This is a genomic window from Modestobacter sp. SYSU DS0904 (assembly GCF_054051115.1).
The window spans coordinates 1-42,585 of sequence record NZ_JBJHAQ010000033.1 but is presented as its reverse complement, the minus strand read 5'-3'; the positions used below and the strand labels follow the sequence as shown (position 1 = coordinate 42,585).

Genomic DNA, 42,585 nt, shown 5'->3' with positions numbered 1-42,585 from the left:
CCTCACCGTCGGCCGGCTGGGCGGTCCACCCCGCCCGCCGCGCACCGGGATGATCCGGCGCAGGATCCGCGGCGGAGGGCCGCTGGCCGGCCAGGGCCAGGATCAGCTCGGCTTCCTCCGCAGTGGCTCGCGCCCGCTGGCGCTGGATGCCCTGCAGCCGGGCCGCGAGCAGCTCATCGGGCCACTGCGACGCCGGCGACGGCTCCCGGGACCCCGGGTAGTGCAGCTCGATCACCACGTTGGCCGACCGGGCAGGCGGGACCGACGGCGGGGGCAGGGCCGCGGTCTCCGTCATGCACCCGAACATACGTTCGAGGTACGACAGTTCCGCGGCGGCGGAGCTGACCGTGCGGGCTGGACGCCGGTGGCCCGAGAGCAGGTCGATTGCGGGCCGCCGGCGTTCAACGGGTGCCCGGGGGACCCGCGGCGGCGCTACGGTGCCGGCATGCTCGACCACCTGGGGATCCAGGTCGCCGACGTCGAGGCGGCCGTGGCCTTCTACGTGCGGGCGCTCGCGCCCATCGGCCTGCGGGAGGCGGTGCGATTCCCGGCCGGGGAGTCCTCGGTGGTCGGGCTCTGCGGTCCCGACGGTTCGCCGGACTTCTGGCTGAGCCCCGCCGCCGGCGGCGAGACGCGGGAGGCGCACATCGCCTTCCGCGCGCCCGGCCGGGCCGCCGTCGACGCGGTGCACGACGCCGCCCGCGCGGCGGGAGCCGAGGTGCTGCACGCGCCGCGCGAGTGGCCGGAGTACCACCCCGGCTACTACGCGGTCTTCCTGCGCGACCCCGACGGGCACAACATCGAGGCCGTCCACCACGGCTGAGAGAGGCAGAGCCGTCCACCACGGCTGAGAGCGGCAGAGCCGTCCACCACGGCTGAGAGCGGCAGAGCCGTCCACCACGGCTGAGAGCGGCAGAGCCGTCCACCACGGCTGAGAGAGGCAGAGCCGTCCACCACGGCTGAGAGAGGCAGAGCCGTCCACCACGGCTGAACGGGTCGGAGCCGTCCACCACGGCTGAGCGGGTCAGGTGCGCGGCCGCCAGCGTTTCCAGTGCGCGACGCCGGCGGCCCGGGGCTTGCCGTCCCACACCAGCTCGACGTCGACGGTCATCGCCGACTCGTCGGCTTCGGTGACCACCGCGCGCAGCGTCACCGGCTCGGCCAGCGGCGCCGGGCGCAGGAAGCGGACGTCCAGGCCGGCGGTGACGTAGGGCAGAGCGGCGCCGGGCAGCGGGCCCCAGCCGCGCAGGTCGGCCTCGTGCAGCACCGCCGCGGCGCTGTGGCAGTCCAGCAGCGTGGAGATGATCCCGCCGTTGAGGTACCCGAGCCCGTTGTCGTGCTCCGGCCAGGGCGTGAACCCGGCGGTCACGCCGTCGTCGGTGGGGAAGCTCGCCAGCCGCAGCCCGCGCGCGTTGGCCGGCCCGCAGCCGAAGCACGTCAGCTCGGGCACCAGCCGCTGCTGGATGCTCACCCGCGGGACCGTCACCGGAGCAGCCTCACACCCAGTCGGTCCGGCGCAGCGGCGGCTCGGCGCCGCCCGGTGCCTGGACCAGCACCTGGTTGATCCCCATGTCGCCCTTCTCGAAGGCGAGCGCGCTGGCGGCCATGTACAGCCGCCACACCCGCGCCCGGCCCTCGCTGCTCGCGGCGACGGCGCCGTCCCAGTGCTCCTCGAGCCGCTGCACCCACGCGCGCAGGGTGAGGGCGTAGTGCCGGCGCAGCGCCTCGACGTCGAGCACCTCCAGACCGCCGGCCTCCAGGGCGCCGACGGTCTCGGCCAGGCCCAGCAGCTCGCCGTCGGGGAAGACGTAGCGGGCGATGAAGCTGTCGGGGCTCCAGCCGGCGGTCCCGGCGTTCCAGGCGATGGCGTGGTTGAGCAGTCGCGCGCCGGGGGCGAGCAGCCCGGCCAGCGTGCGCACGTACGCCGGCAGCTGCGCCCGCCCGACGTGCTCGGACATCCCGATCGAGGCGATCGCGTCGAAGGGGCCGTCGTCCACCGTCCGGTAGTCCTGCACGCGGATGTCGATCTCGGTGGTGAGCCCGGCCTCGGCGGCGCGCTTGCGCGCCATCCGCGCCTGCTCCTCCGACAGCGTGATGCCGACGACGGTCACCCCGTACCGCTCGGCGGCGTGGATGGCCAGCGACCCCCAGCCGCAGCCGACGTCGAGCAGGCGCATGCCGGGCCGCAGCCCGAGCTTGCGGCAGACCAGGTCGAGCTTCGCCTCCTGGGCGGCGTCCAGGCCGGCGTCGGGGGAGTCCCAGACCGCGCAGGAGTAGACCATCGACTCGCCGAGCACCAGCTCGTAGAACTCGTTGCCGACGTCGTAGTGGTGGCTGATCGCCGCGGCGTCCCGGGTCCGGGAGTGGCGCCGGCCGGTGCGGCCCAGGTCGGCCTCCTCGGCCGGGGGCGCCGGCTCCGGGCCGATCGCGCCCAGTCGCAGCGCGGTGCCCAGCAGCGCCAGCCGCTCACGCGCGGTCGGGGCGGCCATCGGGCCGGTCTCGGCCAGCCGGCCCACGGAGCTCACCGCGGCGAACGTGGCGAAGACGTCGTCCTCCACGTCGATCTCCCCGGCGACGTAGGCCCGGCCCAGCCCGAGCTGGCCCGGCGCCCACAGCAGCCGGCGCAGCGCCCGCCGGGACCGGACGCCGAGCACCGGGGCGCCCGGCGGGCCGGCCAGCGAGCCGTCCCAGCCGCGCAGCCGCACCGGCAGCTCCGTCGTCCCCAGCACCGCGCCCAGTGCCGCTGCCAGCCGATCGGCGACCGTCGGACGTCCCGCCATGTTCACGCTCCTCGCCTCCGCTCGCAGCCGGCCGACCAGAGCTGGCAGGCCGGTTGCACTCACCAACTGTCCCGCGCAACGCCGGGCGGTCTCGTGATCTTCCCGCGGGTCGTCGATCTACGGAACGACATCCGGCGCGTTGGATCGACCGGCGGCGTCCTCCGGGGCGGCCAGCGCCACCGAGGTGATCCGGTGGACGGCGAACGTGCGGGTCTCCCCGCGGCCCTCGTCGAAGCCCTGCAGGAAGCCACCGGCCAGCGACACCGGCTGCACCACGCGCTGGCTGCCCGAACCCTGCGCGTCGACGTAGCCCAGCCACACCGGCACGCCCTCGCGCACCGCCTGGGACAGCAGCTCCAGCGTGCTCGCCGTCGTCACGCCCGGGATCTGCCGCACCGGGTCGGTGCGGCGGGCGGCGAGGGCCGCGTCCCCCGCCCGGATCTCCCGCACCGTCGCCGCGACGTCGTCGACCGACAGCGGGCGCGGGGCGACCGGTGCCGAGCTCCCGGGCCGCCGACCGGCCGCGCGCGGCGGCTGGGCGGGCCGGGTCAACACCGCACCGCCGGCGTTCTCCCCGGCCGGGGAGTACCCCGCCGCGCGCAGCACGGTCAGCACCTCCTCCGGCGGCAGCCCGCTGACCAGCACCCCGGGGGCGAGGCGGCGCAGCTCGGCGTTCGCCGTCCGCCGGTCGCTGAGCACCTGGGAGACCAGGCCGTGGTCGTCGGAGCGCACGTAGCACTCGATGGCGCCCACCCGGAGCCGGCCGTGCTGGCGGGCGACGTCGTCGACCAGGAAGTCCAGCGCCTGGGGCACCGGGGTGCGGGAGACGCGGGTGAAGAGGTCGTGCAGGTCGGTGGCCGACCAGCCGGCGTCCAGCGCGCGGCGGATGCTGCCGTCGCTGACCCGGTAGACCGTCGCCCCGCCGGAGGACTCCACGTCGGCGACGACGGCGAGCGTCCCGGCCAGCTCGGCGACCAGCGGGCCGGGGGCGATCAGCGACAGGTCCGGCTGGGCGAGCACGTGGTCCAGCGGTTCGGGCAGCAGCCCGCGCATCCCGTCGGCGGCGGCGTCCTCCCCGGAGGCGAGCAGCCCGCGCCCACCGGTGCTGAGCACCCCGCCGACGGCGATGCCCAGCCGCTCGGCCTCGGCCAGCAGCGCCGGCACCGGGGCCAGCCGGTCGGCCCGCCGCGGGGTGCGCCAGCGCAGCAGCGCGACCAGCTCCTCGGCGACCAGCCCCCGCCCGGGCGGGAACTCGGCCAGCACCGACAGCGCCGAGCGCCGCAGCACCGGCGCGGTCTGCCGGACGACGTCGGGGGAGAGCACGTTGACCGCCTTGCCGGCCACGTCCCGCTGCCCGACCAGGGAGATCAGCCGGGTGCTGGCCAGCCAGCCGTCGGCCAGCGCGGCCCAGCGGTCGGGGAGGTCCTGCTCGCGCCAGGCGTCGTAGAGCCGGGTGGGCAGCCACTCGTCGCGCTGCGCCCCGCCGACGTCCAGCAGCCCGGCGACGTGCGCGAGCTCGGTCAGGAAGGCGACGTCGGCCTCGCCGATCCGCAGCTCCTTGGCCAGCCGCTTCTGGTCGCGGACGCCCAGCCCGCCGCTGCGCAGCAGCCCGGCGGGCTCCTCCTCCAGCGCGGTGAGCAGGTCGACGACCCGGCCCAGCACCTCCAGCGCCGCCCCGGCGGACTGCCGGTCGACGACGGTCGGGTCGCGCTCGCTGACTCGCGGCTCGGGGCGCAGCCGGGGCGGGCCGAGCGGCCGCTCGCCGCGCAGCAGCAGGCCGATCTCCCGGGGCAGCTCGACGTTGACCGCGTCGATGCGCGCGAGCAGCCCCCGCTGCAGGAGCCGGCGGGCGGGAGAGGTCGGCCCGTCGGCCGCGGTGTCCGGCAGGTGGCCGACCGGCCGGTCGCCGGCGAGCCGCTCGAGCACCGCCCGCTCGTCGTCGTCCAGCTCGGCGAGGGCCGCCGGCAGGTCGCGGGGCAGCGGCACCCGCAGGTCGGTCGCCCGCCGGCCCAGCCCCGCAGGGTAGCGCACCGCGCGGCGGACCGGCTCGGGAGCGTGCAGCTCGGCGTCGCCCCAGAGCAGCGCCCGGGTGTTCAGCGTCTCCACCGCGGCGTCGACCACCTCGGCGGGGACGCCGGGCAGCAGCCCCGGCAGAGCCGTCCGCGGGACCCCGTCGGTGGGGGAGAGCAGCACCGCGTCGAGGACCTGGAGGGTCGCGGCGTCCAGCTCGTCGAGCGCCCGGTCGACCGAGACCGGCACCGCCAGCCGGGTCGCCAGGCCGACGACGTCGGACGGCGCCGGGCGCGCCACGTCGGGCCGGGCGGCCAGCAGGGCGCCCAGCTGCTCGTCGGTGCGGGTGCGCAGCCAGGCGGCGAGCGTGGCGGGCGGCTGGTCCGGAGACATCCGGTCCACGCTACGTCCCCGCCCGGGAGGACCGCTGCGCACAGCCGCTCCGCCACCCCGCTCTGCGACCATGCCCGGATGGCCGCGCTCGACGATCCGCAGACCCGCACGGCCCTGGCCGCCCACCGCGCCGGAGCGCTGCGCTGGCTGGGCGGTGGCGTGCTCGCCGTCGTCCTGGGGGGCGTGCTCGGGGCGGCGCTGCTCCGGATCGCCGACGACGGCGGGGGGCGACCGCCGTTCGCCGGGCTGGTCCTCGTCGTCCTGGTGGTCGGGGGGATCATCGGTGTCGTCGTGGGCGCGGGGGCCCTGGTGCGCACCCGGCGCTGGACCCGCGCCCTGGCCGGCACCAGCTGGCGGACCGGGGTGCTGCGGGTCGCCGGCCCGGCGACGCTGCAGGTCGAGCCGATCGGCTACGACGACCTGGCCGACGAGCCACTGCGCCTGCGGCTGCTCTCCACCGCGATCTGGCGCACCCGCGCGGTGCAGCGGCTGGCCGACGCGGAGGTGTCCGTCGCGCAGGTCTCCCCCCGGGAGTGGGTGCTCACCGCCGACGGCGCGGGCACGGTCTACGGCGCGCGGGAGACGACCCGCAGCTGAGCTCTCCCACCCGCAGGTGCGACACCACGGAGTGCGGTGCGTGTCACAGGGTGGCGGCGCGGGAAGATGAGCGGGAACCGCGCCGGCGTCCGGACCGGCTGCACCGCACACGGAGGCGACATGGCCAAGCGCAACGACAAGCAGGCCCACCTGGTCGAGCCCACCTGGGGCCGGCGCACCGAGGGTGAGGCGCCGGTGACCGAGCTGGTCAGCGAGATGGCCGGCGGGCTGTCCCCGTTCGGCGAGGACCACGCCTTCCCGCTCCCGCCCGAGCGGCTGCGCTACGCCCACCCGCAGGACCGCCCGAACCGGGCGGGTGTGCAGCTCCCCGAGAACCGGTGACCCCTCCCGCGCTGCCGTCCGCCGGCAGCGGCACCTCCGCGGTGCCGCTGCCGGGCAGCCGCAGCGCAACGGCCCACCGGTCGCGCCGCGGCTAATCTGGAACGCGTGCGGCCGGCAGCCGGCCGCACGGTCCGGCGGCTCGAGGAGCCGGCCCAGCGACGACTGACCGAGGGATCGACGTGCCCAGCGGCAAGGTGAAGTGGTTCGACGCGGAGAAGGGGTTCGGCTTCCTCGCCCACGACGGCGGGCCGGACGTGTTCGTGCACAAGGACGCGCTGCCCGCCGGCACCACCGAGCTCAAGCCCGGCCAGCGCGTGGAGTTCGGCATCGTCCAGGGGCGCCGCGGGGACCAGGCCCTGCAGGTGCGGGTGCTCGACCCGCTGCCCTCCGCCGTCGCCGGCCACCGCCGGGACCCCGAGACCCTGGTGCCGATCATCGAGGACCTGATCAAGCTGCTGGACGGCACCTCCTCCGCCCTGCGGCGCGGCCGCTACCCGGACAAGCAGGTGGCCCGGAAGGTCGCCACCGTGCTGCGCGCCGTCGCCGACGACCTCGACGCCTAGGCCCCCTCGCAGGGACCCGCCGCGAGCGTGCGAGCGGTGGGGGGCGAGGGGGTCCTTCCTCAGCCGGCCGGGGGCGCCTCGGTGGTCGCGGCGGTGCCCTCGCCGGCGCGGATGAAGCCCACCGGCCAGGCGCCGGACAGCCCCTCGCACGCGTCGGGGTCGGCGCGCTGCACCACCACCAGGTAGTACGTCGGCGGGACGACGTCGGAGGTGTTGATCCCGTCGAACACGTCCGCACCGGCGTCGACGTCCACCTCGCCGAGCTGCTCCTCCAGCTGATCGTCGAAGACCTGCACGCTCCAGCCGTCCTCGGCGACGGCCTCGGGCACCTCCAGCAGGACGGGGGTGTCCGGCGAGACCTCCAGGATCGGTGGGGTGACCTCGTAGCGCTCGCCCTCGTCGTCGCGGCAGTACTGCGTGGGGTCCAGCGTCACCTGCTGCGGGCCCACCTCGACGGTCACCCTCGGCACCGGGTCGCCGGTGGCCCGGTCGCCGCAGCCGGTGAGCACCGCCAGCCCACCCAGCAGTGCCACCGCGGTCGCGCCGCGTGCCGTGCTCACGTCCGTGCCTCCTCGTCGGCGGCCCGGCCGCCGGTTCCGTTGCGGGAGCGCAGGCTCCCCAGGGTCAGGCCGACGGCGAGCACCAGCAGCGCCGAGGCCACCGTGAAGCCCAGCCAGCCGGTCGTGGGCAGCAGGATGCCGAGCGCGCCACCGAGCACCCAGGCCAGCTGCAGCCAGGTCTCCGACCGGGCGAACGCCGAGGCGCGCAGCGCGTCGGGCACCTCCCGCTGGATGATCGCGTCCAGGGCCACCTTGCCCAGCGCGTTGGTCACCGCGGCCACCCCGGCGACCAGCGCGGCCATCGGCAGGCTGAACAGCGCGGCGGCCAGCGCGGTGATCGCCGCGGCGATGCCGGCGGCCACCAGCACCACCCGGTCGGGGCTGGTGGTGCGCAGCCGCGAGCCCACCGCGGTGCCGAGGAAGCTGCCCACGCCCGCCGCGGCGGCGATCGAGCCGAGCGCCGCGGTGGCCTGCCAGCCGCCGTCGACGGTGGCCTGCACCAGGAAGGCGGAGAAGATGGTGAGGAACCCGGCCAGCCCGCGCAGCGCCGCGGTGGCGCGCAGGGCGGTGGCCACGTGCGGGACCACCGGGCGCCGGGCGCGACCGGGCAGCCGGATCGGCGTCGTCCGCAGCACGTCGGCCGGCTGCTCGCCGACGGCGACGTCCACGTGCGGCGGCAACCGCACCGCCAGCACCCCGGCGACGACGAAGACGACCGCGGTGGCCCCGAGCTCCCAGGAGAAGCCGAGGAGTGCGGCGATGCCCGCGCCGACGGCACCCAGCACGCCGCCGGCGGCCAGGCCGAACACCGAGAGCCGGGCGTTGGCGGAGGTGAGCGACAGGGCCGCCGGCAGCACCCGCGGGACCACGGCTGCGCGCAGGACGTTGAACGACTTGCTCAGCACCAGCACGCCCAGCGCCGCCGGGTAGAGCGCCAGGTCGTCGTGGTGGGCGGCCATCAGCACCGCCAGCGCCGCCCGGCCGCCCAGGCTGCCGGCCAGCGCCCAGCGGCGGCCGTGCTGGAGCCGGTCCAGCGCGGGGCCGATCACCGGGGCGACCAGCGCGAACGGCGCCATCGTCACCAGCAGGTACAGCGCCACGTTCCACCGCTGGGCGTCGGTGGTGGCGGCGGAGAAGAACAGCGTGCCGGCGAGCGAGACCATGATCATCGCGTCCCCGGCCACGTGCAGGGCGTTGACCAGGACCAGGTGGGACAGGCCGGTCTGCCCGGCGCCGTCCGCGCGGCCGGCGGCCCGGACCCGCCGGACCGTCGCCGCGGTCAGCTCCCGGCTGCGCGCGGCCGCGACCCGGGTGACGGTGAGCTTGGCCGGCCGCCCGCCGGGCCCCGGCGGTGCGGCGGTCGCGCCCGCCGGCCCGCCCGGCGGCGGCGCACCCAGGGGTGCCGCCGGCGGGGACGGGTGCGCGGGCGGTGACCCGGCCGGGGGCAGCGGGGGCACGGGGCGGGTCTGCTGCCACGAGGGGGCCGGCGGGGTGCGGACGGTCGTCGGGGTGTCGTCGCCCGGTGGCTGGGCGGCGGCCACCGGCATCGGCGCCGTCTGCTGGCGGCGGATGCCCATCGGGGAGGTCTCCACCCCGTGGTCGGGCTCGCCGCGCGAGCGTCGCCGGGCACGCCAGGAACGGGGTCCGGAGGCGGCGGGCACGGCCCCATCGTGCCGCAGCCACCTGTGCGACCGACGGAAACGGCACGGGGGAGGTGCGGTGGGGTGCGCCGGTGCGGTCATCCGGGACAATGGGCCACGTGTCCGACTCCGCGTACGCCGCTGCCCATGGTCCCCAGCCGGACGAGGTGCTGGCCGCCGCGGTCGAGCAGGCCCGGGCCGCCGCCGTCGACGTCGCCGGTGACCCCACCGTGGTCGGCGACCACCTCGGGGTCCTCGCCGAACCGCTCGTCGCCGAGCCCACCGCCGACGAGCCTCCGGTGGAGGTCCTCGGCGCCGTCCTCACCCACAGCTTCGCCGCGAAGCTGCCCGGCTACGTCGGCTGGCACTGGGCGGTCACCGTCGCCCGCGTCCCCGGCGACGACGAGGTGACCGTCGACGAGGTGGTCCTGCTCCCCGGGGACTCGGCGCTGCTCGCCCCCGCCTGGGTGCCCTGGCACGAGCGGCTGCGGCCCGGGGACATGTCGGTGGGCGACGTGCTGCCCGCCACCGAGGACGACGACCGGCTGGTGCCGTCCTACCTGGCCGAGGACGACGCCGCCGACGACCCGGCCGGCCGCGTGGTCGCCGAGGAGCTGGGGGTGGGGCGCGAGCGCGTGCTCTCCCCGCAGGGGCGCGGCAAGGCCGCCGACCGTTGGCGGGAGGGCGACTTCGGCCCCCGCTCGGCGATGGCGCGGCACGCGCCGGGGCCCTGCGGCACGTGCGGCTTCTGGATCCCGCTGGCCGGGTCGATGCGGCTGTCGTTCGGTGCGTGCGGCAACGCCTACGCCCCGGCCGACGGGCACGTGGTGACCGTCGACTACGGCTGCGGTGCGCACAGCCAGGCCACCCTGGACCGGACCAGCGGCGACCCGGTGGAGGTCACCACCTCCGCCCGCTACGACACCGCCGACTTCGATGTGATCTGAGGGCGCGCACGCGCCCTCGGATCACCAGGACGGCGACGGCTCAGCGCCAGCCGGGCACGGCACCTGGCCGCGGTGGAGGCCGGTAGGCCGACAGTGTCAGCGCTGCCCCTGCCAGCGCATGAGGGCGAGGCCGAGGCCGGCGAGGACGATGGCGGCGACGCAGGTCCAGACCCAGACCCGATCGACCCGGTCGCCGAGCAGGAGCAGCACCACCAGCGCCGCCGCCCACAGCGCCGTCCCGATCAGGACGACGCGCGCGGTGTCGACCTTCAGCGGCGGCGGGGACGGGCGGGAGGGCGCGGGCACGTCCTGAGCGTAGGGTCCCGGATGCCGGTCACGGCGCCGCCCTGCCCGCCGGCGGGTGGGCGTGTGGCACGCTGTCGCCGCTCGTTGCCAGCTGCACCGGGCGGTCCGCCAGGTGCGCCGTCGCCCGGTCGCGCCGCGCCGGCCCGCGTCTCCCGGGGGTTCCCCATGCCCGACAGGTCCCGTCCTCCCCGCACGCCCGCCTCCGGTCCGCAAGCGGCCGACGCGGCCGACGGCAAGGCGGTGCTCGGCGCGTCGGAGGGCACCACGCCGCGGCGCAGCGCCGGGCCGCGGATCAAGCCGCGCAACGGCCTGGACCGGTACTTCGAGATCACCGCCCGGCGCTCCACGGTGGGGCGGGAGGTCCGCGGTGGGCTGACCACGTTCTTCGCGATGGCCTACATCGTGGTCCTCAACCCGATCATCCTGTCCGGGGCCGACGTCGAGGGGAACACGCTGCCGTTCACCGCGGTCGCCGCGGTGACCGCGGTCCTGGCCGGGGTGCTGAGCATCGCCATGGGGGTCATCGGCAAGTACCCGCTGGCGCTGGCCACCGGTCTGGGCATCAACGCGATCGTCGCCGTCTACGCCGCGACCCAGCTGACCTGGCCGGAGGTCATGGGCCTGGTCGTGCTGGAGGGCCTGCTCATCGCGGTGCTGGTGCTCACCGGCTTCCGGCGGGCGGTCTTCGAGGCGATCCCCACCCAGCTGAAGGTCTCCATCGCCGTCGGCATCGGGTTCTTCCTCACCATCATCGGGCTCGCCGATGCCGGGGTGATCCGACCGGGCACCGGTGCGCTGATCAGCTTCGGCGTCGAGGGCCAACTCGCCGGCTGGCCGCTGCTCACCTTCGTCGTCGGTCTGCTGCTCACCAGCATCCTGGTGGTGCGCCGCATCCGGGGTGGGCTGCTCATCGGCATCGTGGCCACCACGGTGCTGGCCATCGTGGTCGAGGCGATCGCGCAGGTGGGGCCGCGCACCGGCGCCGACGGCGCGAGCAACCCACGCGGGTGGGCGCTGCAGGTGCCCAGCTGGCCCGACGACTGGTTCGGCCTGCCCGACCTGTCGCTGGTCGGCGAGTTCTCGCTGTTCGGCGGGTTCTCCCGGATCGGCGTCATCGCCGCCCTGCTGATCGTGTTCTCGATCATGATCGCCGACTTCTTCGACACCGTCGGCACGGTCACCGCCGTGGGCGCCGAGGGTGACCTGCTCGACGAGAAGCGCAACCTGCCGCGCTCGCAGCCGGTGCTGCTGGTCGACTCGCTCGCCGCGGCGGCCGGTGGCGCCTCCAGCGTGTCCAGCAACACCACCTACATCGAGAGCGCCGCGGGCGTCGGCGACGGCGCCCGCACCGGCCTGGCCAGCGTGGTCACCGGCCTGGTGTTCCTGGTCGCGGCGTTCTTCACCCCGCTGGTGCAGGTCGTGCCCTCGGAGGCCGCCGCTCCGGTGCTGGTGATCGTCGGGGCCATGCTGATCAGCCAGATCCGCAACCTGACCTGGGACGACATGTCGCTGGTCATCCCGGCGTTCCTGACGATCGCACTCATGCCGTTCACCTACTCGATCACCAACGGCATCGGCGCCGGCATCATCAGCTACGTGCTGCTGCGGGTGGTCGCCGGCCGGCGCCGGGACGTGCACCCGCTGATGTGGGTCGTGGCCGGCCTGTTCGTCGTCTACTTCGCGCTCGAGCCGATCCAGCAGCTGCTGTGAAACAGGGCCCCCGTCCTCCCCACCCTTCGCCAGCTCAGGGCGGGCCGCTGGACGGGGGCCGTTCCAGCACGTCCCCGATCGTTAGGCAGGCTCGTCACCCCGGTTAAGGTGGCGACGTGGCTCGGACGACGCTGGACACCGCGGCGCTCGCCCACGACCTGCGGCTGGCCGTCATGCGGTTCTCCCGGCGGCTGCGCAACCAGCGGGTCGACACCTCGGTGACGCTCACCCACCTGGCCGCGCTGTCGACGCTGAAGCGGCACGGCGCGATGAGCCCGGGGGAGCTGGCGGCGCACGAGCGGGTGCAGCCGCCGTCGATGACCCGGGTGGTCGTCGCCCTGGAGGGCAAGGGCCTGGTCACCCGCACCCCGCACCCCACGGACGGGCGGCAGGTGGTCATCGACCTCACGCCGGCCGCGGAGGAGCTGCTGGGCGAGGAGGTGCGGGCCCGCGAGGCGTGGCTGACCGGTCAGCTCCAGGAGCTGACCGCGGAGGAGCGCGAGGTGCTCCGCGAGGCCGCGGCGATCATGGACAAGCTCGCCAGTGGGTGACCCCCACGCCTGAGGCAGCCGCACCGGGACGGGCGGGGATGTTCGCGGCCCTGCGGGTCCGCAACTTCCGGCTGTACGCCTCGGCGAACCTGGTCAGCCTCACCGGCACCTGGATGCAGCGGATCGGCCAGGACTGGCTGGTCCTGCAGCTGTCCGGGGGCAGCGGCGTCGCGCTCGGCATCACCACCGCGCTGCAGTTCGCCCCCACGCTGCTGTTCAGCTTCTACGGCGGGGTGCTGGCCGACCGCCACTCCAAGCGCCGGGTCCTGACGATCACGCAGGCGGTCATGGGGGCGCTCGCCCTCGGGCTCGGCCTGCTGGTGGTCACCGACGCGATCGCGCTCTGGCACGTCTACCTCCTCGCCGCCGCGCTCGGCATGGCGTCCTCGCTGGACATGCCGGTCCGCCAGTCGTTCGTCTCGGAGATGGTCGGCCCCGAGCGGCTGGCCAACGCGGTCAGCCTGAACTCCACCGTCTTCAACGGCGCCCGGCTCGTCGGGCCGGCGCTGGCCGGCTCGCTCATCGGCATCTCCGGCGGGGACACCGGGCCGGCGTTCCTGGTCAACGCCGCGAGCTTCGCGGTGACCATCACCGCGCTGCTGGCCATGCGGGGTAGCGAGCTCCACCGGAGCCCACCTGCGGCGCGGTCCCGCGGGCAGCTCCGCGAGGCGCTGGGCTACACCCGGCGCCATCCCGACCTGCTGCTGGCCATGGGGCTGGCGTTCGTGGCGGGCACCTTCGGCTTCAACACCCAGATCACCATCGCGCTGATGGCCCGGGAGGAGTTCGGGCTGGGCGCGACCGCCTTCGGCTTCCTCTCCACCTGCTACGCCGTCGGCTCGCTGTCCGGGGCGCTGCTGTCCACCCGGCGCAGCACCCGGCCGCTGCAGCGGTTCCTGGTCGCCTCCTCCGGTGCCTTCGGCGTGCTCCTCGTCGTGGCCGGGCTGATGCCGACCGAGATGTCGTTCGCCGTGCTGCTGGTGCCGACGGGGGCGGCCGCGCTGGTGTTCAGCGTGGCCTGCAACAGCTTCGTGCAGCTCGGTGTCGCGCCGGAGATGCGGGGGCGGGTGCTGGCGCTCTACTTCATGTGCTTCATGGGCGGCACCCCGGTGGGGGCGCCGGTGATCGGCTGGGTCTCCGAGCACCTGGGCACCCGCTGGGGCTTCATCGCCGGGGGGCTGGCCTGCGTGGTGGCCGCGGTCGTTGCCGGGGTGCTGCTCGCCCGCGGCCGGCGGGTGCGGCTGGAGGTGCACGTCCGCCCGCCGAGCGCGCAGTTGCACGTCGCCGCCCGGCAGCCGGTGCCGGCACCGGCCGCCGGGCTGGCCGAGGCGGCCGACGGGGAGGTGCCGGGTGAGCAGGTGGCGCGGGATCCGGCCCGCTGAGGGGCGCGTGTCCGGGCAGCTCACCGCCTGCGCTGACGTCGTCACGTTGTGGTCTTGGCAACAGCGTCGTACCGTCGCGACGTGCCGTCGGGAGGGTCGGGAGCCACGGACGTCGGGACGTCGTTGATGCGCCTCGGCGTCCTCACCGTGCTCCTCGCCGTCGCCGTGCTGGTCATGCTGCTGCTGGTCCGCTGGGCGACCGGGGAGCTGCAGCACCGCCGCGCCGCCCGCCGCCGGGCCCGGGCCCGGGAGCTCGCCCGCCGGCAGGCCCCACCGCGGCCGCCCACGCGGCGTCCCGCCACCCACCCGGCCGGCTCCTCGGCCCGGCGCAGGGCCGGCCCGGCGACCGACCCGAACCTCCCGGCGCGGCGGCCGCTGGAAGCGGTCGCGGGCGACGTCCGGCGGCTGACCCGCGAACTCGCGATGGTCCCCGGCGGGATGCCGATGGCCCGCCGGCGCGGGCTGCTGGCCGCCTACGACGACGTGCTCATCGAGGCCGCGGGGCTGCTGCAGGTCGAGCACCAGCTGGCCACGGCACCCCCGGAGCTCCGCGAGCTCGAGCGGCTGCGGCTCATCGGGGCACTGGAGGCCGCCGGGCTGGTGGTGAGCCGCTGACCCGCCCGGCCACCGAGGGGTCGGCGGGCCGGCTGTTCCTCGCAGTCGACCCACCGCCGGACGCCGTCGCCGAGCTGGACCGGGCGCTGCGGCCGTTGCGTGCGGCGCCGGGAGCGCCGCGCTGGACCCCGCCGGAGCGGTGGCACCTCACCCTGCTGTTCCTCGGGCAGGTGCCCGCCGGCCGGTTGGTGCCCCTGCTCGACGCGGTCGGGCCCGCCGTCGCCGCGGCCCCGCCGATGTCGCTGGCGCTGGGTGAGGGCGGCCGGTTCGGCTCGCGTCGTCGTCCCGCCGTCTGCTGGGTGGGGGTGACCGGCGACGTCGCGCCGCTGACCGCGCTGGCCGACCGGCTGGCCGCGGCCGCCCGCGGCGTGGGCCTGCTGGTGGAGGACCGGTCGTTCCGGCCGCACCTGACCGTGGGCCGGTGGCGCCCCGGGCAGCCCGCCGACGGCGACCTGCCCGACCGGCTGCACGGGCACCGGGGCCCGGGATGGCCGGTGACCGAGGTGGTGCTGTGGCGCAGCCACCTCGGCGCGGCGCCGCGCTACGAGCGGGTCACCGCCTGGCCGGTGGGCTGACGCTCACCAGGCGTACTCCATCGGGGCCGCCTGCTTGCCGGGGAAGATCTCGTCCAGCCGGTCCAGCTGCGCCTGCTCCAGAGTGATCGAGGTGGCGCCCAGCGAACCGACGAACTGCGCCATCGTGCGCGGCCCGACGATCGGTGCGGTCACGCCCGGGCGGGTCAGCAGCCAGGCGATGCCGACGTCGGCCGGGGCGAGGCCCCACTCGGCGCAGGTGTCCTCGTAGGCCTGGACCGCGGGCCTGTGGCGCGCCAGCCGCTGCTGGGCCTGCTCCGCGCTGCGCCGGTCGCCGTCGGCCTTGGCCAGCACGCCGGCGAGCAGGCCGCCCTGCAGCGGGCTCCACGGGATGACGCCGATGCCGTAGTGCCGGGCGGCCGGGAGCACCTCGAGCTCGATGTCGCGGACCAGCAGGTTGTAGATGGACTGCTCGCTGACCAGGCCGGTGAAGTGCCGGGCGCGCGCGGACTCGCTGGCCGCGGCGAGCTGCCAGCCGGCGTGGTTGGACGAGCCGACGTAGAGCACCTTGCCCTGGGCGACGAGGGTCTCGCAGGCCTGCCAGATCTCGTCCCACGGGGTGGCCGGGTCGGAGTGGTGGAACTGGTAGAGGTCGATCCAGTCGGTCTGCAGCCGGCGCATCGACGCCTCGCAGGAGCGGATGATGTTGCGGGCGGACAGGAACGTGTCGTTGGGCCAGTCGGACATGCCGCCGTAGACCTTGGTGGCCAGGACGGTGCGCTCCCGGCGTTCACCGCCCTGCGCGAACCAGGTGCCCAGCACCTCCTCGGTGCGGCCCTTGCCGGCGTCGAAGCCGTAGACGTTGGCGGTGTCGAAGAAGTTCACGCCCTCGGTCTGGGCGCGGTCCATGATCGCGTGGCTGTCCTCCTCGGAGGTCTTCCAGCCGAAGTTCATCGTGCCCAGGCACAGCCGGGAGACGGAGAGGCCGCTGCGGCCGAGGTGGGTCTGGTCCATGCCGCCGAGCCTGGCACCCTGTCCGACGTGCCGCAGACCGACCAGTCCAGCCCGACCGGCGACACCGCGTTCGACACGGCCACCGCCGTCCTGCGCACCGAGGCCGGTGGCCTGGCCGCCGAGCTCGACCCCGGCTGGGACGTCGGCGGCGGGATCCTGAACGGCGGGTACCTGCTCTCAGTCGCCGCCCGGGCCGCGGTGCTGGAGTCGCCGCACCCGCACCCGGTGGCGTTGTCGGCCAGCTACCTGCGGGCCCCCGCGGCGGGCCCGGTGTCGCTGACCGTCGTCCCCGGCCCGGCCGGACGCACCCTGGCGCACAGCCAGGTGGTGCTCGCCGACGACGCGGGGCCGGCGATCACCGTGCAGGCGACGACGGCGACGCTCGGCGACGAGCCGCCATCGGTGGTCGCGCCCCGGCCGGTGGTGGCCCCGGTCGAGCAGTGCCTCTCGATCGCCGAGCACGCGCACCTGGCGCCGCCGGAGATCCAGGTGCCCGGGCTGGTGCGGCGGATCGACGTCCGGCTGGACCCGGCGAACGCCGGCTGGGCGCTGGGGCAGCCGGGGGAGGAGCCGGTGCTGCGGGCCTGGCTCCGGTTCACCGACGACCGGGAGCCCGATCCGCTGGCGCTGGTCGCCTTCGCCGATGCGCTGCCGCCCACCAGCTGGGCGCTGGGCCGGTTCGGCTGGGCGCCGACGGTGCAGCTGCAGGTGCTCGTGCGCGCGCTGCCGGCACCGGGCTGGTGCCTGGTCGAGGCCCGCGCCGGGGAGATCGCCGGCGGCTGGCTGGACGAGGACTACCGGATCTGGGACTCCACCGGCCGGCTGGTCGCGCAGAGCCGCCAGCTCGCCCGCGCCCCCAGGTAGCGGCGGGACCAGCCACTCCCCGGCCGACCGCCGCCGCGTCCGAGTCGCTCTCAGTGCCGGAGCCCAGGTGTGCCCGGCCCGATCCCCGGCAGCTGCACGGAACCGGTCAGGTAGTGCTGGACGGTGGGCCCGATCGCGGCCACCAGCTCCTCGGCCGGTGCCGAGGCGAGCGGCTCCACCCGCAGCACGTAGCGGGTCATCACCAGGCCGACCAGCTGCGAGGCGGCCAGCGCGCCGCGCGCCTCCGCCTCGGCCGGCGGCAGGTCCAGCGTGCCGAGCACCCGGCGCAGCACCTGCGCGGTGAGGAACTCGCGCAGCAGCCGGGCGGTCCACTCGTTGCTCACCGCCGACCGGACCAGGGCCAGGCCACGGGCGCGGGCCGGGCCGTCCCAGACCCGCAGCAGCATCCGGACGACGTTCGCCCCGAGCTCCGCGGTCCCCCCGGCGAGCACCTCGGGCAGCAGCTCCGCGGGGTCGGCCGGAGCCTCGACCGCGGCGAGGAAGAGCTTGTCCTTGCTGCCGAAGTAGTGGTGCACCAGCGCCGGGTCGACGCCGGCGGCGGTGGCGATCAGCCGGATCGAGGCGCCGTCGTACCCCCGCTCGGCGAAGGCCTCGCGCGCCGCGGCGAGCACGGCCTCCCGGGTCCCGGGGTTGCCGGGCCGGCGTCCGGTGGACCGGCGGCCCGGAGTTCGACGGCCAGGTGGCCGGGGCGCGGGGTCGCTCAGCTGGTCCTCCTCCGCAGGGTGGTCGCCGCCAGCGCGAGGGCCAGCAGCGCGGCGCCGGCCACGACGGCGACGTCGGTCCACATGGTGCCCGTCGCGGTGGCGGAGGCGCCGACCTCCCGCAGCGCGTCGACGGCGTAGGTGAGCGGCAGCGCGTCGCTGACCGCCTGCAGCCACCCGGTCAGCTCCTCCCGCGGCACGAGCAGGCCGCAGAGGAAGAACTGCGGCAGCACCACCACCGGCATGAACTGCACCGCCTGGAACTCGCTGCGGGCGAAGGCGCTGGCCAGCAGCCCGAGGGCGACGCCGAGCACCGCGTCGACGACGGCGATGAGCACGACCAGGGCCGCCGGGCCGGCGACGTCCAGGTCGTACAGGGTGGTCGCGACGGTCACCGTGACCACCGCCTGCGCCGCCGCGGCCAGCCCGAACGCGGTCCCGTAGCCCAGCAGCAGGTCGCCCCGGGACAGCGGGGTGGTGAGCAGCCGCTCGAGCGTGCCGGTGGTCCGTTCCCGCAACATGGCGATGCTGGTGACCAGGAACATCACCACGAACGGCAGCACGCCGAGCATGGTCAGCCCCACCCGGTCGAAGGTGTCCGGCTGCCCGGGGACGGCGGGCACGTCGGCGTAGACCAGGTACAGCAGGCCCAGCAGCGCGCTGGGCAGCACCAGCAGCATCGCCACGGTGCGGTGGTCGTGGCGCAGCTGCCGCAGCACCCGGACGGCGGTCGCCCCGGCCAGCGCCGGGTGCACCGGGGCGGTCACGCCGGCACCTGCCCGGTCTGCCGGATCAGGGTCAGGAACGCCTGCTCCAGGTCCTCGGTGCCGGCCTCCGCGCGCAGCCGCGCGGGCGTGGAGTCGCTGAGCAGCCGGCCGTCACGCAGCAGCAGCAGCCGGTCGCAGCGGCCCGCCTCGTCCATCACGTGGCTGGAGACCAGCAGCGTCGTCCCGCCGTCGGCGAGGGTGTGGAACAACTCCCACAGCTCGACCCGGAGCACCGGGTCGAGCCCCACGGTGGGTTCGTCGAGCACCAGCAGGTCCGGCCGGGCGACGAGGGCGCAGGCCAGCGAGGCGCGGCCGCGCTGCCCGCCGGAGAGGTCGCCGACCAGCTGCCGGGCCGCAGCGCCCAGGCCGACGTCGGTCAGCGCGGCGTCGGCGGCGGCGGCGTCCCGTCCGGCGAGGGCCGCGAAGTGCCGGACGTTCTCCCGGACGGTCAGGTCCGGGTAGACGCTCGGGGCCTGGGTGACGTAGCCGACCCGGCTGCGCAGCGACCGCGCCCCGGCCGGCTCGCCGAGCACGGTGACCTGCCCGGAGGAGATCCGCTGCACCCCGACGACGGCGCGCAGGAGCGTCGTCTTCCCGCCGCCGCTGGGCCCGAGCAGACCGGTGACCTGCCCGGGCGGCGCGGCGAAGCCCAGCCCGTGCAGCACCCGGCGGCCACCCCGGTGCACGACGAGATCGGTGACGGTGACGGTGACGGCGGCGTCCACGGCGACCTCCGGAACTCAACGACTGATGAACTCAACGCCTGATGAGTTGACCACCGGGGGCCGGGGACGTCAAGGCTCGAAGAGCGCGACCCCGGTGCGGCCCGTCTTGGCCCGGTACATGGCGATGTCGGCCTGCCGGAAGAGCGTCTCGGTGTCGGCGGCGTCCGGACCGGAGACCGCGATGCCGAGGCTCGCGTCGAGCGCCAGGTCACGGCCCTCCACCGGGAACGGCACCTGCAGCGCCGCCCGCAGCCGGGTGGCGGCCGAGACCGCCTCCGCCGGGCTCACCCCGGGCATCAGGACGGCGAACTCGTCGCCGCCCAACCGGCCCACCAGGTCGCTGTCGCGCACCAGTGGCCGCAGCCGGGGACCCACCTGGGCCAGCACCTGGTCGCCGTGCCCGTGGCCGAGGGTGTCGTTGACCTCCTTGAACCCGTCGAGGTCCAGGAAGACCACGGCCAGCCGGCCGCCGCCGCGCGGATCGCCCAGCAGCGCATCGGCCCGGTCGAGCACCGCGGCCCGGTTCGGCAGGCCGGTGAGGGCGTCGTGCGTGGCCTGGAACGACAGCCGGCGCTGCAGCTCCAGCCGCTCGGTGACGTCGCGGGCGGTGAGCAGCACCCCGTCGATCACCGGGTCGTCGCGGCGGTCGGAGGAGCTGACCTCCAGGTGCCGCCAGCCGCCGTCCCGGTGCCGGGCCTGCACCACGAAGACCTGGGTCCGGTCCTGGTCCCGGCTGACCGGGTGGCCTTCGGCGGTGAACAGGTCGCCGTCCTCGGCGTGCAGCAGCTCCCGCACGCCGCGGCCGACGAGGTCCTGCCGCGCCCAGCCGAGCACGTCGGTGACCGAGTCGGAGACGAACGCGATCTCGCCGGCGGGGTTCAGCAGGGCCGTCACGTCACTGGTGGCGTGCAGCACCGACCGGAAGCGGCGCTCGCGCTCCAGGGCGGTCAGCAGGGCGTTGAACGCCGCGGCCGTGGTGCCGAGGTCGTCGGCCGACTCGACCGGCAGGCTGAGCGTGGTGGTGGCACGGTGCTCGGCCACGGGGTCGCCGACGGTCCGGGCCACCGTGGTCAGCCGGCCGGCGAGCAGCCGCAGCCGCCGGCCGATGACCACCCGCGCCAGCCACCAGTTCGCGCCGCCGAGCAGCAGCCCGGCGGCGAGGCAGGCGGTGCGGAAGGAGGGGTCGCCGGCGTGCCGGGCCGGCACGCCCAGCAACTCGGCGAACAGCGGGAAGACGGCGCCGACGGCCAGCCCCAGCAGGGCCATGCCCACAGCGAGCCGCGGGAAGACCCCCCACCGGGCGGGACCACCCGCGACCTCCGGTGGAGTGCGGCTCGACACCTCGGGAGGATCGGCCGGCGCGCCGCACCACCGCAGGCATGCCACCCGTGGCCTCCCCCGGGAGGGTGGTCCCGGGAACCCGGTCAGTGCGCGGCGATCAGCGCGCGGCCCAGCTCGGTCCCGGACCGGAACGCGCTCTCCACCTTCGGCGGCGCGGACCAGCCGTCGCCGCAGACCCCGATGCCCTCGCTGAGCAGGAACGGTTCCTCCCGCGGCGACCCCGGCCGGGCCATCGCCCACCGGTGGGGGTGCGTCCAGTCCGGGTCCCCGGCCACCCCGAGCACCTGCCGGACGGCGGCGACCACCGCCGGCACCACCCCCGCCGGGTCGTCAAGGTGCCGCGCGGCCAGCTCCGCCGTCGTGTGCGCGACCAGCACCGGGGCGCCGTCGCCGCGCCGGGCGCCGTCGTCGGCCAGCCACGCCAGGTCGGGGTGGTCGTGCACGAAGACGCCGTGCAGGTCGGCCGGCCAGCGCCGGTCGGGCCAGCCGAGGGCGACGGCGACCGCCGGGCGCCAGCCGTCGGCGTCCAGCCGGGCGAGCACCGGTGAGCCGGCGGGCAGCAGCCGGGCCGCCTGCGGGTCGGGCACCGCCAGCACGGCCGCGGCCACCTCGTCGCCGTCCACCGTGGGGATGGCGCCGCCGGTCACCGCCGTCACGGTGCGCTCGGTGACCACCTCCAGGCCCGCGGCCAGGTCGACGACGAGGCTGCGCAGCCCGCCCGCGGTGCCGTAGCGCACCGGCCCGGTGGTGGTGCGCTCGATCCCGCCGGGGCCGGCGACGGCGAACGTGTCGGTCCACGGGTGGGCCAGGCCGCGGCGCACCCAGTCGTCGACCACGGGGCGGAGCGGGGAGTCGTCGCCGGCGGTGAGGTAGGAGGCGCCCAGGTCGACCGGGCGCCCGTGCAGGGTGCGGCCGCCCATCCGCCCGCCGGGCCGGCGACCGCGGTCGAGCACCTGCACCGGCCGGCCCGCCGCGGCGAGGGCCCGGGCGCAGGCGATGCCGGAGATGCCCGCGCCGACGACCAGGGTGCTCAGGGAGTCCACGACGCGATCCTCCGGTGCGCGCGGCCGCCGCGCCCACCGGGGCCTCGCCCGGAGGCCGCCGGACGGCGGCGGGGATGATCGTCGCCGTGCCCTGCGACCCCGTGCTGATCACCGACCCGGCCGACGAGCGGGTGGCCGACTTCCGCGACCTGGTCGCCGGCGACCGCAAGCCCGGTACCGAGCGGGGCACCGGGCCGGTGATCGTGGAGGGCGTGCCGGCGGTCCAGCGGCTGCTCGCCTCGCCCTACCCGGTGCGCAGCGTCTTCGGCATCCCCGGCCGGGTGGCCGACCTGCAGCTGCCCGACGGGATCCCGGCCTACGAGGCCGACCGGTGGGTGCTCTCCGAGGTCATCGGGTTCCGGCTGACCCGGGGGGTGCTCGCCTCGGCCGACCGGCTACCGCCGGCGGACCTGGACGAGCTGCTGGCCGGCCCCGACCCGGCCGCGCCCCGCCGGCTGGCGGTGCTGGAGGGGCTGAACGACCACGAGAACATCGGGTCGATCGCCCGGTCGGCGGTGGCCCTCGGCGTCGACGGCCTGCTGCTGGATCCCACCTGCGCGGACCCGCTGTACCGGCGGTGCGTGCGGGTGTCGATGGGGCATGTGCTGTCGCTGCCGATCGCGGTGCTGGGCGACTGGCCGGCGGACCTGGACCGGCTGCACGACGCCGGTTACCTCACGGTGGCGCTCACCCCCGCGGCCGACGCCGTGGACCTGGGACAGGTCGACGTCACCGCCCACCCGCGCACCGCCGTCCTGCTCGGCGCGGAGGGGCCTGGGCTCACGGACGCGGCGAAGGCCGCCGTCCGGGTGCGCGCCCGGATCCCGATGCGTCCCGGGGTGGACTCCCTCGGCGTGGCCGCGGCGGCGGCGATCACGTTCGCCACGCTGCGCTGATCGGCCGGCCGTGGGGCTGGTCTCCGGGGTTGCGTACCCCTACCGTTCCGCCATGACGTTCTGGGTGGTCACCGGGCTGGTGCTGGCCGTGCTGCTGGGCGGCGCGTGGTGGATGGACCGGCGCACCCGGGCGCGTGGCGCACAGGTGCGGGGCGACGTCTCCGCGGGCCTGCGCCGCGGCTCCGTGCACGGCAACGTGGACGCTTACCGGGGCGCCGACACGCAGGGCCAGCGCGGCGGGATGGGCATCGGCGGGAGCTGACCCGGGACGGTGGCCGAGCGGGCGCCGTCCCGGGTCCGGCTCAGCCGCGCAGGGACAGGCGCGCGAGCTCGGCGCGGGCCTGCTCGGCGAACTGCGGGTTGCACATCACGTCGTAGCGGGCGGCGACCGTCTGGCTGGTGCTGGTGAAGTCGCGCCGGCCGCGGGTGGCCGAGTAGCCCACCGCGGCGAAGACCGCGCCGAACACCAGACCGATCAGCAGACCGGTGAGCACCGAGCCGAACCAGCTGCTGCCGTCGGGCGCGAAGATGCCCAGCAGCAGGCCGACGAACAGACCGAACCAGGCGCCGCTGGCCGCGCCCGCGCCGAGCACCCGCCCCCAGGTCAGCCGGCCGGTGACCTTCTCCACCAACCGCAGGTCACTGCCGATGATCGTCACGTTCTCCACCGGGAACTTCTCGTCGGAGAGGTGATCCACCGCGCGCTGGGCCTTCTGGTAGTCGTCGTAGGACCCCACCTGCACGCCGCCGAGGGGCATCGAGACCGAAGCTGACACGTCTTCCTCCGTTCCGGGTCGGTCCAGTGGGGGCGGAGACCGGAGGATCCGGCCACCCCGCGCGTCCACCGAGGACGACGACCCGTTCCCTACCCGGACGATCCTGGGGAACACCCTGTTCCCTCGGACCGGGCTGCCGGCCCCGGCGCGGTGCCGCCCGGCGTCAGCGGCGCCGGCGGACCCCGAAGACGATGTCCTCCCAGGCGGGGATCCGGGCCCGCGGGTCGTCCTCGTCCTCGAACTCGCGATCGGCGTGGCCGCCGTCCGGGTCGGCCAGCCGGCCGAGCACCACGGTGTCCTGGGTGTCCGGGTCGACCTCGTCGGACGGCGCGGAGGGGGACGGCGCGGCGGGGGACGGCGGGGCGGCACCGGGCGCCGCGTCCGCCGCCGCGGGGGACGCGGAGTCGACCTCGTCGGCGTCCACGGGTGGCTGCTCGTCGGCGACCGGGTCCTCGACCGCGTCGGGCCGCACCACCGAGATGCCGCGGCGGCCGACCGGCGCGGGCGGCAGCCCGGCGGGGACCTCGGGGACGACCCGGACCAGCCGGGTGCCCTCGGCGAAGTCGGTGGTCGCGGCGTCGACCGGGGTGACCGACTTGGCCGGGATCTCGTAGCGCCAGCGGGTGGCCCCGGACTTCTCGCCCGCGCTCCAGTCGGCGCGCACCTGCCAGGAGCCGTCCTCGGTGCGGTGGGCGTCCCAGCGGATCGCGTCGACGTCGGTGCCCAGCAGCCGCAGCCGCTCGGACATGAACTGCTCCAGCGCGACGCCGGGGGTGCCGTCGGACAGCCGGACCCGTGCGTCGCGGGCCTGCTCGGCGACCCGCTCCCGCTCCTGCAGCACCGGGTGGGCGAAGCGCATGATCCGCTCGACCCGGGTGCCGGAGGCCTGCGCGACCTCCTCCGGGGACTCCCCGGCCCGGATGCGGGCCTGGATCACCCGCGGCGGCAGCTGGTCGCCCGGGTCGGGAGAGGCCTGCCCGGTGCGTCGGGAGTCCTCGGTCAGCGCGGCGCGCAGCCGGTCGTCGACGGGCAGCTGGAACCGCTCGCCGTCCTCCGGCGGGGCCGACGCGTCGGGGGTGGGCACCGCGTCGGCGGCCAGCACCAGGTGCTTCCCGTCGTCGGAGAGCGCCACGAGGCGCAGAACGCGCATGAGGGCGACCTCCAGCAGGGTCCGGTGCGGCTCCGCCGGGAGCGGGCCAGGGGTCACGCTATCGGCCGCCCGGGCGACCCGCGCCGCGGACACGCCCGCTTCGGCGCGTCGGCTCGACAGCGGGGGTCGCCGCACCCTCGACGGAGCGCGAGGGTGCGGTCGCAGCCTGCCGACGGCTCGACAAGAATGGCGGCTTCGGCGTTCGCCGAGCCCCGGTCGGGTCATGTGCAGGAAACACCCGCGGGGGATGGTGGTCAGACGGACGGCGCGGTGCGGCGCCTCCGCGAGGAGCGGAAGGGGAGCACGTGTGCGGCATCTCCGGTGAGGTCCGGTTCGACGGCGGCGTGGCCGACATGGCGGCGGTGGCCGCGATGTGCGACCAGCTGCAGCGGCGGGGGCCGGACGGCTCGGGCGGCTGGCAGGCCGGCCCGGTCGCGCTGGGCCACCGGCGGCTGAAGATCATCGACCTGACCGACGCCGGATCGCAGCCGATGGTGGACGCCGAGCTCGGGCTGACGATGGTCTTCAACGGGATCATCTACAACTACAAGGAGCTGCGCGCCGAGCTGCAGGCCGCCGGCTACCGGTTCTTCTCCACCTCCGACACGGAGGTCGTGCTCAAGGCCTACCACCGCTGGGGCCGCAACTGCGTCGAGCGGTTCCTCGGCATGTTCGCCTTCGTCGTCGTCGAGCGGGACACCGGGCGCGTGGTGATGGCGCGGGACCGCTTCGGGATCAAGCCGCTGTACCTGAGCCGGGGGCCGGGCCGGCTGCGGTTCGCTTCCTCGCTGCCCGCGCTGGTCCGCGCCGGTGGGGTGGACACCACGATCGACCCGGTGGCGCTGCACCACTACATGTCCTTCCACGCCGTCGTCCCCGCACCGCGCACGATCCTCGCCGGGGTCGGCAAGCTGCCGCCGGCGACCGTGCGCACCTACGCACCCGACGGCACCGAGACCGACTGGGAGTACTGGCGCCCGGTGCACCAGCGGCGTCCCGAGCTCGCCGGGCTGCACCCCGTCGAGTGGCAGGAGCGGGTGCTCGAGTCGCTGCGGGTCGCCGTCCGGCGGCGGATGGTCGCCGACGTCCCGGTCGGGGTGCTGCTCTCCGGCGGGATCGACTCCAGCCTGGTCGTCGGCCTGCTCGCCGAGGAGGGGCAGAAGGGGCTGGCCACCTTCTCCATCGGCTTCGAGGCGGTGGGCGAGCGCTCCGGCGACGAGTTCGTCTACTCCGACGTCGTCGCGAAGACCTTCGAGACCGACCACCACCGGCTGATGATCCCCAGCGCCGACGTGCACGCCGGGCTCGACGGGGCGATCGCGGCGATGAGCGAACCGCAGGTCAGCCACGACGCCGTCGCGTTCTACCTGCTCTCGCAGCAGGTGAGCCAGCACGTGAAGGTGGTGCAGAGCGGCCAGGGCGCCGACGAGGTGATGGCCGGCTACGACTGGTACCCACCGCTGGCCGACGTCCCGGCCGACCAGGCCGTCGAGGCCTACACCCGGCACTTCGTCGACCAGCCGCACAGCCGGTTGGCCCAGGCGCTGTCCCCGCAGTGGCTCACCGCGGACGACGTCAGCCGGCAGCTGGTCGCCGAGCACTTCGCCCGGCCGGGTGCGGACACGGCGCTGGACAAGGCGCTGCGGCTGGACTCCACGGTCATGCTGGTCGACGACCCGGTCAAGCGCGTGGACAACATGACGATGGCCTGGGGCCTGGAGGCCCGCGTGCCGTTCCTGGACCACGAGTTCGCCGAGCTCGCCGCCGCCGTCCCGCCGGAGCTGAAGCTCGCCCACGGCGGGAAGGGCGTGCTCAAGGACGCCGCCCGGAAGGTGATCCCGGCCGACGTCATCGACCGGCCCAAGGGCTACTTCCCGGTGCCGGCGATCATCGACCTGCACGGTGACTACCTGGAGACGGTGCGCGCGGCACTGCAGGCACCGGAGGCGCGGGAGCGGGGCCTGTTCCGCCCCGAGCACGTCGAGCGGCTGCTCGCCGACCCGAACGGCCACCGCACCACGCTGGGCGCCAACCAGCTGTGGCAGGTGGGTCTGCTGGAGCTGTGGTTGCAGCGGCACGGGATCCGCTGACCGGCGTGTGACGGACCTCGCGGCGTGGTGGGGAAGGCCGTGCCGCTGGCGTCTGCTCCACTCTCCCGAGGCCCCTCGCCGTCCGGCGCCGTCCGCCGACGGCGCCCCCGACCGATCTCGAGACGAGGAGATGCCATGACCGACGTGCTGCGCCGGACCGGCCTCTCCACCGCCGTCCGGCTCGCGATCGCCGAGATCGCCGCCGCCCCCGGGGCCTGGACCCCGGCGCTCGCGCCGACGGGTGACCGGATCGCCTACGTGAGCGACCGCTCCGGGGTGCCCCGGCTCGAGGTGGCCGCGCTCGACCAGCACACCCCGCCGGCGGTGCTGTCCGGCGCGGGCGAGGAGGTCGTGTCGGTCGCCTGGTCGCCGGACGGCGAGTGGCTGGCCTACCTGGTCAGCCCCGGCGGCTCCATCTGCGCCGAGCTGTGGGCGGTGCGCCCGGACGGCACCGACCGGCACCTCGTCGCCGGGCAGGACCCGCGCGCCACCGTGTTCGCCGGCGGCTGGACGCTCCAGCCGGGCCACTACGTCTGCTCGATCGCCCCGGGCGACGGTCCGGACGCCGACGTGGTGCTGGTCGACGTCGTCAGCGGGGCGCACCGCACGCTGGCCCGCGGCGGGTTCCTCGCGGTCACCGCCGTCGCGGCCGACGAGCGGACCGTGCTGGCCCGTCGCGGCCCGCGCGGGCACCGGCACGTGGTCACCGTCGACGTCGCCACTGGCGTGCAGCGACGGGTCATCCCGCTGGGCGCGCCGGGCGGTACGGCCAGCGAGGACGGCCGGTTCGCCCTCGACGGCGCGGCGGTCTTCCTGCGTGCCGCGCTCCCGGCCCGACCGGGCCTGCCCGGCAGCGACCGGACGGCGCTGCTGCGCGTGCCGCTGCACGGGGAGGACCGCATCCCCGGGGAGGCGGAGGTGCTCATCGCCCGGCCCGACGCCGACCTGGACGCCTACGCCGTCCGCCTCGACGGCACGGTGATCTGCGTGTGGAACGTCGCCGGCGTCACCCAGCTGGAGATCCGCCGGGTCGCCGACGGCGGGCTGGTCCGGTCGGTCCCGCTGCCCCAGCCGGTCATGCCCGGCTGGTCGCTGGCGGCCGACGGGCGGACCCTGCTGGCCGAGCTGACCGGCCCGACGGCGCCCCGCGCGCTGTACCGGGTGTCCCTGGACGGGGACGGCTCCCCGGCCGGCGGGGCCGTGCCGGCCCCGCTGCCCTCCACCCCCCGCCGGCCGGACCCCCGCCTGCTGGTCACCCCGGTGCGCTGCGAGTACCGGTCCGCCGACGGCACCGAGCTCGACGGCTGGCTGTACACCCCGCGGGGCGTGCGGGGACCCAACCGCACCGTGGTCAGCTTCCACGGCGGCCCGGAGGGGCAGGAGCGGCCGGCGTTCTCCCCGCTCGCCCAGTCGCTGGTCGCCGCCGGGTTCACCGTGTTCGCGCCGAACGTGCGCGGGTCGGGGGGCCGCGGGCACGCCTTCATGGCCGCCGACGACCTGCACGCCCGCGAGGCGTCCTTCGCCGACGTGCCGGCCACCGTCGAGCACCTGGTCGCCGGTGGCATCGCGCTGCCCGGGCAGCTCGGGGCCCACGGGTGGTCCTACGGCGGCTTCCTGACCCTGGTCGCGCTGACCCGCTGGCCGGACCTGTTCGCCGCCGGTGTGACGCTGGCCGGGATGAGCGACCTGCGCACCTTCTTCGCCGCGACCGAGCCGTGGATGGCGGCGGCGTCGGTCACCGAGTACGGCGACCCGGTCGCCGACCGGGAGATGCTCGCCGCGATCTCGCCGATGACGCGGCTGGACCGGCTCCGCGCTCCGGTGCTGCTGACCCACGGCGACCGGGACACCAACGTGCCGGTGCTGGAGTCGGTGCAGGCCCACCAGGCGCTCGCGGCGCGTGGCGCCACCGCCGAGCTGCTCCTCTTCCGGGGGGAAGGTCACACGATCGTGGGGCGGGACAACGTGCTGCACCTGTCGGAGCGGGTGGCCGAGTGGTTCGATCGCTGGCTGTGAGCCAGCAGCCGGTCGGCCCCCCGGTCGACCCCCCAGGACACGGCCGGCGATGAGCGAGACGGCCGGCGTCTTCGCGCGCTACCCCGGCTCCACCGCGGACGAGGCGGTCGACGCCTCCGGCCGGGTGCGCCCGGAGTGGTCCCCGGTGGCGCGGGTGCTGGACGAGCTGGGCAGCGCCGGGATCGCCGCCACCGCGGGCGCGGTGGCCCGGGAACGCGGGCTGCGTGGCGTGGTGCTGGGCAGCTGGCTCGACGGGCGGCTCACCGAACGCCCGCTGCCGCTGTGCCCGGTGCCGCGGCTGCTCCCCGCCGCCGACTGGGCGCACCTCGCCCGCGGGGTCGAGCAGCGGGCCCGCGCGCTGAACGCCTTCCTCGCCGACGTCTACCGGCCGGCCGGCCGGCGCCGCAGCGACCCGGACACCGGCCCGGAGGTGGTGCGCGCCGGGGTGGTGCCCGCCCGGTTGGTCACCGCGAGCCCCGGCCACCGCCCCGAGGCCGTCGGCCTGGGCACCCCGACCCGGGTGCGGGCCACCGTGGTGGCCTGCGACATGGTGCAGGGGCCCGACGGCTGGGTCGTGCTCGCCGACGACCTGCGGATGCCGGTCGGCATCGGTTACGCGCTGGCCAACCGGGACAGCGGGCGGGCCGCGCTGCCCGGGCTCTACGCCGCCGCCGAGGCGCGGGGGCTGGCCGACCCCGCCGAGGCCGTGGCGCTGCTGCGGGCGGCCCTGACCGAGGCGGCCCCGCCCGCCTGCAGCGGCACCCCCCGGCTGGCGGTGCTCAGCGACGGGCCGGGCAGCAGCAGCTGGTTCGAGCACCGGCTGCTCGCCGAGGCGATGGGCGTGCCGCTGGCCACCCCGGACACCCTGTGGGCCACGCCGGCCGGCGGGGTCGCCGTCCAGGTGCGCGGCGAGCGGCTGCCGGTCGACGTGCTGTACCGGCGGGTCGAGGAGAGCGAGCTCGCCGGGCACCTGACCGCCGGGGGCCCGCCGCTGGGGGCGCTGCTCGGGCCGGCGGTGCGCGCCGGCCGGCTGACGCTGGCCAACGTGCCGGGCAACGGCGTCGCCGACGACCCGGCCCTGCAGCGGTACGTGCCCGAGCTCATCCGCTTCTACCTGGCCGAGGAGCCGGTGCTGGCCGGCGTGCCCACCTGGTCGCTCGCCGAGGACGCGCACCTGGCCGAGGTCCGCGACCGGCTGCACGAGCTGGTCGTGGTCCCGGTCGACGGCTACGGCGGGCAGGGCGTGGTGCACGGGCCGCGGTGCTCGGCGGCCGAGCTGGCCGAACTGCACGCCGAGGTGGTCGCCGCACCGCACCGGTTCGTCGTCCGGGAGCCCGTCGGCCCCTCCACGGTGCCCACCGCCGTCGACGGGGTGGTCCGGCCGCGGCGCGCGGGCCTGCGGGTGTTCGCCGTCGCCGGCCGCAGCACCCAGGTGCTCCCCGCCCCGCTCAGCCGCGTGGCGGCCGACGAGGACGCCCTGCTGGCCGACGAGGACGCCGGCAGCAAGGACACCTGGGTGCTGCCCAGGTGACCGGCTGGAACGGCCCGGCCGCAGGGGCCCGCGACGTGCGGAGCGCGTCGCGGGGAGCGGTCGGGTCCTTCGTCTACAGCCGGCCGACGACGTGGTCGATGCAGGCGGTCAGCGCGCTGACGTCGTCCGGGTCGACCGCCGGGAACATGCCCACCCGCAGCTGGTTGCGGCCCAGCTTCCGGTAGGGCTCGACGTCGACCACGCCGTGCGCCCGCAGCGTCTTCGCGATCAGGGCGGCGTCGATCGACTCGTCGAAGTCGACCGTGCCCACCACGTAGGAGCGGTGCTCGGGGTCCGCGACGAACGGCGTGGTGTAGGCCGTCTTCTCCGCCCACCCGTAGAGCCGGCTGGAGGACTCCTGGCTGCGCCCGACCGCCCCGGACAGGCCGCCCAGGCCGAGCATCCACTCGATCTGGTCGGCCAGCAGGAAGAGCGTGGCGACCGCCGGGGTGTTGTACGTCTGGTCCTTGCCGGAGTTGTCCACCGCGATGGACAGGTCCAGGAAACCGGGGATCCAGCGGTCCGAGGCCTTGATCTCCGCGATCCGCTCCAGCGCCGCGGCCGACATCAGCGCGATCCACAGCCCGCCGTCGCTGGCGAAGGACTTCTGCGGGGCGAAGTAGTAGACGTCGGACTGCTGGACGTCGACCGGCAGACCACCGGCGCCGGAGGTCGCGTCGATGAGCACCAGCGCGTCGTCGTCGGCCCCGGCCGGGCGGAGCACCGGCGCCATCACGCCGGTGGAGGTCTCGTTGTGCGCCCAGCCGTAGACGTCGACGCCGGCCTCGGCGACGGGCAGCGCGAGCGAGCCCGGGTCGGCCTTGGCGATCGTCGGGCCGTCGAGGAAGGGAGCCTCGGCGACCCCGGAAGCGAACTTCGCGGAGAACTCGCCGTAGCTGCCGTGCGCGCTCTTGCGGCGTACCAGCCCGATGGTCGCGGCGTCCCAGAACGCCGTCGTCCCACCGTTGCCGAGCACCACCTGGTAGCCGTCGGGCAGGTCGAACAGCTGGGTGAGGCCCTCCCGCACCCGCTTGACCAGGCCCTTGACCGGGGCCTGCCGGTGGGAGGTGCCCATCAGGCCGGCGCCGACGGTGGCCAGCGCCTGCAGCGCATCGGGCCGGACCTTGGAGGGCCCGCAGCCGAAGCGGCCGTCCTTCGGCAGCAGGTCGGTCGGGATGGTGATGCTCATGCTCGTCGTCCTCCGGTCGGTCGCGCGCGGCCCCGCTGCAGGGGCCCGTCGCGAGCCTGCGAGTGGTGGGGGGCAGTGGGTTCTTCTACGACTGGATGGTGTCCCAGCCCTCGACGTCCTGCGGCTTGCGCGGGTCCGGACCGACGTAGCGGGCCGAGGGGCGCACCAGCCGGCCGGTGTTCTTCTGTTCCAGGATGTGCGCGCACCAGCCCGCGGTGCGCGCGCAGGTGAACATCGAGGTGAACATGTGGCTGGGCACCTCGGCGAAGTCGAGCACGATCGCCGCCCAGAACTCGACGTTGGTCTCGATCGGCCGGTCCGGACGCCGCTCGCGCAGCTCCGTCAGCGCGGCCTGCTCCAGGGCGCGGGCGGCCTCGAAGCGCGGGGCACCCAGCTCCTCGGCGGTGCGGCGCAGCACCCGGGCGCGCGGGTCCTCGGCCCGGTAGACCCGGTGGCCGAACCCCATCAGCCGTTCCTTGCGGTCGAGCAGGTCCTTGACGTAGGCCTCCGCGTTCCCGGACTGCTCGACCCCGTCGAGCATGTGCAGCACCCGCGAGGGGGCGCCGCCGTGCAGCGGGCCGGACATCGCACCGATCGCGCCGGACAGCGACGCGGCGACGTCGGCACCGGTGGAGGCGATCACCCGCGCGGTGAAGGTGGAGGCGTTCATGCCGTGCTCGGCCGCCGACGTCCAGTACGCGTCGACGGCGGCGACGTGCCGCGGGTCGGGCTCGCCGCGCCAGCGGACCATGAACCGCTCGACGATCGACGAGGCCTCGTCGACCCGCTTCTGCGGCACGGCCGGGACACCGATGCCGCGGGCGGACTGGGCGACGTAGGACAGCGCCATGACCGCGGCGCGGGCCAGCTCGTCGCGCGCCTCCTCGGCGGAGATGTCCAGCAGTGGGCGGTAGCCCCAGATCGGGGTGAGCATCGCCAGCGCGGCCTGCACGTCGACCCGGACGTCGCCGGTGTGCACCGGGATCGGGAACGGCTCGGCCGGCGGCAGCCCCGGCCCGAACGCCCCGTCGACCAGCAGCGCCCACACGTGGCCGAAGGTCACCTGGCCGACCAGGTCCTCGATGTCCACGCCGCGGTACCGCAGCGCCCCGCCGTCCTTGTCCGGCTCGGCGATCGTGGTCTCGAAGGCGGTGACGCCTTCCAGGCCGGGGACGAAGTCGTCAGCCATCTCGCATGCTCCCTTGCGCGCGGGTGGGGGTGGACGCCGGTGCAGGTCGGTCCACAACCTAGGCCGTGCCGGGTGCCGGTGGTGCAGCCGGGCACCCGGCCGCCCAGCGGTGCGCGGTGCAACGGTGACAGCATGGAGGGGTGCCCGACCTGATCAGCATGCGCAGGGACTACGACGGCCAGGGGCTCTCCGAGGAGACCGTGGCCCCCACCTGGGTCGAGCAGTTCGACCGCTGGTTCGCCGATGCGGTCGCCGCCGAGCTGCCCGAGCCCAACGCCATGGTGGTCGCCACCGCGGACGCCGACGGCGCGCCCGACGCGCGGATCGTGCTGATGAAGGGCTACGACGCCGGCGGGTTCGTCTTCGGCACCAACTACGCCTCGGCCAAGGGGGCGCAGCTGGCGGTCAACCCGCGCGTCGCCGTGGTCTTCCCCTGGCACGTGCAGCAGCGGCAGGTGCGGGTGACCGGCACCGTCGAGCGGATCGGGGACACCGCCTCCGACGCGCTGTGGGACGCCCGCCCGCACGGTGCGCAGCTGGCCGCCGTGGCCTCGGTGCAGTCGACCGTCGTCGACTCCCGGGACGAGCTGGTCGACCGGATGCGGCTGCTGGACGCCGAGACCGGGCCGGGGCCGGTGCCGCGACCGCCGAGCTGGGGCGGCTACCGGGTGGTGCCCTCGCGGGTGGAGTTCTGGCAGGGCGGGCACGACCGGCTGCACGACCGGCTGGTCTTCGTGCGGGACGACGAGGAAGGCGGCGGCTGGGTCCTGCAGCGCCTGGCCCCGTGAAGGACCCCGCTGCCCCCGGGGACGAACCTCGCCGAAGTGGCCACTCCGGCGAAACGGGCGAACCGGCGCTGACGCCGGTCGACCCGGTCGAGGGCGGGCTGGGGGTCGAGGAGCCGACGCCGGTGCCGCGCCGCCGGGGCTGGGCCCTGGACACCACCCCGCTGCGCAACCGCGCCTACCGCCGGTTGTTCGGCGGGGTCGCGGTCACCATGCTCGGCCAACAGATGACGCTGGTCGCCGTCCCGTACCAGGTGTACGACCTGACCGGTTCGTCGCTGATGGTCGGGCTGACGTCGGTGGTCGCGCTGGTGCCGCTGGTGGTCTTCGGCCTGCTGGGCGGCGCGATCGCCGACGCGATGGACCGCCGCCGGCTGATGGTGATCACCTCGATCGGCGCCGCGGTGACCAGTGCGCTGCTGGCGGTGCAGGCACTGCTGCCCGGCCCCGGGGAGCTCTGGGTGCTGTGGGTGCTGGCCGCCGCCGTGTCGGCGTTCGCCGCGGTCAACCAGCCCGCCCGCAGCGCCGTCATCCCGGCCCTGGTCGGTGCCGACGGCGTCGCCGCGGCCAACGCGCTGGCGATGACGGTGCGCCAGGCCGGGGTGATCGTCGGGCCGCTGCTGGCCGGGCTGCTCATCGGCCTGGGCGACCTGTCGGTGCTCTACACGGTCGACGCGCTGGGCTTCGTCGCGGCGGTGCTGCTGCTGCGGGGGCTGCCGTCGCTGCCGCCGCAGGGGGTGTCCGGCCCGCTGCGGCTGGGGGCCGCGGTGCGCGGCGTGGGGGAGGGGTTCGCGTTCCTCCGCACCCAGCCGGTGCTGCTGATGACGTTCGTCGTCGACGTGATCGCGATGCTGTTCGCCTGGCCGCAGGCGGTGTTCCCGGAGCTGTCGCAGACCACCTACGCCGGCGACGCCAACAGCCTGGGCTGGCTGTTCGCCGGGGTGTCGATCGGCTCGCTGCTGATGGGGCTCACCTCGGGCTGGGTGAGCCGGGTCGACCGGCAGGGCGCCGTGGTGCTGGCGGCGATCGCGGTCTGGGGCGTGGCGATCATCGGCTTCGGGCTGGCCTCCACGCTGTGGCTGGCGGTGCTCTGCCTGGCCGTCGCGGGCGCCGGGGACATGGTCAGCGCGGTGCTGCGCTCCGCGATGCTGCAGACCGCGGCGCCGGACGAGATGCGCGGGCGGATGCAGGGCGTGTTCATCGTCGTGGTCGCCGGCGGCCCGCGGCTGGGCGACCTGCGCGCCGGCGTCATGGCCAGCAGCGTCGGGGTGACCGCGGCGATGGTCTCCGGCGGCGTCGTCATCGTCGTCGCGATGGCCGTGGTCGCGGTCGCCGTCCCGTCGTTCTGGCTCTTCCGGGCCTCGCGCGCGGACGAGGTCGCGGCGCGGGCCCGCGCCAGCATCGCAGAGCGCGCCGACGACTGATCCCCGGCGGGGCTTGCGCGGGGGCGCAGCGGGTAGCGAGGGTGGATGGCGCTCCCGCGGGTCCTCGTCCTCGTCCTCGCCGGTGGCAAGGGCAGCCGACTCGAACTTCTCACCGAGACCCGGGCCAAGCCCGCCGTCCCGTTCGCCGGGGTCTACCGGCTCATCGACTTCCCGCTGTCCAACTGCGAGCACTCGCAGATCCCGGACGTGTGGGTGTCCGAGCAGTACCAGCCGCAGTCGGTGAACGAGCACCTGGCCGGCGGCCGCCCGTGGGACCTGGACCGCAGCACCGGCGGGCTGATGATGCTGCCGCCGTTCCAGGGCAGCGAGCGGGGCGGCTTCACCATGGGCACCGCCGACGGGCTGTGGCGGCAGGCCGAGCTCATCCGGCAGTTCGCCGCCGATGCGCTCGTGGTGGTCAGCTCCGACGCGGTCTACAAGCTCGACTACCGCGCCGTCGTCGACGCCCACCTGGGCTCCGGCGCCGAGGTGACCATGGTGACCACCGAGGTCGCCGCCGACGACGCCTCCCGCTACGGCATCGTCCAGGCGGCGGACGACGGGAAGGTCACCGACTACGCCTACAAGCCCGACCAGCCGGCCACGACGACGGCCACCAACGAGGTCTTCGTCTTCTCCCCGGACGAGACCCTCGATCGGCTCGAGGCGATCCAGGACCAGGTCGGCGACGACGGGCTGGAGGACCTGGGCACCCACCTGCTGCCCGCGCAGACGAGGGACGGGCTGGCCCGGGCGTACCCGCTGAACGGCTACTGGCGGGACGTGGGCACCATCGAGTCCTACTGGGAGGCGCACCGGGAGTTCCGCTGCGAGGAGCCGCCGATCGACCTGGACGAGGCCGGCTGGCCCATCCACACCCGCGGCGGCCGGCACAGTGCCGCGCGGCTGCTGAGCGGTGCAGTGGTCGAGGACAGCCTCGTCTCCGGGGGCACCCGGGTGGCCGGGGAGGTGCGCGGCTCGGTGCTGTCGCCCGGGGTGATCGTCGAACCGGGGGCGACCGTCGTCGACTCGGTGCTGCTGCCCGGCGTGCGGGTCCGCGCGGGCGCCACCGTGACCCGCGCCGTGCTGGACGACGACGTCGTGGTGGGGCAGCGGGCCACGGTCGGTGGCGACGGCGGGATCACCCTGGTCGGCCGGCAGGCGCACGTGCAGGACGGCGCCGAGCTGACCGCCGGCACCCGGTACCCCGAGCCCGAGCGCGCCTGACCCCTCTTCTCGCCAAAGTGGCCACTTCGGCGAGAAGAGGGGTCAGGCGAGGGCGGTGGCGACCACGCGCAGGTCGGTGACGAGCGCGTCGTAGGCGGCCTGCCGGCCCTCGTCCGGGGTGCGCAGGACGGCAGAGGGGTGGGTGGTCGCGATGACCCAGGTCTGGTGCGGGGCGTCCTCGTCCTGATCGGCCTCGGGCAGCTGCTCGGTCCCGGGCAGCGTCCAGGGCAGGAGCTGCCCGTGCTCGCGGGTGATCCGGAACGATGGTGAGATCAGCGCCTTCGCCGCGACTGCGCCCAGGCAGACGACGACCTCCGGCTGCAGCACGGCGAGCTCCGCCTCCAGCCACGGCCGGCAGGCGGCCAGGTGCTCCGCTCCCGGCGACTGGTGGATCCGGCGCTTGGGGGTGGGCGTGAACCGGAAGTGCTTGACGCTGTTGGTGACGTAGGCGTCGCGCCGGTCGATCCCCGCCTCGACCAGCGCCTTGTCCAGCAGCCGGCCGGCCGGGCCGACGAACGGCTCGCCCTTCCGGTCCTCGGAGTCGCCGGGCTGCTCGCCGACGAGGACGACGCGGGCGGTCTCCGGCCCCTCGCCGAACACGGTCTGGGTGGCGGGCTCCCACAGCTCGCAGGCCCGGCAGCCCGCGGCGGCCTCCCGCAGCCCGGCCAGGCCGACGCCGGCGGGCGGCTGCGCAGGGTGGTTCTCGCTGCTCATGTCCCGATGACACCCGATGTGGTGCTGTCCCGCAGCGTGGGACGTCGCTACGGTCGCGGGCGGTTGGGGAACGCACCCAGCTGTTCACTTGACGGAACGGAAAGTCATCCGCCACTCTTTCCGCGACGGAAAGTCAGCCTGGGCGGGATGCGCCGGGGACACGACGAGGACCGGAGGGGCAGTGCTCGAGATCGACGGCCTGGTCAAGGCCTACGGCGAGAACCAGGTGCTCAAGGGGGTGAGCTTCGCCGTCGCGCCCGGCCAGATGTTCGGCTTCTGCGGCTCCAACGGTGCCGGCAAGACCACCACGATGCGCATCGCCATGGGCCTGGCCCGGGCCGACGCCGGGGAGGTGCGCTGGAACGGCTCCCCGGTCGACGAGGCGATGCGCCGCCGGATCGGCTACATGCCCGAGGAGCGCGGCCTCTACCCGAAGATGAAGGTGCGCGAGCAGCTCGCCTACTTCGCCCGGTTGCACGGCATGGACGCCGGCCCCGCCGGCCGCGCGGCCGGCGAGTGGGCCACGCGCCTCGGCCTGGGGGAGCGGCTGGGCGACCCGGTGGAGAAGCTGTCACTGGGCAACCAGCAGCGGGTGCAGCTGGCCGCCGCCCTGGTCAGCGAGCCCGAGGTGCTGATCCTCGACGAGCCGTTCTCGGGGCTGGACCCGGTCGGCGTCGACTCGCTCGCCGAGGCCCTGCTCGACCAGTGCCGCCGCGGCGTCCCCGTCGTCTTCTCCAGCCACCAGCTGGACCTCGTCGAGCGGCTGTGCGACGCCGTCGGCATCCTGGCCCGTGGCTCGATGGTCGCCACCGGCACGGTCGCCGAGCTGCGCTCCTCGGCCCAGGGCCGCCAGCTGCGCGTCGTCGTCCCCGACGCCCCGGCCGGCTGGGCCGCCGGCCTCCCCGGCGTCCGGGTGGTCTCCGAGAGCCGCGGTGACACGGTGCTGGAGCTGGCGCCCGACGCCGACGACCAGCAGGTGCTGCACACCGCGGTCGCCACCGGCCGGGTGAACCACTTCGCCTGGCGCGAACCCACCCTGGTCGAGCTGTTCCGCGACGCGGTCAGCACCCCCGCGCCCCCCGTGGCGGTGGCGGCGTGAGCGCCCCGGCACGGCCCGAGATCCGCCGGCAGAGCCCGGCGGCGCTGGTCCGCCTGGTCGCCGCCCGCGAGGTCTCGACCCGGATCCGCGACAAGAACTTCCTGATCGGCTCCGCCGTCCTGATCGTGCTGATCGTCGGCATGCTGGTGTTCCAGGTGGTGATCAACAGCGGCACGGACGAGACGCGGATCGGCGTCGTCGGCGGCGACCCGGCGGTCACCGCGGCCCTGGAGTCCCAGGGTGAGGCGCTGGGCACCGAGGTCACCGTCGTCGAGTTCGACGACGAGGCCGCGGCCCGGGCGGCGGTGGCGGACGAGGACGTCGACGGTGCCCTGCTGAGCCCGTCGGGGCAGCAGCCCGAGCTGCTGGTCGACAGCGGGGGTGAGGACACCCGCAGCCTCGTGCAGGGCGCCCTGGGCAACCTGGCGATGGCCACCCAGCTCGACCAGGCCGGGGTGCAGCTGCAGCCGGCTCCGGAGGTCGAGCTGGTCTCGCTGGACGCCGACGCCGACGACCGGCTGGCCGCGACGATCGTCGCGCTGGTCGGCGTGGTCGTCCTCTACAGCCTGATCATCCTGTTCGGGCAGTTCGTGGCCCAGGGCGTGGTCGAGGAGAAGTCCAGCCGGGTGGTCGAGCTGCTGCTGGCCACCATGCGGCCCTGGCAGCTGCTCGCCGGCAAGGTGATCGGGCTGGGGCTGCTGGGCCTGGCGCAGATCCTGCTCGTGGCGGTGATCGGCGTGGTCGGGGCGCTGGCCTTCGACGTCGTCGCGCTGCCCGGTGACGTCATCGGGCCGGTGGTCACCGTGATCGCCTGGTTCGTGCTCGGCTACGCCTTCTACGCCTCGGTGTTCGCCGCGGCCGCCTCGCTGGTCAGCCGGCAGGAGGACCTCGGCACGGTGATCACCCCGACGACGATCCTGCTGGTGGCCGGCTTCGTCATCGCCATCCAGGCCGCCCAGGACCCGGCCAGCACGCTGGCCACGGTCACGTCGTTCGTGCCGGGGCTCTCGCCGATGGTGATGCCGGTGCGGATGGCCGCCGGGGAGGCGGCGTGGTGGGAGGTCGCCGTCGCCGTCGTGCTGATGCTGCTGGCGATCGCCGCGGTGGTGCGGATCGGCGGCCGCATCTACTCCGGCGCGCTGCTGCGCACCAGCGGCAAGGTCAGCATGCGCGAGGCGCTCAAGTCCGAGCGCGTCTGACGCCCGGGCCCCCGGCGGCGCGGCCGTCGGGGGCTCAGGCCTGGCGCAGGTCGGTGAGCGGGCCGCGGTAGGGGTACGCGGCCGGGCCGGTCACCCCGGGCCGGGCGGTGAACAGCCGCCCGGCCTCCGGCTGCGCGGTGCGGGCGGCGTAGTCCAGCCCGTGCGCGGAGGTGCTGATCACCAGCAGGTCGCGCTCCGGTCCGGCGAAGCAGCAGCTGGTCACGTTCTCGGTGGGGACGTCGACCACGGCCAGCAGCTCACCGGACGGCGACCAGCGGCGTACCGCGTGCCCGCCCCACATCGCGGTCCACACGCAGCCCTCGTCGTCGACGACCAGCCCGTCGGCGACGCCGACCGACCCGTCGAACCGCAGGAACTCCCGCCGCCCCGACAGCTGGCCGCTGGCCAGGTCGTAGTCGAAGGCCCACACGACGGAGTCCCCGGAGTCCGACAGGTAGGCGGTCCGGTCGTCGGGCGACCAGCCCAGGCCGTTGGAGATGGTGAGCCCGGGCAGCACCAGCGTGACCGTGCCGTCGAGGTCGATCCGGTAGAGCCGCCCGGCGCCCGGCGACTCGTCGAAGGCCATCGTGCCGGCGAAGAACCGCCCGGCCCGGTCGCAGGCGCCGTCGTTCATCCGGGTGCCCGGTCGTCCGTCCGCGGAGCCCTGCGTCGTCCCGCCCTCGCTGCGCAGCTCCAGCAGCACCCGCGCCTCGCCGTCGGGGGAGAGGTGGGTGAACCCGCCGCCGGCGCCCAGCAGCCAGCCGCCCCCGGCGGCCGGGACGACGACGCCGACGGTGTCCCCGCCCCGGTGCGCCGTCAGCTCACGGACGGTGCCGTCGGCGTCGACCCGGCCACGGCGGACCAGCCCGGCGGTGATGTCGACCCAGAGCAGCTCTCCGCGGTCGGCGTCCCAGATGGGGCCCTCGCCGTGCTCGGCGGGCGTCGGGTCGGCAGGCTCGGTGGGCAGTGCGGTCATGCCGTGATCCTGCCCCGTCACGGGCCGGACACACCCGGCCCGGATACTCCTCACGTGTCCGAAGCCACTGTCGACGTCGCCTACCTCCGCACCCCCGGGGGCCAGGCCGTGCCCGACGACCGCACCGACGACCTCCAGCTCCGCGACGACATCCGGCTGCTCGGCCGGGTGCTCGGCGAGGTGATCGCCGAGCAGGCCGGCCCGGAGGTGCTCGAGCTGGTCGAGTCCACCCGCGTGGAGGCGTTCGAGATCCGGCGCGACGAGCGGGACCGCTCCCAGCTCGCCGAGCGCCTCGCCGGGCTCGACCCGCGCAGCGCCAACCACGTCGTCCGGGCGTTCAGCCACTTCTCGCTGCTGGCCAACATCGCCGAGGACGTGCACCACGAGCGGCGCCGTCGGCACCACCGGCGCGAGGGCTCCCCGCCGCAGAAGGGCAGCCTGGCCGCGTCGCTGCAGCTGCTCGACGAGGCCGGCCTGGACGGCGGCACGGTCGCGCGCGAGCTGGCCGGCGCCCTGGTCGTCCCGGTGGTCACCGCGCACCCGACCGAGACCCGCCGGCGCACCATCTCCCAGGTCCAGCGGCAGGTCAGCGAGCTGATCCGGCAGCGCAGCCAGGAGACCGGGGACGCCGACGACCCGGCGTGGTCGGCCCGGCTGTCCCGCCAGGTGCTCACCCTCTGGCAGACGGCGCTGCTGCGGCTGAGCCGGCTGCGGCTGGCCGACGAGATCGACGAGGCGCTGCGCTACTACGAGCTGTCGCTGTTCGACGTCGTCCCGGCGATCAACACCGAGCTGCGCCAGGCCCTGCGCGAGCGGTGGCCCGACGCCGACCTGCTGCGCGAGCCGATGCTGCAGCCGGGCTCCTGGATCGGCGGGGACCGCGACGGCAACCCGTTCGTCACCGCCGACGCCGTCCGCCGGGCCACCACCCGGCAGGCGGCGACGGCCCTGGAGCACCACCTGGCCGAGCTGATCGCGCTGGGCGCCGAGCTGTCGATGTCCGACCGGCTGGTCCGCCCCACGGCGGAGGTCTACGCGCTGGCCGACGCCGCGCGCGACGAGTCCCCGTTCCGCGCCGACGAGCCCTACCGGCGGGCGCTGCGGGGCATGCACGCACGCCTGGCGGCGACCGCCCGGCGGGTGCTCGGCTCGGTGCCGGGCCAGCCGCCGGAGATCGAGCTGCGGCCCTACGACGCGCCCGAGGAGCTGCTGGCCGACCTGACGACCCTGGACACGTCGCTGCGCAGCCACGGCGCGGGGGCGCTGGCCGACGATCGGCTGGCCCGGCTGCGCGACGCGGTGGAGGTCTTCGGCTTCCACCTGTGCGGGCTGGACATGCGGCAGAACTCCTCGGTGCACGAGGAGGTGCTCGGCGAGCTGCTGGCGTGGGCGGGGGTCTGCGAGGACTACACCGCGCTGGACGAGGCGGCCCGGGTCGAGCTGCTCACCAGGGAGCTGCGGATGCGCCGGCCGCTGGTGCGCCGGGACGCCGACCTGTCGGAGCTGGCCCGCGGTGAGCTGGACCTGCTGGTCGCCGCCGCCGAGCAGGTCGCGCTGCTGGGCCCGCGCACCATCCCGAACTACGTGATCAGCATGTGCGAGTCGGTCAGCGACGTGCTGGAGGTCGCCGTCCTGCTCAAGGAGGTCGGCCTGCTCGACCCGGACGGCGACGACGGTCCGCGCTGCCCGATCGGCATCTCCCCGCTGTTCGAGACGATCGACGACCTGCAGGCCGCCGGCGCCACCCTCACCGCGATGCTCGACCAGCCGCTGTACCGGGCGCTGGTCGCCAACCGGGGTGACCAGCAGGAGGTCATGCTCGGCTACTCCGACAGCAACAAGGACGGCGGCTACCTGGCCGCCAACTGGGCGTTGTACCGGGCCGAGCTGGAGCTGGTCGAGGTGGCCCGGGCCAACGGCATCCGGCTGCGGCTGTTCCACGGCCGCGGCGGCACGGTGGGCCGCGGCGGCGGCCCCAGCTACGAGGCGATCAAGGCCCAGCCGCCGGGCTCGGTCGCCGGCCAGCTGCGGATCACCGAGCAGGGGGAGGTCATCGCCGCCAAGTACTCCACCCCCGACCTCGCCCGCCGCAACCTGGAGGCGCTGGTCGCGGCGACCCTGGAGTCGACGCTGCTGGACACCGAGGGCCTGGACGCGGACGCGGAGGAGACCTACGCGCTCCTCGGCGACCTCGCCGAGCGGGCCCGCCGGGCCTACAGCGCGCTGGTCCACGAGACCCCGGGCTTCGTCGAGTGGTTCCGCGCGGCCACCCCGATCCGGGAGCTGTCCGAGCTGAACATCGGCAGCCGCCCGCCATCCCGCAAGGCCGGCGACAAGATCACCGACCTGCGGGCGATCCCGTGGGTGTTCAGCTGGTCGCAGACGCGGATCATGCTGCCCGGCTGGTACGGCACCGGCTCGGCGCTGGAGTCCTGGGTCGACGGGGACGGTCCGGACGGGCGCGAGGAGCGCCTGGCGCGGCTACAGGACCTGCACCGGCGCTGGCCGTTCTTCCGCACCGTGCTGTCGAACATGGGCATGGTGCTGGCCAAGACCGACCTGGAGCTGGCTGCCCGGTACGCCTCGCTGGTGCCCGACCCGGAGCTGCGCGAGCTGGTGTTCGGGCAGATCACCGCCGAGCACGAGCGCACCGTGCGGATGCTGCTGGCCATCACCGGCGACGACCACCTGCTGGCCGACAACCCGTCGCTGGCCCGGTCGATCCGCAACCGGTTCCCCTACCTGGAGCCGCTGCACCACCTGCAGGTGGAGATGCTGCGCCGCCGCCGGGCCGGCGACGACGACGACCTGGTGCGCCGCTGCATCCAGCTGGCGATCAACGGCGTCGCCACCGCCCTGCGCAACTCGGGGTGACGTGCGCTGAGGGCGGGTTCCGTGCCGGGAACCCGCCCTCAGCGC

40 protein-coding genes and 1 pseudogene are annotated in these 42,585 nt (G+C 75.6%); 22 read left to right on the top strand and 19 right to left on the bottom strand.

Annotation, left to right across the window (positions count from 1 at the left end; all coding sequences use genetic code 11):
• Positions 1–295: pseudogene (locus ACI79U_RS17480) on the bottom strand (HNH endonuclease); the annotation flags it as partial.
• A 150-nt stretch (positions 296–445) separates the two neighbouring features.
• On the opposite strand from ACI79U_RS17480, the gene ACI79U_RS17475 reads away from it, so the two are divergent.
• Positions 446–823: a VOC family protein gene (locus ACI79U_RS17475; protein ID WP_457070978.1), complete on the top strand. Its 378-nt coding sequence runs from the start codon at positions 446–448 to the stop codon at positions 821–823.
• 201 nt (positions 824–1,024) lie between these two features.
• On the opposite strand, the gene ACI79U_RS17470 is transcribed toward ACI79U_RS17475, so the two are convergent.
• The 3 genes from ACI79U_RS17470 to ACI79U_RS17460 all read right to left on the bottom strand — a co-directional run bounded on the left by ACI79U_RS17470 (position 1,025) and on the right by ACI79U_RS17460 (position 5,183).
• On the bottom strand, positions 1,025–1,486 hold the full coding sequence (locus ACI79U_RS17470) for a PaaI family thioesterase (protein WP_457070976.1): 462 nt from the start codon (positions 1,484–1,486) through the stop codon (positions 1,025–1,027).
• A gap of 10 nt (positions 1,487–1,496) precedes the next feature.
• A complete protein-coding gene (locus ACI79U_RS17465) occupies positions 1,497–2,780 on the bottom strand; it encodes a class I SAM-dependent methyltransferase (RefSeq protein WP_457070974.1) in 1,284 nt (427 codons plus the stop codon).
• Between the two features lie 117 nt (positions 2,781–2,897).
• On the bottom strand, positions 2,898–5,183 hold the full coding sequence (locus ACI79U_RS17460) for a helicase-associated domain-containing protein (RefSeq protein ID WP_457070972.1): 2,286 nt from the start codon (positions 5,181–5,183) through the stop codon (positions 2,898–2,900).
• A 78-nt stretch (positions 5,184–5,261) separates the two neighbouring features.
• Here ACI79U_RS17460 and ACI79U_RS17455 point away from each other — a divergent pair, with 78 nt between their 5' ends.
• The 3 genes from ACI79U_RS17455 (at position 5,262) to ACI79U_RS17445 (ending at position 6,685) form a co-directional block, all read left to right on the top strand.
• Positions 5,262–5,780, top strand: a complete 519-nt coding sequence (locus ACI79U_RS17455) for a hypothetical protein (RefSeq protein WP_457070971.1) — start codon at positions 5,262–5,264, stop codon at positions 5,778–5,780.
• 120 nt (positions 5,781–5,900) lie between these two features.
• Positions 5,901–6,122 carry a hypothetical protein gene (locus ACI79U_RS17450; protein ID WP_457070969.1) on the top strand — a complete coding sequence of 74 codons (222 nt, stop codon included), beginning with the start codon at positions 5,901–5,903 and terminating at the stop codon, positions 6,120–6,122.
• A 179-nt stretch (positions 6,123–6,301) separates the two neighbouring features.
• Positions 6,302–6,685 (top strand): cold-shock protein, encoded by a 384-nt coding sequence (locus ACI79U_RS17445; RefSeq protein ID WP_457070967.1) that lies wholly within the window; start codon positions 6,302–6,304, stop codon positions 6,683–6,685.
• A gap of 59 nt (positions 6,686–6,744) precedes the next feature.
• On the opposite strand, the gene ACI79U_RS17440 is transcribed toward ACI79U_RS17445, so the two are convergent.
• Positions 6,745–7,245 (bottom strand): DUF2771 family protein, encoded by a 501-nt coding sequence (locus ACI79U_RS17440; protein ID WP_457070965.1) that lies wholly within the window; start codon positions 7,243–7,245, stop codon positions 6,745–6,747.
• Complete coding sequence (locus ACI79U_RS17435; protein WP_457070963.1) at positions 7,242–8,906, bottom strand: MFS transporter; 1,665 nt, start codon at positions 8,904–8,906, stop codon at positions 7,242–7,244. Before ACI79U_RS17435 ends, ACI79U_RS17440 begins: the two co-directional genes overlap by 4 nt.
• An 89-nt stretch (positions 8,907–8,995) precedes the next feature.
• Between ACI79U_RS17435 and ACI79U_RS17430 the strand changes: the two genes are divergently transcribed.
• Positions 8,996–9,832, top strand: coding sequence for a DUF3027 domain-containing protein (locus tag ACI79U_RS17430; protein ID WP_457070961.1), 837 nt, complete (start codon positions 8,996–8,998; stop codon positions 9,830–9,832).
• A gap of 96 nt (positions 9,833–9,928) precedes the next feature.
• On the opposite strand, the gene ACI79U_RS17425 is transcribed toward ACI79U_RS17430, so the two are convergent.
• A complete protein-coding gene (locus ACI79U_RS17425) occupies positions 9,929–10,138 on the bottom strand; it encodes a DUF2530 domain-containing protein (protein WP_457070959.1) in 210 nt (69 codons plus the stop codon).
• A 165-nt stretch (positions 10,139–10,303) separates the two neighbouring features.
• Here ACI79U_RS17425 and ACI79U_RS17420 point away from each other — a divergent pair, with 165 nt between their 5' ends.
• The 5 genes from ACI79U_RS17420 (at position 10,304) to thpR (ending at position 14,971) form a co-directional block, all read left to right on the top strand.
• Entirely contained in the window at positions 10,304–11,848 is a 1,545-nt protein-coding gene (locus ACI79U_RS17420; protein ID WP_457070957.1) for an NCS2 family permease, read from the top strand.
• Positions 11,849–11,964: 116 nt separating this feature from the next.
• Positions 11,965–12,399, top strand: coding sequence for a MarR family winged helix-turn-helix transcriptional regulator (locus ACI79U_RS17415; RefSeq protein ID WP_457070955.1), 435 nt, complete (start codon positions 11,965–11,967; stop codon positions 12,397–12,399).
• Between the two features lie 38 nt (positions 12,400–12,437).
• Positions 12,438–13,781, top strand: coding sequence for an MFS transporter (locus ACI79U_RS17410; RefSeq protein WP_457070953.1), 1,344 nt, complete (start codon positions 12,438–12,440; stop codon positions 13,779–13,781).
• A gap of 126 nt (positions 13,782–13,907) precedes the next feature.
• Complete coding sequence (locus ACI79U_RS17405; protein ID WP_457072817.1) at positions 13,908–14,396, top strand: hypothetical protein; 489 nt, start codon at positions 13,908–13,910, stop codon at positions 14,394–14,396.
• Positions 14,393–14,971, top strand: coding sequence for an RNA 2',3'-cyclic phosphodiesterase (gene thpR / locus ACI79U_RS17400; RefSeq protein WP_457070980.1), 579 nt, complete (start codon positions 14,393–14,395; stop codon positions 14,969–14,971). The genes ACI79U_RS17405 and thpR overlap by 4 nt, the downstream gene beginning before the upstream one ends.
• A gap of 3 nt (positions 14,972–14,974) precedes the next feature.
• Here thpR and ACI79U_RS17395 read toward each other — a convergent pair whose 3' ends face one another.
• The gene (locus ACI79U_RS17395; RefSeq protein ID WP_457070949.1) at positions 14,975–15,943 is read right to left on the bottom strand and encodes an aldo/keto reductase; all 969 of its coding nucleotides are present in this window, start codon (positions 15,941–15,943) and stop codon (positions 14,975–14,977) included.
• A gap of 27 nt (positions 15,944–15,970) precedes the next feature.
• On the opposite strand from ACI79U_RS17395, the gene ACI79U_RS17390 reads away from it, so the two are divergent.
• On the top strand, positions 15,971–16,807 hold the full coding sequence (locus tag ACI79U_RS17390) for an acyl-CoA thioesterase (RefSeq protein ID WP_457070947.1): 837 nt from the start codon (positions 15,971–15,973) through the stop codon (positions 16,805–16,807).
• 50 nt (positions 16,808–16,857) lie between these two features.
• Here the strand turns inward: ACI79U_RS17390 and ACI79U_RS17385 are convergent, their stop codons facing one another.
• From ACI79U_RS17385 to ACI79U_RS17365, 5 genes are all read right to left on the bottom strand, one after another.
• Positions 16,858–17,439, bottom strand: a complete 582-nt coding sequence (locus tag ACI79U_RS17385) for a TetR/AcrR family transcriptional regulator (RefSeq protein WP_457070945.1) — start codon at positions 17,437–17,439, stop codon at positions 16,858–16,860.
• An 89-nt stretch (positions 17,440–17,528) separates the two neighbouring features.
• Positions 17,529–18,296 (bottom strand): ABC transporter permease, encoded by a 768-nt coding sequence (locus tag ACI79U_RS17380; protein ID WP_457070943.1) that lies wholly within the window; start codon positions 18,294–18,296, stop codon positions 17,529–17,531.
• The gene (locus tag ACI79U_RS17375) at positions 18,293–19,021 is read right to left on the bottom strand and encodes an ABC transporter ATP-binding protein (protein ID WP_457070941.1); all 729 of its coding nucleotides are present in this window, start codon (positions 19,019–19,021) and stop codon (positions 18,293–18,295) included. Before ACI79U_RS17375 ends, ACI79U_RS17380 begins: the two co-directional genes overlap by 4 nt.
• Before the next feature lie 69 nt (positions 19,022–19,090).
• A complete protein-coding gene (locus ACI79U_RS17370; RefSeq protein ID WP_457070938.1) occupies positions 19,091–20,287 on the bottom strand; it encodes a diguanylate cyclase domain-containing protein in 1,197 nt (398 codons plus the stop codon).
• 158 nt (positions 20,288–20,445) lie between these two features.
• On the bottom strand, positions 20,446–21,405 hold the full coding sequence (locus ACI79U_RS17365) for an NAD(P)/FAD-dependent oxidoreductase (protein WP_457070936.1): 960 nt from the start codon (positions 21,403–21,405) through the stop codon (positions 20,446–20,448).
• A 14-nt stretch (positions 21,406–21,419) separates the two neighbouring features.
• Between ACI79U_RS17365 and ACI79U_RS17360 the strand changes: the two genes are divergently transcribed.
• Together ACI79U_RS17360 and ACI79U_RS17355 are read left to right on the top strand one after the other, a co-directional pair.
• On the top strand, positions 21,420–22,301 hold the full coding sequence (locus ACI79U_RS17360; RefSeq protein WP_457070934.1) for a TrmH family RNA methyltransferase: 882 nt from the start codon (positions 21,420–21,422) through the stop codon (positions 22,299–22,301).
• A 52-nt stretch (positions 22,302–22,353) separates the two neighbouring features.
• Positions 22,354–22,563: a hypothetical protein gene (locus ACI79U_RS17355; protein WP_457070932.1), complete on the top strand. Its 210-nt coding sequence runs from the start codon at positions 22,354–22,356 to the stop codon at positions 22,561–22,563.
• A gap of 40 nt (positions 22,564–22,603) precedes the next feature.
• Here ACI79U_RS17355 and ACI79U_RS17350 read toward each other — a convergent pair whose 3' ends face one another.
• Complete coding sequence (locus ACI79U_RS17350; protein ID WP_457070931.1) at positions 22,604–23,077, bottom strand: general stress protein; 474 nt, start codon at positions 23,075–23,077, stop codon at positions 22,604–22,606.
• Between the two features lie 163 nt (positions 23,078–23,240).
• Entirely contained in the window at positions 23,241–24,227 is a 987-nt protein-coding gene (gene sepH, locus ACI79U_RS17345) for a septation protein SepH (protein ID WP_457070929.1), read from the bottom strand.
• A 305-nt stretch (positions 24,228–24,532) separates the two neighbouring features.
• On the opposite strand from sepH, the gene ACI79U_RS17340 reads away from it, so the two are divergent.
• The 3 genes from ACI79U_RS17340 (at position 24,533) to ACI79U_RS17330 (ending at position 29,864) form a co-directional block, all read left to right on the top strand.
• Positions 24,533–26,317, top strand: coding sequence for an N-acetylglutaminylglutamine amidotransferase (locus ACI79U_RS17340; protein ID WP_457070927.1), 1,785 nt, complete (start codon positions 24,533–24,535; stop codon positions 26,315–26,317).
• 135 nt (positions 26,318–26,452) lie between these two features.
• On the top strand, positions 26,453–28,333 hold the full coding sequence (locus tag ACI79U_RS17335) for a S9 family peptidase (RefSeq protein WP_457070925.1): 1,881 nt from the start codon (positions 26,453–26,455) through the stop codon (positions 28,331–28,333).
• Positions 28,334–28,382: 49 nt separating this feature from the next.
• A complete protein-coding gene (locus tag ACI79U_RS17330) occupies positions 28,383–29,864 on the top strand; it encodes a circularly permuted type 2 ATP-grasp protein (protein WP_457070923.1) in 1,482 nt (493 codons plus the stop codon).
• 73 nt (positions 29,865–29,937) lie between these two features.
• Here the strand turns inward: ACI79U_RS17330 and serC are convergent, their stop codons facing one another.
• Both serC and ACI79U_RS17320 read right to left on the bottom strand, forming a co-directional pair.
• On the bottom strand, positions 29,938–31,053 hold the full coding sequence (serC, locus tag ACI79U_RS17325) for a phosphoserine transaminase (protein ID WP_457070921.1): 1,116 nt from the start codon (positions 31,051–31,053) through the stop codon (positions 29,938–29,940).
• An 85-nt stretch (positions 31,054–31,138) separates the two neighbouring features.
• Positions 31,139–32,242 (bottom strand): citrate synthase 2, encoded by a 1,104-nt coding sequence (locus ACI79U_RS17320; RefSeq protein ID WP_457070918.1) that lies wholly within the window; start codon positions 32,240–32,242, stop codon positions 31,139–31,141.
• Positions 32,243–32,382: 140 nt separating this feature from the next.
• Here ACI79U_RS17320 and pdxH point away from each other — a divergent pair, with 140 nt between their 5' ends.
• The 3 genes from pdxH to ACI79U_RS17305 are packed head-to-tail and all read left to right on the top strand — an operon-like array spanning position 32,383 to position 35,678.
• Positions 32,383–33,030, top strand: coding sequence for a pyridoxamine 5'-phosphate oxidase (gene pdxH, locus ACI79U_RS17315; RefSeq protein WP_457070915.1), 648 nt, complete (start codon positions 32,383–32,385; stop codon positions 33,028–33,030).
• Complete coding sequence (locus ACI79U_RS17310) at positions 33,027–34,451, top strand: MFS transporter (protein ID WP_457070912.1); 1,425 nt, start codon at positions 33,027–33,029, stop codon at positions 34,449–34,451. Before pdxH ends, ACI79U_RS17310 begins: the two co-directional genes overlap by 4 nt.
• Before the next feature lie 45 nt (positions 34,452–34,496).
• Positions 34,497–35,678 carry a glucose-1-phosphate adenylyltransferase family protein gene (locus ACI79U_RS17305; RefSeq protein ID WP_457070909.1) on the top strand — a complete coding sequence of 394 codons (1,182 nt, stop codon included), beginning with the start codon at positions 34,497–34,499 and terminating at the stop codon, positions 35,676–35,678.
• A gap of 42 nt (positions 35,679–35,720) precedes the next feature.
• Here ACI79U_RS17305 and ACI79U_RS17300 read toward each other — a convergent pair whose 3' ends face one another.
• Positions 35,721–36,392, bottom strand: coding sequence for a UdgX family uracil-DNA binding protein (locus tag ACI79U_RS17300; protein ID WP_457070906.1), 672 nt, complete (start codon positions 36,390–36,392; stop codon positions 35,721–35,723).
• 181 nt (positions 36,393–36,573) lie between these two features.
• On the opposite strand from ACI79U_RS17300, the gene ACI79U_RS17295 reads away from it, so the two are divergent.
• The gene (locus tag ACI79U_RS17295) at positions 36,574–37,491 is read left to right on the top strand and encodes an ABC transporter ATP-binding protein (RefSeq protein ID WP_457070903.1); all 918 of its coding nucleotides are present in this window, start codon (positions 36,574–36,576) and stop codon (positions 37,489–37,491) included.
• Positions 37,488–38,690 carry an ABC transporter permease gene (locus ACI79U_RS17290; RefSeq protein WP_457070901.1) on the top strand — a complete coding sequence of 401 codons (1,203 nt, stop codon included), beginning with the start codon at positions 37,488–37,490 and terminating at the stop codon, positions 38,688–38,690. Before ACI79U_RS17295 ends, ACI79U_RS17290 begins: the two co-directional genes overlap by 4 nt.
• Before the next feature lie 34 nt (positions 38,691–38,724).
• Here ACI79U_RS17290 and ACI79U_RS17285 read toward each other — a convergent pair whose 3' ends face one another.
• The gene (locus ACI79U_RS17285; protein ID WP_457070898.1) at positions 38,725–39,666 is read right to left on the bottom strand and encodes an SMP-30/gluconolactonase/LRE family protein; all 942 of its coding nucleotides are present in this window, start codon (positions 39,664–39,666) and stop codon (positions 38,725–38,727) included.
• Between the two features lie 54 nt (positions 39,667–39,720).
• Between ACI79U_RS17285 and ppc the strand changes: the two genes are divergently transcribed.
• Positions 39,721–42,540: a phosphoenolpyruvate carboxylase gene (ppc, locus tag ACI79U_RS17280; protein WP_457070895.1), complete on the top strand. Its 2,820-nt coding sequence runs from the start codon at positions 39,721–39,723 to the stop codon at positions 42,538–42,540.
• The last annotated feature ends 45 nt before the right edge of the window (positions 42,541–42,585 follow it).

Coding starts and splice junctions, on each gene's coding strand:
- ACI79U_RS17475 (WP_457070978.1), top strand. CDS start 446: ATGCTCGACCACCTGGGGATCCAGGTCGCCGACGTCGAGGCGGCCGTG.
- ACI79U_RS17465 (WP_457070974.1), bottom strand. CDS start 2,780: ATGGCGGGACGTCCGACGGTCGCCGATCGGCTGGCAGCGGCACTGGGC.
- ACI79U_RS17460 (WP_457070972.1), bottom strand. CDS start 5,183: ATGTCTCCGGACCAGCCGCCCGCCACGCTCGCCGCCTGGCTGCGCACC.
- ACI79U_RS17455 (WP_457070971.1), top strand. CDS start 5,262: ATGGCCGCGCTCGACGATCCGCAGACCCGCACGGCCCTGGCCGCCCAC.
- ACI79U_RS17450 (WP_457070969.1), top strand. CDS start 5,901: ATGGCCAAGCGCAACGACAAGCAGGCCCACCTGGTCGAGCCCACCTGG.
- ACI79U_RS17430 (WP_457070961.1), top strand. CDS start 8,996: ATGGGCCACGTGTCCGACTCCGCGTACGCCGCTGCCCATGGTCCCCAG.
- ACI79U_RS17420 (WP_457070957.1), top strand. CDS start 10,304: ATGCCCGACAGGTCCCGTCCTCCCCGCACGCCCGCCTCCGGTCCGCAA.
- ACI79U_RS17410 (WP_457070953.1), top strand. CDS start 12,438: ATGTTCGCGGCCCTGCGGGTCCGCAACTTCCGGCTGTACGCCTCGGCG.
- ACI79U_RS17405 (WP_457072817.1), top strand. CDS start 13,908: ATGCGCCTCGGCGTCCTCACCGTGCTCCTCGCCGTCGCCGTGCTGGTC.
- ACI79U_RS17395 (WP_457070949.1), bottom strand. CDS start 15,943: ATGGACCAGACCCACCTCGGCCGCAGCGGCCTCTCCGTCTCCCGGCTG.
- ACI79U_RS17370 (WP_457070938.1), bottom strand. CDS start 20,287: ATGGCCCTGCTGGGGCTGGCCGTCGGCGCCGTCTTCCCGCTGTTCGCC.
- ACI79U_RS17355 (WP_457070932.1), top strand. CDS start 22,354: ATGACGTTCTGGGTGGTCACCGGGCTGGTGCTGGCCGTGCTGCTGGGC.
- sepH (WP_457070929.1), bottom strand. CDS start 24,227: ATGCGCGTTCTGCGCCTCGTGGCGCTCTCCGACGACGGGAAGCACCTG.
- ACI79U_RS17335 (WP_457070925.1), top strand. CDS start 26,453: ATGACCGACGTGCTGCGCCGGACCGGCCTCTCCACCGCCGTCCGGCTC.
- ACI79U_RS17330 (WP_457070923.1), top strand. CDS start 28,383: ATGAGCGAGACGGCCGGCGTCTTCGCGCGCTACCCCGGCTCCACCGCG.
- serC (WP_457070921.1), bottom strand. CDS start 31,053: ATGAGCATCACCATCCCGACCGACCTGCTGCCGAAGGACGGCCGCTTC.
- ACI79U_RS17320 (WP_457070918.1), bottom strand. CDS start 32,242: ATGGCTGACGACTTCGTCCCCGGCCTGGAAGGCGTCACCGCCTTCGAG.
- ACI79U_RS17305 (WP_457070909.1), top strand. CDS start 34,497: ATGGCGCTCCCGCGGGTCCTCGTCCTCGTCCTCGCCGGTGGCAAGGGC.
- ACI79U_RS17300 (WP_457070906.1), bottom strand. CDS start 36,392: ATGAGCAGCGAGAACCACCCTGCGCAGCCGCCCGCCGGCGTCGGCCTG.
- ACI79U_RS17285 (WP_457070898.1), bottom strand. CDS start 39,666: ATGACCGCACTGCCCACCGAGCCTGCCGACCCGACGCCCGCCGAGCAC.